Source organism: Bradyrhizobium sp. (genome assembly GCF_036735945.1).
Classification (GTDB): Bacteria; Pseudomonadota; Alphaproteobacteria; order Rhizobiales; family Xanthobacteraceae; genus Bradyrhizobium.
Genome location: NZ_DAINNI010000003.1, coordinates 1 through 55764 on the forward strand (window position 1 = coordinate 1; position 55764 = coordinate 55764).

General features: G+C 63.8%; 56 protein-coding genes and 1 pseudogene (1 of these 57 only partly in view). 22 read left to right on the forward strand and 35 right to left on the reverse strand.

Translation table 11 applies throughout. From position 1 onward, the window contains the following. From V7E26_RS01655 to V7E26_RS01675, 5 genes are all read left to right on the forward strand, one after another. Nucleotides 1-929: phosphomethylpyrimidine synthase ThiC (locus V7E26_RS01655; protein WP_324412798.1), on the forward strand; the 929-nt coding region annotated here is incomplete at its 5' end. 269 nt (nt 930-1198) lie between these two features. Next, a complete protein-coding gene (locus V7E26_RS01660) occupies nt 1199-1600 on the forward strand; it encodes a hypothetical protein (protein WP_324412801.1) in 402 nt (133 codons plus the stop codon). A gap of 232 nt (nt 1601-1832) precedes the next feature. Further along, nucleotides 1833-2066 carry a helix-turn-helix domain-containing protein gene (locus V7E26_RS01665; RefSeq protein WP_324412803.1) on the forward strand — a complete coding sequence of 78 codons (234 nt, stop codon included), beginning with the start codon at nt 1833-1835 and terminating at the stop codon, nt 2064-2066. Nucleotides 2067-2573: 507 nt separating this feature from the next. Next, nucleotides 2574-3221: an SPFH domain-containing protein gene (locus V7E26_RS01670; RefSeq protein WP_324412806.1), complete on the forward strand. Its 648-nt coding sequence runs from the start codon at nt 2574-2576 to the stop codon at nt 3219-3221. Between the two features lie 284 nt (nt 3222-3505). Continuing rightward, the gene (locus V7E26_RS01675) at nt 3506-4606 is read left to right on the forward strand and encodes an alkene reductase (protein WP_324412808.1); all 1101 of its coding nucleotides are present in this window, start codon (nt 3506-3508) and stop codon (nt 4604-4606) included. An 83-nt stretch (nt 4607-4689) separates the two neighbouring features. On the opposite strand, the gene V7E26_RS01680 is transcribed toward V7E26_RS01675, so the two are convergent. The 8 genes from V7E26_RS01680 to V7E26_RS01715 all read right to left on the reverse strand — a co-directional run bounded on the left by V7E26_RS01680 (nt 4690) and on the right by V7E26_RS01715 (nt 13219). Continuing rightward, on the reverse strand, nt 4690-6432 hold the full coding sequence (locus V7E26_RS01680; protein WP_324413072.1) for an ABC transporter substrate-binding protein: 1743 nt from the start codon (nt 6430-6432) through the stop codon (nt 4690-4692). A gap of 127 nt (nt 6433-6559) precedes the next feature. Continuing rightward, a complete protein-coding gene (locus tag V7E26_RS01685; protein WP_324412810.1) occupies nt 6560-6886 on the reverse strand; it encodes a DUF2160 domain-containing protein in 327 nt (108 codons plus the stop codon). A gap of 66 nt (nt 6887-6952) precedes the next feature. Then, entirely contained in the window at nt 6953-7759 is an 807-nt protein-coding gene (locus tag V7E26_RS01690; protein ID WP_324412812.1) for a carbohydrate ABC transporter permease, read from the reverse strand. Then, nucleotides 7759-8661 carry a carbohydrate ABC transporter permease gene (locus tag V7E26_RS01695; RefSeq protein WP_324412815.1) on the reverse strand — a complete coding sequence of 301 codons (903 nt, stop codon included), beginning with the start codon at nt 8659-8661 and terminating at the stop codon, nt 7759-7761. Before V7E26_RS01695 ends, V7E26_RS01690 begins: the two co-directional genes overlap by 1 nt. Then, on the reverse strand, nt 8661-9746 hold the full coding sequence (locus tag V7E26_RS01700; protein WP_324412817.1) for an ABC transporter ATP-binding protein: 1086 nt from the start codon (nt 9744-9746) through the stop codon (nt 8661-8663). The genes V7E26_RS01695 and V7E26_RS01700 overlap by 1 nt, the downstream gene beginning before the upstream one ends. 12 nt (nt 9747-9758) lie before the next feature. Continuing rightward, nucleotides 9759-10898 carry an ABC transporter ATP-binding protein gene (locus V7E26_RS01705; protein WP_324412819.1) on the reverse strand — a complete coding sequence of 380 codons (1140 nt, stop codon included), beginning with the start codon at nt 10896-10898 and terminating at the stop codon, nt 9759-9761. After that, nucleotides 10895-12439 (reverse strand): glycerol-3-phosphate dehydrogenase, encoded by a 1545-nt coding sequence (glpD, locus tag V7E26_RS01710; RefSeq protein WP_324412820.1) that lies wholly within the window; start codon nt 12437-12439, stop codon nt 10895-10897. Before glpD ends, V7E26_RS01705 begins: the two co-directional genes overlap by 4 nt. 132 nt (nt 12440-12571) lie before the next feature. Next, nucleotides 12572-13219 (reverse strand): EamA family transporter, encoded by a 648-nt coding sequence (locus V7E26_RS01715; protein WP_324412822.1) that lies wholly within the window; start codon nt 13217-13219, stop codon nt 12572-12574. On the opposite strand from V7E26_RS01715, the pseudogene V7E26_RS29970 reads away from it, so the two are divergent. Further along, nucleotides 13218-13445 (forward strand): annotated as a pseudogene (locus V7E26_RS29970) (ABATE domain-containing protein); the annotation flags it as partial. The gene V7E26_RS01715 and the pseudogene V7E26_RS29970 overlap by 2 nt on opposite strands. Nucleotides 13446-13515: 70 nt before the next feature. Further along, nucleotides 13516-13614 carry a CGNR zinc finger domain-containing protein gene (locus V7E26_RS29975; protein WP_442893343.1) on the forward strand — a complete coding sequence of 33 codons (99 nt, stop codon included), beginning with the start codon at nt 13516-13518 and terminating at the stop codon, nt 13612-13614. Here V7E26_RS29975 and V7E26_RS01725 read toward each other — a convergent pair. Next, nucleotides 13611-14453 carry a DeoR/GlpR family DNA-binding transcription regulator gene (locus V7E26_RS01725; RefSeq protein ID WP_324412824.1) on the reverse strand — a complete coding sequence of 281 codons (843 nt, stop codon included), beginning with the start codon at nt 14451-14453 and terminating at the stop codon, nt 13611-13613. The two genes, V7E26_RS29975 and V7E26_RS01725, sit on opposite strands and share 4 nt — an antisense overlap. Nucleotides 14454-14688: 235 nt before the next feature. On the opposite strand from V7E26_RS01725, the gene V7E26_RS01730 reads away from it, so the two are divergent. Next, the gene (locus V7E26_RS01730; RefSeq protein WP_324412827.1) at nt 14689-15156 is read left to right on the forward strand and encodes a nuclear transport factor 2 family protein; all 468 of its coding nucleotides are present in this window, start codon (nt 14689-14691) and stop codon (nt 15154-15156) included. A gap of 23 nt (nt 15157-15179) precedes the next feature. Here the strand turns inward: V7E26_RS01730 and V7E26_RS01735 are convergent, their stop codons facing one another. Next, nucleotides 15180-15368 carry a hypothetical protein gene (locus V7E26_RS01735; RefSeq protein ID WP_324412829.1) on the reverse strand — a complete coding sequence of 63 codons (189 nt, stop codon included), beginning with the start codon at nt 15366-15368 and terminating at the stop codon, nt 15180-15182. A 140-nt stretch (nt 15369-15508) separates the two neighbouring features. On the opposite strand from V7E26_RS01735, the gene V7E26_RS01740 reads away from it, so the two are divergent. After that, nucleotides 15509-15943, forward strand: coding sequence for a glycine zipper domain-containing protein (locus V7E26_RS01740; protein ID WP_324412831.1), 435 nt, complete (start codon nt 15509-15511; stop codon nt 15941-15943). A gap of 66 nt (nt 15944-16009) precedes the next feature. Here V7E26_RS01740 and V7E26_RS01745 read toward each other — a convergent pair whose 3' ends face one another. The 6 genes from V7E26_RS01745 to V7E26_RS01770 all read right to left on the reverse strand — a co-directional run bounded on the left by V7E26_RS01745 (nt 16010) and on the right by V7E26_RS01770 (nt 24056). After that, on the reverse strand, nt 16010-16438 hold the full coding sequence (locus tag V7E26_RS01745; RefSeq protein ID WP_324413076.1) for an acyl-CoA thioesterase: 429 nt from the start codon (nt 16436-16438) through the stop codon (nt 16010-16012). Between the two features lie 11 nt (nt 16439-16449). After that, nucleotides 16450-18543, reverse strand: coding sequence for a 3-hydroxyacyl-CoA dehydrogenase NAD-binding domain-containing protein (locus V7E26_RS01750; protein ID WP_324412833.1), 2094 nt, complete (start codon nt 18541-18543; stop codon nt 16450-16452). A gap of 2 nt (nt 18544-18545) precedes the next feature. Next, nucleotides 18546-19829, reverse strand: coding sequence for an acetyl-CoA C-acetyltransferase (locus tag V7E26_RS01755; protein WP_324412834.1), 1284 nt, complete (start codon nt 19827-19829; stop codon nt 18546-18548). After that, nucleotides 19829-22096: an acyl-CoA dehydrogenase gene (locus tag V7E26_RS01760; protein WP_324412836.1), complete on the reverse strand. Its 2268-nt coding sequence runs from the start codon at nt 22094-22096 to the stop codon at nt 19829-19831. The genes V7E26_RS01755 and V7E26_RS01760 overlap by 1 nt, the downstream gene beginning before the upstream one ends. A gap of 235 nt (nt 22097-22331) precedes the next feature. Further along, entirely contained in the window at nt 22332-22646 is a 315-nt protein-coding gene (locus V7E26_RS01765; protein ID WP_324412838.1) for a hypothetical protein, read from the reverse strand. A gap of 147 nt (nt 22647-22793) precedes the next feature. Then, the gene (locus V7E26_RS01770) at nt 22794-24056 is read right to left on the reverse strand and encodes an SMP-30/gluconolactonase/LRE family protein (RefSeq protein ID WP_324412840.1); all 1263 of its coding nucleotides are present in this window, start codon (nt 24054-24056) and stop codon (nt 22794-22796) included. 273 nt (nt 24057-24329) lie between these two features. Here V7E26_RS01770 and V7E26_RS01775 point away from each other — a divergent pair, with 273 nt between their 5' ends. Further along, entirely contained in the window at nt 24330-25631 is a 1302-nt protein-coding gene (locus tag V7E26_RS01775; RefSeq protein WP_324412842.1) for a serine hydrolase domain-containing protein, read from the forward strand. A gap of 21 nt (nt 25632-25652) precedes the next feature. Here V7E26_RS01775 and V7E26_RS01780 read toward each other — a convergent pair whose 3' ends face one another. From V7E26_RS01780 to V7E26_RS01810, 7 genes are all read right to left on the reverse strand, one after another. Then, complete coding sequence (locus V7E26_RS01780) at nt 25653-26276, reverse strand: flavin reductase family protein (protein WP_324412844.1); 624 nt, start codon at nt 26274-26276, stop codon at nt 25653-25655. Nucleotides 26277-26421: 145 nt separating this feature from the next. Continuing rightward, nucleotides 26422-27027 (reverse strand): TetR/AcrR family transcriptional regulator, encoded by a 606-nt coding sequence (locus V7E26_RS01785; RefSeq protein ID WP_324412846.1) that lies wholly within the window; start codon nt 27025-27027, stop codon nt 26422-26424. 19 nt (nt 27028-27046) lie between these two features. Beyond that, the gene (locus V7E26_RS01790; protein WP_324412848.1) at nt 27047-30199 is read right to left on the reverse strand and encodes an efflux RND transporter permease subunit; all 3153 of its coding nucleotides are present in this window, start codon (nt 30197-30199) and stop codon (nt 27047-27049) included. Between the two features lie 17 nt (nt 30200-30216). Then, the gene (locus V7E26_RS01795) at nt 30217-31323 is read right to left on the reverse strand and encodes an efflux RND transporter periplasmic adaptor subunit (protein ID WP_324412850.1); all 1107 of its coding nucleotides are present in this window, start codon (nt 31321-31323) and stop codon (nt 30217-30219) included. A gap of 389 nt (nt 31324-31712) precedes the next feature. Beyond that, nucleotides 31713-33035, reverse strand: a complete 1323-nt coding sequence (locus V7E26_RS01800) for an MFS transporter (RefSeq protein ID WP_324412852.1) — start codon at nt 33033-33035, stop codon at nt 31713-31715. Between the two features lie 147 nt (nt 33036-33182). Next, nucleotides 33183-34355 carry a winged helix-turn-helix domain-containing protein gene (locus V7E26_RS01805; protein ID WP_324412854.1) on the reverse strand — a complete coding sequence of 391 codons (1173 nt, stop codon included), beginning with the start codon at nt 34353-34355 and terminating at the stop codon, nt 33183-33185. Between the two features lie 77 nt (nt 34356-34432). Then, entirely contained in the window at nt 34433-34663 is a 231-nt protein-coding gene (locus tag V7E26_RS01810; protein WP_324412856.1) for a hypothetical protein, read from the reverse strand. Nucleotides 34664-35155: 492 nt separating this feature from the next. Here V7E26_RS01810 and V7E26_RS01815 point away from each other — a divergent pair, with 492 nt between their 5' ends. Beyond that, the gene (locus tag V7E26_RS01815) at nt 35156-35794 is read left to right on the forward strand and encodes an OmpA family protein (protein ID WP_324412858.1); all 639 of its coding nucleotides are present in this window, start codon (nt 35156-35158) and stop codon (nt 35792-35794) included. A gap of 67 nt (nt 35795-35861) precedes the next feature. Here the strand turns inward: V7E26_RS01815 and V7E26_RS01820 are convergent, their stop codons facing one another. The 7 genes from V7E26_RS01820 to ggt all read right to left on the reverse strand — a co-directional run bounded on the left by V7E26_RS01820 (nt 35862) and on the right by ggt (nt 43110). Beyond that, nucleotides 35862-37112, reverse strand: coding sequence for a phospholipid carrier-dependent glycosyltransferase (locus V7E26_RS01820; RefSeq protein WP_324412861.1), 1251 nt, complete (start codon nt 37110-37112; stop codon nt 35862-35864). 281 nt (nt 37113-37393) lie between these two features. Continuing rightward, on the reverse strand, nt 37394-38443 hold the full coding sequence (locus V7E26_RS01825) for an alpha/beta hydrolase (protein WP_324412863.1): 1050 nt from the start codon (nt 38441-38443) through the stop codon (nt 37394-37396). A gap of 147 nt (nt 38444-38590) precedes the next feature. After that, complete coding sequence (locus V7E26_RS01830; protein ID WP_324412865.1) at nt 38591-39328, reverse strand: enoyl-CoA hydratase/isomerase family protein; 738 nt, start codon at nt 39326-39328, stop codon at nt 38591-38593. 47 nt (nt 39329-39375) lie between these two features. After that, nucleotides 39376-39891, reverse strand: a complete 516-nt coding sequence (locus V7E26_RS01835) for a cupin domain-containing protein (protein WP_324412867.1) — start codon at nt 39889-39891, stop codon at nt 39376-39378. 129 nt (nt 39892-40020) lie between these two features. Then, entirely contained in the window at nt 40021-41001 is a 981-nt protein-coding gene (locus V7E26_RS01840) for a D-2-hydroxyacid dehydrogenase family protein (protein ID WP_324412869.1), read from the reverse strand. Between the two features lie 23 nt (nt 41002-41024). Further along, nucleotides 41025-41438, reverse strand: coding sequence for an FKBP-type peptidyl-prolyl cis-trans isomerase (locus V7E26_RS01845; RefSeq protein WP_324413078.1), 414 nt, complete (start codon nt 41436-41438; stop codon nt 41025-41027). 85 nt (nt 41439-41523) lie between these two features. After that, nucleotides 41524-43110 carry a gamma-glutamyltransferase gene (gene ggt / locus V7E26_RS01850; RefSeq protein ID WP_324412870.1) on the reverse strand — a complete coding sequence of 529 codons (1587 nt, stop codon included), beginning with the start codon at nt 43108-43110 and terminating at the stop codon, nt 41524-41526. A 203-nt stretch (nt 43111-43313) separates the two neighbouring features. Here ggt and trhO point away from each other — a divergent pair, with 203 nt between their 5' ends. Together trhO and V7E26_RS01860 are read left to right on the forward strand one after the other, a co-directional pair. Further along, complete coding sequence (trhO, locus tag V7E26_RS01855; RefSeq protein WP_324412873.1) at nt 43314-44063, forward strand: oxygen-dependent tRNA uridine(34) hydroxylase TrhO; 750 nt, start codon at nt 43314-43316, stop codon at nt 44061-44063. After that, complete coding sequence (locus V7E26_RS01860) at nt 44056-44271, forward strand: SlyX family protein (RefSeq protein WP_324412875.1); 216 nt, start codon at nt 44056-44058, stop codon at nt 44269-44271. Before trhO ends, V7E26_RS01860 begins: the two co-directional genes overlap by 8 nt. A gap of 84 nt (nt 44272-44355) precedes the next feature. On the opposite strand, the gene V7E26_RS01865 is transcribed toward V7E26_RS01860, so the two are convergent. Further along, nucleotides 44356-44571 (reverse strand): hypothetical protein, encoded by a 216-nt coding sequence (locus tag V7E26_RS01865; protein WP_324412877.1) that lies wholly within the window; start codon nt 44569-44571, stop codon nt 44356-44358. Between the two features lie 125 nt (nt 44572-44696). On the opposite strand from V7E26_RS01865, the gene hemE reads away from it, so the two are divergent. After that, nucleotides 44697-45743, forward strand: a complete 1047-nt coding sequence (gene hemE / locus V7E26_RS01870) for a uroporphyrinogen decarboxylase (RefSeq protein WP_324412879.1) — start codon at nt 44697-44699, stop codon at nt 45741-45743. Nucleotides 45744-45838: 95 nt separating this feature from the next. Here hemE and V7E26_RS01875 read toward each other — a convergent pair whose 3' ends face one another. From V7E26_RS01875 to V7E26_RS01885, 3 genes are all read right to left on the reverse strand, one after another. Beyond that, nucleotides 45839-47452 carry a GMC family oxidoreductase gene (locus tag V7E26_RS01875; RefSeq protein ID WP_324412881.1) on the reverse strand — a complete coding sequence of 538 codons (1614 nt, stop codon included), beginning with the start codon at nt 47450-47452 and terminating at the stop codon, nt 45839-45841. A 91-nt stretch (nt 47453-47543) separates the two neighbouring features. Next, nucleotides 47544-48317, reverse strand: a complete 774-nt coding sequence (locus V7E26_RS01880; protein ID WP_324412883.1) for an enoyl-CoA hydratase-related protein — start codon at nt 48315-48317, stop codon at nt 47544-47546. Further along, nucleotides 48314-48751 (reverse strand): MarR family winged helix-turn-helix transcriptional regulator, encoded by a 438-nt coding sequence (locus tag V7E26_RS01885; RefSeq protein ID WP_324412885.1) that lies wholly within the window; start codon nt 48749-48751, stop codon nt 48314-48316. The genes V7E26_RS01880 and V7E26_RS01885 overlap by 4 nt, the downstream gene beginning before the upstream one ends. A gap of 144 nt (nt 48752-48895) precedes the next feature. On the opposite strand from V7E26_RS01885, the gene V7E26_RS01890 reads away from it, so the two are divergent. Genes V7E26_RS01890 through V7E26_RS01925 form a run of 8 tightly spaced genes read left to right on the forward strand, consistent with a single transcriptional unit; the run spans nt 48896 to nt 55635 of the window. Continuing rightward, nucleotides 48896-49645, forward strand: coding sequence for a GntR family transcriptional regulator (locus V7E26_RS01890; protein WP_324412887.1), 750 nt, complete (start codon nt 48896-48898; stop codon nt 49643-49645). Between the two features lie 49 nt (nt 49646-49694). Then, nucleotides 49695-50666 carry an ABC transporter substrate-binding protein gene (locus V7E26_RS01895; protein WP_324412888.1) on the forward strand — a complete coding sequence of 324 codons (972 nt, stop codon included), beginning with the start codon at nt 49695-49697 and terminating at the stop codon, nt 50664-50666. 10 nt (nt 50667-50676) lie between these two features. Then, nucleotides 50677-51432, forward strand: coding sequence for an ABC transporter permease (locus V7E26_RS01900; RefSeq protein ID WP_324412890.1), 756 nt, complete (start codon nt 50677-50679; stop codon nt 51430-51432). Further along, nucleotides 51411-52208: an ABC transporter ATP-binding protein gene (locus V7E26_RS01905; protein ID WP_324412892.1), complete on the forward strand. Its 798-nt coding sequence runs from the start codon at nt 51411-51413 to the stop codon at nt 52206-52208. Before V7E26_RS01900 ends, V7E26_RS01905 begins: the two co-directional genes overlap by 22 nt. Nucleotides 52209-52216: 8 nt before the next feature. Next, the gene (locus tag V7E26_RS01910) at nt 52217-53017 is read left to right on the forward strand and encodes an ABC transporter permease (RefSeq protein WP_324412894.1); all 801 of its coding nucleotides are present in this window, start codon (nt 52217-52219) and stop codon (nt 53015-53017) included. Between the two features lie 11 nt (nt 53018-53028). Further along, a complete protein-coding gene (locus tag V7E26_RS01915) occupies nt 53029-53694 on the forward strand; it encodes a polysaccharide deacetylase family protein (RefSeq protein WP_324412896.1) in 666 nt (221 codons plus the stop codon). Continuing rightward, nucleotides 53691-54560, forward strand: a complete 870-nt coding sequence (locus V7E26_RS01920; RefSeq protein ID WP_324412898.1) for a fumarylacetoacetate hydrolase family protein — start codon at nt 53691-53693, stop codon at nt 54558-54560. The genes V7E26_RS01915 and V7E26_RS01920 overlap by 4 nt, the downstream gene beginning before the upstream one ends. Before the next feature lie 34 nt (nt 54561-54594). After that, complete coding sequence (locus V7E26_RS01925) at nt 54595-55635, forward strand: uroporphyrinogen decarboxylase family protein (RefSeq protein WP_324412900.1); 1041 nt, start codon at nt 54595-54597, stop codon at nt 55633-55635. Between the two features lie 121 nt (nt 55636-55756). Here V7E26_RS01925 and V7E26_RS01930 read toward each other — a convergent pair whose 3' ends face one another. Then, nucleotides 55757-55764 carry the 3' portion of a nuclear transport factor 2 family protein gene (locus V7E26_RS01930; protein ID WP_324412902.1) on the reverse strand. Its footprint extends 601 nt past the window's final position, so the window shows 8 of its 609 coding nt (coding positions 602-609); the start codon falls outside the window, past its right edge; the stop codon is at nt 55757-55759.

Below are 55764 nucleotides of genomic sequence, written 5' to 3' on the forward strand. Positions count from 1 at the left end.
ACCTCACCGCCAACCGCGTCACCGGCATCGTCTCGCGCGGCGGCTCGATCATGGCCAAGTGGTGCCTGGCGCATCACAAGGAGAGCTTCCTCTACGCCCGCTTCGACGAGATCTGCGACCTCATGCGCAAGTATGACGTCTCGTTCTCGCTCGGCGACGGCCTGCGTCCCGGCTCGATCGCGGACGCCAACGACCGCGCGCAGTTCGCGGAGCTCGAAACCCTCGGCGAATTGACAAAAATCGCATGGGACAAGGGCTGCCAGGTGATGATCGAAGGCCCCGGCCATGTGCCGATGCACAAGATCAAGATCAACATGGACAAGCAGCTCAAGGAGTGCGGCGAAGCCCCGTTCTATACGCTTGGGCCGCTGACCACCGACATCGCGCCGGGCTACGACCACATCACCTCGGGCATCGGCGCCGCCATGATCGGCTGGTTCGGCTGCGCCATGCTCTGCTACGTCACGCCGAAGGAGCATCTCGGCCTGCCCGACCGCAACGACGTCAAGGTCGGCGTCATCACCTACAAGATCGCGGCGCACGCCAGCGATCTCGCCAAGGGCCACCCCGCCGCGCAACTGCGCGACGACGCGCTGTCCCGCGCCCGCTTCGACTTCCGCTGGACCGACCAGTTCAACCTCGGCCTCGATCCCGACACCGCCAAGAGCTTCCACGACGAGACGCTGCCGAAGGAAGCCCACAAGGTCGCGCACTTCTGCTCGATGTGCGGTCCAAAGTTCTGCTCGATGAAGATCACGCAGGACGTGCGCGATTACGCGGCGACGCTGAATGACCCGGCAAGCATTGGCATGTCGGTGAGCGGCACCATCGAGGACGGGATGGCGGCGATGAGCCAGAAGTTCAAGGAAATGGGAAGCAGCGTGTATCTCGATGCCGAGAAGGTGAAGGAGAGCAACCGGGTGCTGTGAGAAGCTCCCGGCGCTCTGCATTTCATGCTCGGCCTTGACCCGGGCATCCATCCGACAAGCAATGACCGGGCGATACGCCCGGTCTTTTTATGCACCGCATCGGGAAGTCGATTGATGTGCAACCCGGAGTTTGCCGGATGGATATCCCTGAGATTGGAACGAATACTCTGTCGCAGCGGTTCAAGAAGACGAATCGAGCGCGCATCTCGATGCGAAGAAGCTGAAGGAGACTGACGGCTCATGACGACGGCTTACTCATCAGGACCGCAATGCCCGACAACAGCCTGACCGGGGTCTGGGACGGTACCTTCATTCAGTCGCAGGTTGGAATGGTGACGTTCCTGGCGACGCTCATCGAATCAGGCGGCGCGCTCGGAGGCAACGTGACCGAACCCTGCACGATGCCCGGATGCCCCATGGGCACCCACAACGCTTCGATCACAGGCCATCGCTCCGGCAGCGCCGTCTCGTTCATCAAGCGTTACGAACCACCCGGCCACGGCTACGACACCGTGACCTATGAGGGCACGGTCAATGCCGACGCCACCGAGATCGACGGCCGCTGGAAGCTGCCGGGCACGACCGCCTCGGGGACGTTCCTGATGGTGCGCTCGGGCAAGCCGGCGGAAGCGGAGGTGGTTGAAGAACGGAAGAAGGAGCCGGCAAGGTAGCGAGTAGCGAATAGTAAATAGCTCGGATGAGCGCAGCGACATCCGGGGCGCTCTGCCCGGTACTTCCCCGTGCTCATTAACCTCCCATTAACCATTCGCGCCCACGCTCGCCGCGGTTTGGGGGAATGTGATTCCTGATGTTTCTGCTCCGCGTTCCGGAGCAAGCGTCGATCGGGAGGTGTAGATGCCCCGGGAGTATAGTGACCTGTACCTTGGCATGGACTGTGTCCCCATGCCCGCGATGCCGCAGTCGGTTTCGCAGACGCCCTCACCCCATCAGATCGTGCCACTGCTGATCGGCCTGACCGTCGAGGCGATCGAGCGCGAACTCGTGCTGCAGACGCTGGCGAGTTGCCACGGCAATCGCACCCACGCTGCGCGCCTGCTAGGGCTTTCGGTGCGCACGATGCGCAACAAGATACGGCAGTACGGGACGGATGGCGCCGACGTGCCGCGGCACAGCTAGCTGAATGATGGCGGTTCGAAGGATGGGCAAAGCGACTTGTCCGCCGTAGCTCGAAGAGCGAAGGCGGAAGCGTGCCCACCTCGCTATCTGCGCGCCAATTGAGACCTCATGGTGAGGAGGCGCGTAGCGCCGTCTCGAACCATGTGGCCCCGCTGGTGCCATTCATCCTTCGAGACGCCGCTGCGCGGCTCCACAGGATGAGGTCTGGCTGCGCTGCGCGCGCAATGACGGGACCAAGTCCGAGGCGGACTCGATGAACTGTCAAGCCTGGCGACATGTTATCCACTCGCCATTGGCGAACAAACATGCTTCTCAATCCGACGTCACAATCCGTCCATTTGAAATTCAAATGACCGTGCCGAACCGGCTTTTTTCTGTTCAATCGCTCCGATTGAAGCTGCGATGACTTATTTTCGACGCAGGAAACGCCAAGAGAAGTATCAGGGGAAGAATCGGAATTGCGGCGTCGCCAACAAGAACAAGAATCGTGGCGCGGGAGGGATTAACGTGGGTGAGCTTCTTGGTTCGATCGCATTCACTTTGATCGTTATCGCCGTTATCGCCGGCGTCTGGGCCTGGATTTCGACGCTGCTGCGGAGGGGCCTGATGGCGCTGGTCGGGTTCGACCGTATCTGCGTGCAGCAATTCGAGACCCTGTTGCTCTACCGCAACGGCCGTTTTGAAAAGGCCCTCGGCGCCGGCCTGCACCGGATCAGGGCCGGCGGCCGGCAGATCACGCGGATCGACCTGCGCCCCGAAGTTTTCAAGTTTTCGCAAGGCGCCGTCTCCGCCGACCGCTTCGCCCTCAACCTCGTCTATGTCGTGCGCACCCAGATCGTCGATCCGCGCGCCTCGTTCGAGAGCACGCAGAACTATCGCAACGAGGTCTGCATGCGCCTGCAATCCGTGGTCAAGGCGATGTGCAGCCGCATCCCGCGCCTCGAGATCCAGATGGACCACCAGACCTTCGGCAACAGCGTCCAGAAGGCCGCCAGCCAGGTGTTTCGCTCGATCGGTTGCGAATGCCTGACCTTCGAGCTGATGCAGGTGGATATCGTGGGGCTCGCCGTCGAGCTCGACACCAGGCGAATGGGCGCCGCGGCGCAGGGGTCCGTGGGCGTCGTCGGCGAGAGAGGCTCCATCGCCGCAATGTGATCGTGCCTGACGCGTCGGCCGGTCGATCCGGTGCGATAGCGGCCAGACGGGCTTCCGCAGCGCGATTTGGAACGTCAGGGCAGCGTACGGAAGAAGGCCCGTTCTGCGCCGCACCCGATTTCGAGCGGGTCATCCTACGCCGGCGTGCCCGGGCCCGGCACGATCCCGCAACAAAGCCGGAACCATGCGCAGCACGTCTGCGCAAGCCGAATGGCTCGGCCATTGCGTAAATGGCTGCGATGCCCAACTCTCGTGGTATCGATATTCACCCGGAACCCCCTGACATGAGCCAGACCAAACTGTTCGAGCCCTTCAAGCTCGGCCCAATCACGCTGCCCAATCGCCTCGTGATGGCGCCGCTGACGCGCAACCGCGCGGTGCCCCCCGGCATGGTGCCGAGTCCGCTCGCGGTCGACTATTACGGCCAGCGCGCCTCCGCCGGCCTGTTGATCACCGAAGCCAGCCAGGTCTCGCAGCAGGGCCAGGGCTACCAGGACACCCCCGGCATCTATTCGAAGGAGCAGGTCGCGGGCTGGCGCAAGGTCACGGACCGCGTGCACGAAAAAGGCGGCCGCATCTTCATCCAGATCTGGCATGTCGGCCGCATCTCGCATGTTTCGCTGCAGCCCGGCGGCGGCAAGCCGGTCGGACCGAGCGCGCTCCGCGCCAAAGGCAAGACCTTCGTCAACGGCACCTTCACCGAGATCTCCGAGCCGCGCGCGCTGGAGCTTTCGGAGATTCCAGGGATCATCGACGATTTCAAGCGCGGCACCGAGAACGCGCTGGCCGCCGGTTTCGACGGCGTCGAGATCCACGGCGCCAACGGCTATCTGCTCGACCAGTTCGCGAAAGACGGAGCCAACAAGCGCACCGATGTCTACGGCGGCTCGATCGAGAACCGCGCCCGGCTGATGCTGGAAGTCTCCAAGGCGGTGGCCGCGGTCGCAGGCGCCGAGCGCACCGGCATCCGCATCTCGCCGGTGACGCCGGCCAACGATGTTTCCGACAGCAATCCGCAACCGCTGTTCGACCACATCGTGGACGGGCTCAACGCGCTGGATCTGACCTACATCCACGTCGTCGAGGGCGCCACCGGCGGCCCGCGCGACAACGCGCCGTTCGACTATGGGTCCTTGCGCAAGCGCTTCGACGGCGCCTATGTCGCGAACAACGGCTACGATTTCGATCTCGCGACCAGGGTGCTCGACGCCGGCGCCGCCGATCTCATCGCCTTCGGCAAGCCGTTCATCTCCAACCCCGACCTCGTCGATCGCTTGAAGAAGGGCGCGCCGCTGAACGAATGGGACAAGAACACCTTCTATGGCGGCGACGCCAAGGGCTATACGGACTACCCGACACTCGGCGCCGCGCAGGCGGCGGAGTAACGGCGCGACGCTCCGCCCCCGAAGGAAAAGGCCGGGATCGCTCCCGGCCTCTGTCTTTTTGCATCACTCGCGACTTGCGAAATTCACTTCGCCTCAGCCCGCTTCGGCGGGGTTGCCGGCCACGACTTCACCAGCGTGTCGTAGTCGACGGTTTCGCCCTTCGGCTTCTCGTTCGCCAGCTTGCGCTGCGGAGCAACGTGGCCGTCCTTCGCGGACTTGGCGAACCAGAACTCGGCGGTCTCCTTCTTGTTCAGCTTCGGCCCGCAGGCGCCCTGCACGCCGCTCTTCTCGAGACGTTCGAGCACGGAGTCCTGCGCCGCGGCCAGCGCATCCATCGCGGCTTGCGGCGTCTTCGCACCGGACGACGCATCGCCGATGTTCTGCCACCACAATTGCGCGAGCTTCGGATAGTCAGGCACGTTGTTGCCGGTCGGGGTCCACTGCACGCGCGCGGGCGAGCGGTAGAACTCGATCAGGCCGCCGAGCTTCGGCGCACGTTCAGTAAATGACTTATCCCAGATGTCGGATTCACGCACGAAGGTGAGGCCGACATGGCTCTTCTTCAGAGACACCGTCTTGGAGTTGATGAACTGCAGATAGAGCCAGGCCGCCTTGCGGCGATCGGCCGGCGTCGACTTCAGCAGCGTCGCCGAGCCGGCGTCCTGGTAGCCGAGCTTCATGCCCTCTTTCCAGTACGAGCCGTGCGGCGACGGCGCCATGCGCCATTTCGGCGTACCGTCCGCGTTCACGACCGCGATGCCGGGCTTCACCATGTCGGCGGTGAAGGCGGTGTACCAGAAGATCTGCTGGGCGATGTTGCCCTGCGCCGGCACCGGGCCTGCTTCGGAGAAGGTCATGCCCTGGGCCTGCGGCGGGGCGTATTTCTTCATCCACTCGAGGTACTTGGTGATCGAATAGACCGCCGCCGGACCGTTGGTGTCGCCACCGCGTTCGACCGACGAGCCGACCGGACGGCAGCCTTCCATGCGGATGCCCCATTCGTCGACCGGCAGGCCGTTCGGGATGCCCTTGTCGCCGTTGCCGGCCATCGACAGCCAGGCGTCGGTGAACCGCCAGCCGAGCGAGGGATCCTTCTTGCCATAGTCCATGTGGCCATAGACCTTGACGCCGTTGATCTCCTTGATGTCGTTGGTGAAGAACTCGGCGATGTCTTCATAGGCCGACCAGTTCACGGGCACGCCGAGATCGTAGCCGTACTTGGCCTTGAACTTGGCCTTGTACTCGGGATTGGTGAACCAGTCGTAGCGGAACCAGTAGAGGTTCGCGAACTGCTGGTCGGGAAGCTGGTAGAGCTTGCCGTCCGGTCCCGTGGTGAAGGACTTGCCGATGAAGTCGTTGACGTCGAGCTGCGGATTGGTGACGTCCTTGCCCTCGCCGGTCATGTAGTCCGACAGGATCACGGTCTGGCCGTAGCGGAAGTGGGTGCCGATCAGGTCGGAATCGTTGATCCAGCCGTCATAGACGTTCTTGCCGGACTGCATCTGGGTCTGCAGCTTTTCGACGACGTCGCCCTCCTGGATCAGGTCGTGCTTGACCTTGATCCCCGTGATCTCGGTGAAGGCTTTCGCCAGCGTGCGCGATTCATATTCGTGCGTCGTGATCGTCTCGGAGACGACATTGATGTCCATGCCCTTGAAGGGGGCGGCGGCCTTTTCGAACCACTGCAGCTCCTTCAGTTGGTCGGCCTTCGACAGCGTCGAGGGCTGGAATTCGCTGTCGATCCAGCGTTGGTTGACGGCGTCGTCCGCGCGGGCGGGCGCGGCGACGGTCACGGAAGCGGCGATCAGCGCGGCCGCGCTGGTCATCGTCAGAAAGCTCTCCCTGGTCAACGGACCATTCTTTCCTCTCAAGCGTCGCATGTTGGTTCCTCCGGTTGCAGCGATAGACACTCATTCAGGCCCGGGTTGATCCCGGATCTGTCTTCTTCGCTCGTCAGACCGTGCGGAAAATCGCAACGGCCGAGATGAGCGAAATCAGGGTTGCGAGCCACAGGCTCGATATTTCGACGCCCTCCCCGATCGGCAGCGTGGCGATCGGATCGGTGCCGACAAAGGCAATCCACAGCAAGTGAATGACGGCTGCCAGCACCAGCGAAATGAACAAGCGGTCGCCGCGCGTGGTCGGAATGCGCAGCACGCCGACGCGCTCGGCCTCCGGATAGACGGCGGCAAGCCATGTCATCACGCCCAAAGTGAGCGCCAGCATCACGAAGAAGATCGCCGTCGGCAGCGTCCAGGCCATCCATGCAATGTTTTCCATGGGCTTACGCCCCTCTTTCGAGCATGATCTTGTCCGAAAACCGGTGTCCACTTTTCGGGATCATGCTCATACCCTGCCCAGCGCGAAGCCGCGCGCGATGTAGTTGCGGACGAACCAGATCACCAGCGCGCCGGGGATGATGGTGAGCACGCCGGCGGCGGCGAGCAGGCCCCAGTCCATGCCGGCGGCCGAGACCGTGCGCGTCATGATCGCCGAGATCGGTTTGGCGTTGACCGACGTCAGCGTGCGCGCCAGCAGCAGTTCCACCCAGGAGAACATGAAGCAGAAGAACGCGGCGACGCCGATGCCGCTTGCGATCAGCGGCACCAGGATCTTCACGAAGAAGCGCGGGAACGAATAGCCGTCGAGGAACGCGGTCTCGTCGATCTCGCGCGGCACGCCCGAGACGAAGCCTTCGAGGATCCAGACCGCCAACGGCACGTTGAAGATGCAGTGCGCCAGCGCGACCGCCCATGGCGTGTCGAACAGATTGATCGCCGAATAGAGATTGAAGAATGGCAGCGCGAACACCGCCGCCGGCGCCATCCGGTTCGACAGCAGCCAGAAGAACAGATGCTTGTCGCCGAGGAAGCGATAACGCGAGAAGCCGTAGGCCGCCGGCAGCGCCACCGCGATCGAGATCACGGTGTTGATGACGACGTATTTCAGCGAGTTGATGTAGCCGGAATACCAGCTCTCATCGGTGAAGATGCGCTTGTAGTTTTCCAGCGTCGGCTGGTGCGGCCACAGCGTCATCGTCGTGACGATCTCGTTGTTGGTCTTGAAGCTCATGTTGACGAGCCAGTAGATCGGCAACAGCAGGAAGATCAGGAACACCACGATGATGATGCGGCGGCCGGGGATCGTGTTCATCACGCACCTCCCTGCTTTTCAGGACGATCGGCCCCGGCATTGGTCATGACGGTGTAGAAGATCCAGCACACGATCAGGATGATCAGGTTGTAGACCAGCGACAGTGCCGCGGCCTTGCCAAGGTCGAACTGGCCGAGCGCGATCTTGACCAGCTCGATCGAGACGAAGGTGGTCGAATTGCCGGGACCGCCGCCGGTCACGACGAACGGCTCGGTGTAGATCATGAAGCTGTCCATGAAGCGCAGCAGCACCGCGATCAGCAGCACGCGGTTCATCTTCGGCAACTGGATTGCCTTGAACACCGCCCAGCGCGAAGCGCCGTCGATCTGCGCCGCCTGGTAATAGGCGTCGGGGATCGACTTCAGCCCGGCATAGCACAGCAGCGCGACGAGGCTGGTCCAGTGCCAGACGTCCATCACGATCACGGTGGCCCAGGCGTCGAACTCGTTGGAGACGTAGTTGTAGTCGATGCCGAGACTGTTGAGCGTATAGCCGAGCAGGCCGATGTCGGGCCGGCCGAAGATCTGCCAGATCGTTCCGACCACGTTCCAGGGAATCAAGAGCGGCAGCGCCAGGATGACGAGGCAGGCGGCGACGCTCCAGCCTTCGCGCGGCATCGACAGCGCCACCACGATGCCGAGCGGCACTTCGATCGCCAGGATGATCGCGGAGAACAGCAGGTTGCGGCCGAGCGAGGCCAGGAAACGGCCGCCGAGATCGGTCGAGGGATCGAGCAGCTCCTTGAACCAGCCGACGCCGTTCCAGAAAAACTGGTTGTTGCCGAACGTATCCTGCATCGAATAGTTCACCACCGTCATCATCGGCAGGATCGCGGAGAACGCGACCACCGCGAAAACCGGCAGCACCAGGAACCAGGCCTTTTGATTGACGGTCTTGTCCATCAGGCAACCCCCTCGACCAGACGGCTGTCGGCATAGACGTGGACATGCGCGGGATCGAATACGAGCCCGACCGTATTGTCCGGCACGGAGAACCCCGCCGGCACGCGCGCGGCGAATTTGGCGTCGCCGACGCGAACGCGAGCAAAGCGGACGCGGCCGAGATCGTCGATGCGCTCGATGGATGCCGACAGCAGACCGGATGCCGGCGCGGCGACATTGACGAATTCCGGCCGCACGCCGATCTCGATCTTCGCACCCGCCGGCAGCACGCCGTAGTTCCGGTGCAGGCCGATGACGTGACCATCGATTCGAGCCTCGTGCCCGCTCACCGCGGCCGGCACGATGTTCATGCCGGGCGAACCGATGAAATAGCCGACGAAAGTATGCTCCGGCTTCTCGAACAATTCGGCCGGCGTGCCGCTCTGCACGACGCGGCCGTCATGCATGACGACCACCGTATCGGCAAAGGTCAGCGCCTCGGTCTGGTCGTGGGTGACGTAGATCATCGTGAGATCGAGTTCGCGGTGCAACGCCTTCAGCTTCGAGCGCAGCTGCCACTTGAGTTCGGGATCGATCACCGTCAGCGGCTCGTCGAACAGAACTGCCGCAACATCGGAGCGGACGAGGCCGCGGCCGAGCGAGATCTTCTGCTTGGCATCGGCGGTCAGCCGCGTTGCCTTTCGGTCGAGATAGAAGGTGAGGTCGAGCAGATCGGCGATCTGCCTCACCCGCGCCTCGACCTCGGCCTTCGGCACGCCGCGGTTCTGCAGCGGAAATGCGAGATTTTGCCCGACCGTCATGGTGTCGTAGATCACCGGAAACTGGAACACCTGCGCGATATTGCGCTTCTGGGTTGACAGCGGCGTGATGTCTGATCCGTCGAACAGGATCTTGCCGCGCGACGGCGTGACGATGCCGGAGATCAGGTTCAGCAGCGTGGTCTTGCCGCAGCCGGAGGGGCCGAGCAGTGCGTAGGCGCCGCCCTGCCGCCAGGTCATCGTCACCGGCTTCAGCGCAAAGGATTCCGGCGGCGCGTCATTGCCGCCGTAGGAGTGCGCGAGATCGACGAGGTCAATGCGGGCCATGTCGCATCCCCCTCACGCGCTTTTGCTTCGTGACGCGTTTTCTTCCCGCGCAGCGCGATTAGCTTCGCTTGAAAACGCCCTGCCCGGCGCGGCGACCAGGCGGTCGGCGGCGTCGAACACGAAAAGATTGTCGGGATCCAGCACCGCATCAAGCGTCTGGCCCGGCTCGTATTCATGCACGCCCTGCAGCACGGCCACCCAATTGGACGAATCTCGATTGAGATGCACGAAGCTTTCCGAGCCGGTGATCTCGGTCACCGTGACGGTGGCGTGGAACGCGTGGCGCCCGGCAATGCCGTTGGCCACTTCGAGCTGATGGGCGCGGAAGCCGACGCGGTAGGCGCCGTCGGCGAGCGATGCGTAGAGGCCGGTGGCCGGCGCCTTTATGCCGCCGGCATATTGCACGAAGCCGTTCTTCTTCTCGATGCCGATGGTGTTGAGCGGCGGATCGGAGAACACCTGCGCCACCCGCAGCGTATCGGGCTGGCGATAGACTTTTGAGGTATCGCCGACCTGCAGAACCTGGCCTTCCCACATGCACAGCGTGTTGCCGCCGAGCAGCAACGCCTCGGACGGCTCGGTCGTCGCATAGACGAAGATCGCGCCCGACGCCTCGAAAATGCGCGGCAATTCGGTGCGCAGTTCCTCGCGCAGCTTGTAGTCGAGATTGGCGAGCGGCTCGTCAAGCAGCACGAGGTCGGCGCCCTTGACCAGCGCGCGCGCGATCGCGGTTCGTTGCTGCTGTCCACCGGAAAGCTGCAGCGGGGTGCGCTTCAGATACGGCTCGAGCCGCAAGAGCCTGGCGGCTTCCTGCACGCGGCGATCGATCTCCTCGCGCGGCCTGCCCTGCACGCGCAGCGGCGAGGCAATGTTCTCATAGACCGTGAACGAGGGATAATTGATGAACTGCTGATAGACCATCGCGACCGAGCGCTGCCGCACGTCGGCGCCGGTGACGTCCTTGCCGTCGACCAGCACGCGGCCGGTGCCGGGCTTGTCGAGCCCGGCGAGCAGTCGCATGATCGAGGTCTTGCCTGACAGCGTCGGCCCGAGCAGCACGCTCAGCGTGCCGCGTTCGAGCGTCAGCGAGACGTCGCGGATGGTCGGGATGCCGTCCACCGTTCGTGTGACATGTTCGAGCGTGACGCTCATGGCCGTCCTCCCGCTTCACGCAAGGGACGTTCACCGGAGGCACGATGAGCATTGATCCATTCATCCAGCACGGCGATCTCATCCTTGGACAGCCGCAAACCGAGCTTGGATCTTCGCCACACCACGTCTTCGGCGGTGCAGGCCCATTCGTTCGACATCAGGTACTGGACCTCGCTCTCGGTCAGGGTAGCGCCAAACGACTGCCCAAGATCATCAGATGATTTCGCATTGCCGAGCAATTTTGTCGCACGCGTGCCATAGGCATGTGCCAGCCGGCCGGCGTGCGCCGGGCTGAGGAACGGATATTTCCGCGTCAGTTCCGCCGCCAGCGCGGCGACCGCCGAAACGTCCATGTCGCCGCCGGGCAGCGGAGCCTTGCCGGTCCAGCCCTCTTTCTCTTTTGCGCTGTGCAGATAAGGCGCGAGCCGCTCCAGCGCTTCTTCCGACAGGCGGCGATAGGTCGTGATCTTGCCGCCATAGATCGACAACAGCGGCGCGCCACCGGGCGTATCGAGCTCGAAGACGTAATCGCGGGTCGCCGCCTTGGCTTCACTGGCGCCATCGTCATACAGCGGCCGCACGCCGGAATAGGTCCAGACCACGTCCCTGGGCAGCACCGGCTTCTTCAGATATTCGCTGGCGGACGCGCAGAGGTACTGGATCTCCTCGTCGGAGGCCTTCACCTTGGCCGGGTCGCCATCGTAGTCGCGATCGGTGGTGCCGATCAGGGTGAAATCGTCCTGATAGGGAATGACGAAGATGATGCGGCCATCGGCGTTCTGGAACATGTAGGCGCGGTCGTGCTCGTAGAGCTTGCGCACCACGATGTGCGAGCCCTGCACCAGCCGCACCTTGGCGCGCGCGTTGACGCCGGAACCTGCCGACAACACCTGCTCGACCCAGGGACCGCCGGCATTGACCAGCGCGCGGGCCTGAATGGTCGTGCGCGCGCCGCTGATCGTGTTCTCGACGGTGACGTGCCAGACGCCGTTGACCTGCCCGATCTCGACCGCGCGCGAGCGGGTGCGAATTTCGGCGCCGCGGTCGGCGGCATCCCGCGCGGTCAGCACGACAAGGCGCGCGTCGTCGACGAAGCAGTCGGAATATTCGAAACCGCGCTTGTAGCGGTTGGCGATCAAGGGCTTGCCCACCTCGTCATGGACCAGGTCGACCGAGCGCGTCGGTGGCAGCAGGTGCCGGCCGCCGATGTGATCGTAGAGGAACAGCCCGAGCCGGAGCAGCCAGGCCGGCCGCAAGCCAGCGTGATGTGGCAAAACGAAACGCAGCGGCCTGATGATGTGGGGCGCGATCTGCCAGAGGACTTCGCGTTCGATCAGCGCCTCGCGGACCAGCCGAAACTCGTAATATTCGAGATAGCGCAGCCCGCCGTGCACCAGCTTTGTCGACCAGGACGACGTTCCACTGGCCAAGTCATTCATTTCACATAGGAAAACAGAGTTGCCCCGGCCCGCCGCATCGCGCGCGATGCCGCAGCCGTTGATGCCGCCTCCGATGATGGCGAGGTCGAATACCCTATCCAACGAAACGCATCCCCCGGCGGTCGCCTCTTCGCTTCGGCGATTTCGCTTTCGAATGAGAGTTAAACACAACGAAAAACGAAAGCAAGTCGAAAGCGAAACGAAAGCTGGGATCAATTGCCGGGCGGCTTCGACTTATCCGGCGTCCGGGGTGACCGGTCGCGGCAACGGTCCGCCGCTCACGACGTAGACGCCGACAGAAATACTGGCGATGGCGACCCAGTCCGTCGCCGAGGGCCACTCACCGAGAACAGGAATGGCCATGACCGCGGTCATCGCGGGCGACAAGGCGGCGAAAGCGGCGCCGCTCGACGCGCCGAGTATGCTGACCGCGCGTCCGTAAAAGACGAGCGAAGCGATCGCGGTCAGGACGCCCTGCACGAAGGCCTGCAGCGCCAGATCGCCCAACGGAGCGTTAGCGATCTTCGCACCCTCCACCAACACATAGGCGGGCATGTAGAGAACCAGAGCGCCAACGGCAGCAATGGCTGCGGCGTGCAAGCAATCCAGGCGCACGCGACGCATTGCGACGGTGTAGCAGGCCCAGGCCAGCGCAGATCCGAGAAACAGTGCGTGCCCGAAGCTCTGCATGAAATCAACGACGCCGCCTGCACCGAAGGCGATACAGAACACGCCCGGCAGGATCAGCAGCAAGCCGGCGACGCCAAAGCGAAGCGCTGCGATGTCCCATGACGTGAGGCTGGTCTTCAGCCCGAGGCGAGCGACCACAATCCAACCCGACCAGATACTGACGGCCGCAAGCCCGTAGAGAGCCCCGCGCATCGTCAAACGAGCACGCCGCCTTCGCGAACACCTTCACGACCTGCTGGCAGCGACAGCTTCCGGACATCGGGTACGACAGCCTGACCTGGATGCGGTGAGCGCTGCCATCCAGGCCGCCCATGCGGCGCGGGAGTTGGTCAAATCGCGTTCAGACGGATTGGTCAACTACCGATGGCGTTCGCACCGGAGGTTCGAAATTCCGCTGCATGTCTGCGCGCTTGCGATCGAATCCCTGCTGATCGACGAGGATCGCAAGACAATCCGAAAATGCGGAGCCGCTGATTGCGACGTCTACTATCGACACGAGCAAGGGGCAGCGCCGGCAATGGTGCAGCATGACGGGGTGCGGAAATCGTGAAAAGCAGCGTCGACGACGTTCAGTGACGCGAAACTAGCGCATGCGAATGGGTGGCGAAGCTACAGCCGGAGCGGGCTCGCCGCTGGAATCGTCGATATCGCTCGCCCGTTTCTCCATCGCCTCGACCACCTCGATGCCGCGGTGATGGCAGATATTGGCGAGGCCCGCGGGCAGCGGCGCATCGGTCACGAAGGTCTGGATCTGGCCGAGATGGGCGATACGCACCGGCGCGCTGCGGCGGAGTTTTGTCGAATCCGCGACCAGCATGACGCTGCGGGCATTCGCGATGATCGCCTGCGCCGCCTGCACCTCGCGATAGTCGAAATCCAGCAGCGCGCCCTCCTCGTCGATCGCGGATGCGCCGATGATGGCGTAGTCGACCTTGAACTGGCCGATCAGGCTGGTCGCGGTCGAGCCGATCACCGCGCCGTCGGCACGGCGCACCGCACCGCCAGCCACGATCACCTCGATGCGCGGATGCCGGTAGAGCAGCATCGCGACGTTGAGGTTGTTGGTGATGACGAGCAAATCCTCATGCGAGGTCAGCGCGCTCGCGACCTCTTCCGTCGTGGTGCCGATGTTGATGAACAGCGAGCAGCCGTTCGGAATCCGCTGCGCCGCCGCAAGGCCGATCGCCCGCTTCTCTTCCGCAGCCACGAAGCGGCGGGCCTCATAGGCGAGGTTCTCCACGCCGGACGCGATGATGGCGCCGCCATGGATGCGGGTCAGCGAGCGCTGGTCGCAGAGGTCGTTGAGGTCCTTGCGGATGGTCTGCGCCGAAACCTCGAACCGCTTGGCGAGGTCTTCCACCATCACCCGGCCAAAGGCGCGGGCAATGTTGAGAATTTCAGTCTGGCGGTGAGACAGGCCGGCCACGATCGGCACCCTTAACTCGATAGACCTGGGGCACAAAGTTGCCGTTATGGTGCGGCTGATTGGAGCCGCGGTCAACGAGGGAGATGGGCCACCAGGGCCGCTGAGGGGCGGAACGAGCAATCCTGGTTAAGGCGGCCGCCCCCGGACCCGCGAGCCGCGTCGTGCGCACGGCCACTCGACAAAGCGTTTTGCGGCTGCAACACTGGGATACAACCAGAAACTGTTGGAGGAAATCATGAACGTCGATCGCCGTCAGTTCGGCTTGCCCGTGCTCGCACTCGGTTTGGGTCTTGGGTTGGGCCTTGGCCTCACGAGCATCACCCCCGCCTTTGCCGGTGCGGACGAGGACGCCGTCACCAAGAACGTCGAGGCTTTCCGCGTGGCGCAGGCCGCCGGCAACGCCGAAGGGCTGGCTTCACTCTGCGCGGACGATCTGAGCTATAGCCACTCGAATGCAAAGGTCGACACCAAGGCGTCGCTTCTCGATGGCGTCGCCAAGGCCAACTACAAGTGGACCTCGCTCGCCTACAAGGATCCCACGATCCGCGTCGTTGGCCCCTCCGCCATCGTGCGCTTCACCTTCGTCGGCGAGCAGGAGTTCAACGACGGCAAGAAGACGCCGCAGAACCTGCACATCCTGATGAACTGGCAGAAGCAGGGCAACGACTGGAAACTACTATCCCGCGCTGCGACCAAGCTCTGACCGACGACGACCCGCGCTGGCGGTTATGCCGCCAGCGCCATCCCCCGGACGAGCCGGCGGGCGGCGCGTTCGGCCTCGCGTGCATTGCGGAATATCTGGCCTTCGAGGCGGTAAAAGCGCCGTGAGGCGGCGAAAAACCGGTAGCCGCCGGGAGCGCGCACGATGATCCCGGCCTGCTGCGAACCGATTTCAATAATATAGCTATCCGACATGGCCCAGCCTTTGATTTCTTCCGAGCCGACAACGGGTTGCGCCGTAAATCGTTCCTCGCTTGCCCGTTGCGCCGCACGACCGACCTATGTCAAAGCTGGTTTCGAATACGGCGAATCGCTCAAATGGCTGGAGAACTGACATGATGCCGAAATTCGCGCTCTCGATGCTGGTCGCCCTTGCGGTTTGCGCGCCGCTCCAGGAAGCGGCGGCGCAGGAAAGCACGCTCGGAGGCGCGCTGTTCGGCGGCGCCGCGGGCGCGATTGTCGGCGGCGCGTTAGGCGGCGGTCGCGGGGCCGCGATCGGGGCCATCGTCGGCGCAGGCACCGGGGCAGCCATCGGCGCCCAGGGCGAGCCGCGGCCGGGCGGCTATCGCTGGTATGAGGGCGGCTGCTACGCGGAACAGCCCGGAGGATGGGTCGCGGTCTCGCCGCGCTATTGCGGTGTCCAGGCGCAATACGCGCCTCCCCCGCCCCGCTATTACGACAATACCCCGCGCTGCATGCGCTCGCCGACCTATGATCCACGCCGTGGCACGTTCATCGGCCGCGACGGTTACGAGCGGCCCTGCCCGTAAGATCCATAGCGTTTTCAAGCGAAGTGGATACCGGTTCGCGTCAAGAAAACGCGTCAAAACAAAAAGCTAGGTCTTGATAACGCCGTCCGGGGTGACTTGCTGCGGACGGCCGTTGTCGTCGATCGAGACGTAGGTGAAGTTGCCGTCGGTCACCAGGATCGACTGCAACTCTTGGCGCCGCACCACCCATGCTTCGAGATGGACCGTGAGCGAGGTGCGCCCGACCCGCACCAGGTTGGCATAAACCGACACGAGATCGCCGACATAGACCGCTTTTCGAAAATTCATCGCCTCGATCGCGACCGTCACGGTGCGGGATTTGGCGATCTTGGAAGCGAACACGCCGCCGCCGATATCCATCTGGCTGAGCAGCCAGCCGCCGAAAATATCGCCATTGGCGTTGGTGTCGGCCGGCATCGCCAGCGTGCGGATGCAGAGATCGCCGCGCGGCTCGGTCGCGGCATTGGCCGGGGCGTGCAAATGAGCTCCAGTAATTTGGGCTTCGCTCACCTGAAATTCTCCCAGCCGGCATCGGGCGTGAAGCGGCCGCCGAACTTGTCGGTCAGCGCATCCAGCGTCGAGACCACGTTCTCGACGCCGCGGGTTCGCGCATAGTTCAAGGGACCGCCGCGGAACGGCGCGTAGCCGGTGCCGAAGATCATGGCGCCGTCGACCACGTCGGCGTTGTCGACGATGCCCTCGCGCAGGCAGGCGACACAGACGTTCGACATCGGCAGGATCAGCCGGTCGATCATTTCCGCCGACGGCTCCGAGATCGCGGACATGCCTGACGTGTCGGCCTTGCCGTCCTTCCAGGTGTAGAAGCCCTTGCCGGTCTTGCGGCCGAGTTCGCCATTGGCGACCTTGTCGCGCAACCAGGCCGGCGTCGACGGCAGCGCGTCGCCGAATTTCGAGCGCAGCATGTCGCCGACGTCGAGGCAGATGTCGAGGCCGACCTGATCGGCCAGTTCGATCGGCCCCATCGGCATGCCGAATTTCTTCGCGGCGGCGTCGATGACGGCCTTGTCGATCTTCTCGTCGAGCATCAGCATCGCTTCCAGCATGTACGGCGTCAGCGCGCGGTTGACGAGGAAGCCGGGCGAGGATTTTACCGGCAGCGGCAAGCGGTCGATGGCGCCGACGAAGGCCAGCGCCTGCTTCAGGAGCTCGGGGTCGGTGCCGTCATGGCTGACGACCTCGACGAGTTGCAGCCGCGAGACCGGATTGAAGAAGTGCAAGCCGAGCAGCCGCTCGGGCTTTGCCAGCGTGGTGCGCAGATCCTGCAGCGGAATGCTCGACGTGTTGGTGGCAAGGATGGCGCCGGGCTTCATCTTCGGCTCTAGCCCCGCATAGACCTTCTGCTTCAGCTCGAGCTTCTCCGGCACCGCCTCGATGACGAGATCGGCGTTGCGCACGCCTTCCGCCTGCATGTCCGGCATCAGCCGGTCGAGCGCATCGCGCACTGAGGTGCGCTTGCGCAGGATCTTGCCGTAGAGTTCGGCGGCGCGCCTGATCGCGCCCGCGATCGGCTCCGGCTTCATGTCGGCGAGCGTCACGCGCAAATCCTGGCCGGCGCACCAGGCGGCGATGTCGCCGCCCATGGCGCCCGCGCCGATGACATGAACGTGCCCGATCCTGCTGCCGCTGCCTGCGAGCTTCTTCATCTGCTCGCGCAGGAAGAAGACGCGGATCAGGTTCTGCGCGGTCGGCGTGACCATCAGCCGCGCGAACGACGGCTGCTCCGCCCGCAGCATCGCCAGCCGGTCGCCGCCATGCTTTTCCCAGAGATCGATCAGCGCATAGGGCGCGGGGTAGTGCTCTTGCGGCGCAGCCTTGGCCGCCTCACGGCGCATGCGCGAGGCGACAAAACCCCTGACGGAGCCGAAGCCGAAGAGGGTATTGAACATCCCCGGCCGCGCACGCTTCAGGCGGCCGGACACGGCATCCTTTACCGCATTCAGGACGTGACGTTCCTGCGTCACCGCGTCGACCAGCCCAAGCGACTTTGCCTTCCGCGCATCGATGGTCTTGCCAGTCAGCATCAGCGGCATGGACTGCAGGGGATTGACTGTTTGCGTGAAGCGCGCAGTGCCGCCGAGACCGGGATGCAGCCCGAGCATCACCTCGGGGAAACCGAACCGTGCATCTTCGATGGCGATCCGCATCTGGCAGGCGAGCGCGACTTCGAGGCCGCCGCCGAGGCAGAATCCGTGAATCACGGCAACCGTTGGAATTTTCAATCCTTCGAGGCGATCGATCACGGCATGGGCGCGACCGATCTCCATCTCGACCGCACCCGGATCGGTGGCGCCCCGAAACGCGTTGACGTCGGCGCCGGCGATGAAGCCGGATTTCTTGGCGGAGCGGATGACGAGGCCCGTCGGCCGCTGGCTTTCCAGTTCGGCCAACACCTTGTCGAGTTCTTCGATCAGGTCGGCTGAAAGCGTGTTGGCGCTGGTGCCCTCGCGGTCGAACAGCAGCCAGGCGACGCCGTCGGCATCGCGCGTCAGCTTGAAATTCCTGTACGGGCCATTGGCATCCGGCGTCGGGCCGAGTTCGAGCACGCGATCGCCGAGGGCGTTCATGATCTGGCTGTCCATGCTCACACCGTCTCAATCAGCATCGCGCCGCCCTGCCCGCCGCCGATACATTCGGTGGCGATGCCGCGCCGCGTACCCAACCGCTTCATGGCGTTGATGAGATGCAGCACGATGCGGTTGCCGCTGCAGCCGACGGGATGACCGAGGCTGATGGCGCCGCCGTCGACGTTCAGCCGGCTCTGGTCGATTTCTCCTGCCGCACCGTCGAGGCCGAGGATCTCCTTGCAGAATTTTTCATCGTTCCAGGCCGCAAGGCAGCCCAGTACCTGCGTCGCAAAGGCTTCGTTCAATTCCCAGGTCTCGATTTCCGACAGCGTCAGCTCATTGCGTTTCAGCAGTTCCGTTGCCGACAGCACCGGCCCCAGGCCCATGATGCCGGGATCGAGCGCCGACCACTGGCTGTCGAGGATGGCCGCCTTCGGGGTCAGGCCGTGCCTGGCGACCGCCTCTTCGGAAGCGAGGATCACCCAGGACGCGCCGTCGGTGATCTGCGAGGAATTGCCGGCGGTGACCTTGCCCCAGGGACGCTCGAACACCGGCTTCAGTTTTGCCAGCGACTCCGGCGTCGAATCCGGCCGCACGCCGTCGTCATGATCGTAGAACTTGCCGTCGCGCGCGAACGCGATCTCGACCTCGCCCTTGAGCCAGCCCTCGGACTGCGCCTTCGCCAGCCGCCGGTGGCTCTCGGCGGCATAGGCATCCGACTGCGCCCGCGTCACGCCGAAGAGATGTCCGACCACCTCGGCGGTCTGGCCCATGTTGAGTTCGGTGATGGGATCGGTCAGCCCGCGCTCCAGCCCGATGATCGGCTTGAGATAGCTGGGCTTCACTTTCAACGCGGCCATGATCTTGGCACCGATGCCCTTGGCGCCGGCAAGGCCGGCAAACCAGCGCACGCCCTGTTGCGGCCAGACCAGCGGCGCATGGCTCAGCGCCTCGGCACCGCCGGCCAGGATCAGATCGGAAACGCCTTCGCGGATGTAGCGATAGGCGGTGTCGATCGACTGCATGCCCGAGCCGCAATTGATCTGGACGGTGAAGGCAACCATCTTCTCGCCCATGCCGAGCCGCAGCGCGGCGACGCGGGCCGGATTCATCTCGTCGGCAATGACATTGACGCAGCCAAGGATCACCTGGTCGAAGGCATCCGGTGCAAAGGGCTGGCGCGCCAACAGCGGCCGGCCGCATTGCACCGCGAGATCGACCGGCGTGAACGGCCCGGGGCCGGAGCGTGCCTTCAGGAACGGCGTCCGGCTGCCGTCGACGATAAAGACCGGTCTTGCCATCAGCTTGCCGCCCTCTGCTCACCCAGCTCCTGGAAGAACTGATGCACGTCGGCGCCTTTCCTGTAAATCGGCGACAATGCCTCGGGCGCGAAGTCGTCGACCTCGATCACCCCGGCCACGGCCTCATGCGCGGCCTGAAGCTTCTCGCCATCGGCCTGGGTAATGACGCCCTTCTTCACCGCCTCCTTCCAGTCATGCAGCCGCGCCGCACGCATCTGTTTTGCTGCGTCCTCCGCTGAAGTGACCAGGCGGAATGCCTTTTCCAGCCGCGCGACGCCGCCGTCGTCGTCGACGGCGGCAAGGTCCGGCGTGAGCCGGTCGCGCGCCGCCGAGGGCTCCAGCACCAGCGCGGCGCACTGCTGCACGACGCGATCGGACGGGCCGGTCACCTTGGCGCCGAACGGCTGGATCAGGAATTTCAGGATCACAGCGACGAACCGGTTCGGCAGATTGGCGAGAATTTCGGCAAAGCGATTTTCGATGGTGCGGAAACCACTTGCCATGCACCATTCAAGCGCCGCGAAATCCTCGCGCTGCCGCCCCTCATCCTGCCAGCGCTTCAGCGCCGCGGACAATAGATAGAGCTCGGAGAGGATATCGCCGAACCGCGCCGAGAGCATTTCCTTGCGCTTGAGCGCGCCGCCGAGCGTCAGCAGCGCCATGTCGGCACAGAGCGCAAACGCGGCGGAGTAACGCGAGAGTTGGCGATAGAACCGCGTCGCCTCACCGGCATCGGGCGCCGGCGCGAACAGGCCGCCGGTCCAACTCCGGCCCCAGGCGCGGAGCATGGTCCTGAAGCTGTGGCCGACATGCGCCCAGAACGCTTTGTCAAACGCGTCCAGCCCCTTGGCGCGGTCGGCTTCACCCAGCGCATTCATTTCCTCAAGCAGGAATGGATGCGCGCGGATCGCGCCCTGACCGAACACGATGAGATTTCGCGTCAGGATATTGGCGCCCTCGACCGTGATGCCGACCGGCACCGCCCGATAGAGATTTCCCATGTAGTTCTGTGGCCCGTCGATGACGGCCTTGCCGCCATGGATATCCATGGCGTCGTCGATCACGATCCGCATCCGCTCGGTGGCGTGCAGCTTCATGATACCGGAGATGACAGCGGGATGATGGCCCTGGTTGAGCGCGGCGCAGGTCAGCCGCCGCGCGGCATCGAGCAGGTAAGCAGTGCCGGCGATGCGGGCGAGCGGCTCCTCGATACCTTCGAACTTGCTGATCGAAATGCCGAACTGCTCGCGAATGCGGGCATAGGCGCCGGTGGTGCGCGCCGCATAGGCCGCGCCCGCGGCTGAAAGCGACGGCAGCGAGATGCCGCGGCCGGCGGCGAGCGCCGTCATCAGCATCTTCCAGCCTTGCCCGAGCCGCTCCTGCCCGCCGATGATGTAGTCCAGCGGGATGAAGACATCGCGGCCCCAGTTCGGGCCGTTCTGGAATACCTGCATCGCCGGCAGATGGCGGCGGCCGATATCGACGCCCGGCAGATGGGTCGGGATCAGGGCGACGGTGATGCCCAGTTCTTTCTGCGGACCTACGAGATGATCCGGATCATAGGCCTTGAAGGCGAGGCCAAGCAGCGTCGCCACCGGCCCGAGCGTGATGTAGCGCTTGTGCCAGTTCAGCCTCAGGCCCAGCACTTCGCGGCCCTCGAAATTACCCTTGCAGATGATGCCGGTGTCGACCATCGAGGCGGCGTCCGATCCCGCCTCCGGGCTGGTCAAGCCGAAACAGGGAATGTCGCGGCCATCGGCAAGGCGCGGCAGCCACCGATCTTGCTGCTCCTTGGTGCCGAAGCGCATCAACAGTTCGCCCGGCCCGAGCGAGTTCGGTACCATCACGGTGACGGCAGCCGTCAGCGACCGCGAGGACAGCTTTCGCACCACTTCCGAATGCGCATATGGCGAGAAACCGAGCCCGCCGAATTCCCTCGGGATGATCATGCCGAAGAATTTGTGGCGCTTGATGAAGGTCCAGACCTCCGCCGTCAGGTCGCGCCATTCCCAATTGATCTTCCACTCGTCGAGCATGGCGCAGAGCTCGTCGACGGGACCGTTAAGAAAGGCCTTTTCTTCGTCGGTCAAGGCAGCCGGCGCGACCGCCAGCAATTTCGACCAGTCGGGATTGCCGGTGAAGAGATCGGCGTCCCACCAGACATCGCCCGCCTCCAGCGCCTCGCGCTCGGTGTCGGACATCGCCGGCACCGCGCCACGCGCCAGAGCGAAGATCGGCTTGCTGATGAAATCGCGGCGGAAGCTCATGGCGGCCCTCCTCATGATCGGGCGCGACGTCACGCCTCACCTGTCCCAAACGCCGATATATCCTAGCTGAAAAGCGCGGGTTTTGGGGGACGTTTCGCCGCGGGAATGAAGCGAAATTGATAAACTGGAAGATAACGGCCGATGTCCCCGACCGTTCCCGGACGACGGCATTATCCTGCCGTTAGCCGTCTTGCTGGAGTTGCTGGCGGCGGCCGACTGAAATGCCGGTGAGCCCTCACGAGTCGCGCTTGTTGCGGCGATGCTCATTCGGGACGAATACGGCAAACACTTCCTTGACGCGGGCGGCAGGCGTGACGTCACGGGTGAAGCGAGGCTCTCTCGTGGTCCGGATTTCTTCCTGTCGAGGCGCGTAGAGCGCGCTCTCGTGCAGCGACCCATCAAACCGCAAATCGCTCTCGTCGTAGGTGAGGTAAGCGTTCGAAACGAACAAAAGCGCCAGCAACACCGAGCCAACGACGGTAAAATATTTGGAAACAGGCATTTGATGGACGAGCCCCCTTATTGCAGGGGACGATGGATCGCTCGCCATAAAGGCCGGGTTTAATCCCGCCCGGCTTTTGCCGGAGGGGTTTTTCGCCGGTTGCGAATTTGTAGAAAATTCTAATGAACGGCTTCCGCCTCATTCCGGGCTCGCAAAGCGAGAGCCCGGAATGATGCCGTGAAGGACGCTGAGCGATCAGCCCGGCCCTGCGCCTTGGGTTGCCGTATACACGGCATAGAGCGACTGGCTCGCCGCCATGAACAGGCGGTTTCGCTTGGGACCGCCAAAGGTGATGTTGCCGCATACCTCGGGCAGGCGAATGCGGCCGAGCAGCTTGCCCTCCGGTGACCACACGGTCACGCCGCTGTAGCCGACGGAGCGGCCGGCATTGCTCGAAGCCCAGAGATTGCCGTTGACGTCACAGCGCAGGCCGTCCGGTCCGCATTTGATGCCATCAACCACGCAATCGGTGAAGCGCTTGTGGTTGCTGAGCTTGTTGTCGGTGCCGACATCGAACACGAAGACCTCGCCCTTGCCGCCCGGACCGGTATCGCCCGGGCCCTTGCCGGTGGAGGCGACATAGAGCTTCTTGTGGTCGGGCGAGAAACAGAGCCCGTTGGGATCGGGCACCTGCTCTTCCGTCACCACGAGGTCGATGCGGCCGGACGGATCGATGCGATAGCAGTTGGTCGGCAGTTCGCGCCTGCCCGGCACGAAGCCTGCCGGCTGACCGATCTTCGGATTGAGCTTGCCACCGGCGTTGCTCGGGCCTCCCGCCACGTCGGGCTCGCCCTCATAGAGCTGGCCGCCATAGGGCGGATCGGTGAACCAGTAGCTGCCGTCCGGGTGCGCGACAACGTCGTTCGGCGAGTTCAGCTTCTTGCCGTCAAAGGAATCGGCCAGCACGGTCGCGGTACCGTCGTGCTCATAGCGCACGACGCGGCGGGTGAGATGCTCGCAGGACAGCTGGCGTCCCTGGAAGTCGAACGAGTTGCCGTTGGAATTGTTGGAGGGCGTACGGAAGACGCTGACGTGGCCGTCATCCTCCGACCAGCGCATCTGCCGGTTGTTGGGGATGTCGCTCCACAGCAGATAGCGTCCTTGCGAGCTCCAGGCCGGCCCTTCCGCCCACAACACGCCGGTATAGAGCCGCTTGATCGCGGTGTTGGGCTGGGCGAGGTTGTTGAAGGATGGATCGATGGCGACGATGTCAGGATCCCAGAAATAGGTGGTCGGCACACCGCGCGGACTGAAATCACGCGGCGGATTTGTCACCGTGGACGGTGGCGCCACAGGACCTTGAGGCGGGCTGCCTTGCGCGGTGGCCTGGGCGAGCGCGCCGCTGACCCCGGCCGCCGTGGCGCCGGCGCAGGCGGCAAGGCCCCGAACGATGGTGCGTCGTGAAATCGATTTTTCCGGATCGCGCGGTTGTGGATCGCGCCGCTCATGGCGTGTCATCGCATCCTCCCAAATTTGCTCGCCGGCCGTTGATCCGGCCTGGCAACCTGAGGTTAACCAAATCCGCACCTGGTTACGAGAGCTGCTTTTCGATTCACCCTCTTTGCGCACGCTCGCCGCCGAAAAACAGCATTACCTCGTCCGATGCAGATGATGTCGCGAAGCCTTCACGTGGGGCAATCACCCACATGGCAAGCGAGGGGGCGACATGTTAGTGGTTCGGCAAGCGGGAAATTCTCCGGCAAATCAATCGATCCGCGGAGCAAACCAGCAATGAAGACGCCGGCGCGAAGCATACTGCATTGCACCGCGGGATCGCGGGTCGGGCGGCTTCTCTGCGCGGCCCTGTCGCTTACGATATGGGCCAATGCCTCCGCGGCCAACGACGTCCCTGCCCCTTCTCCGCAGAAGCTCGAACGCATCACTGAATTCTTCAACAACGAGGTGGCGTCCGGGAAGCTGCCGGGCGCTGTCGTCTTGATCCAGCAGCACGGCAAGCCGGTCTATCTGAAATGTTTCGGCGTCCAGGATGTCGCCACCAAGGCGCCGATGACGGCGGACACGATCTTTGCACTGCACTCGATGACGAAGCCGATCACCAGCGTCGCGGCGATGATGCTGATCGACGCCGGAACACTTTCGCTCACCGATCCTGCCTCCAAATTCATTCCGGCGTTTGCCGACGTCAGGGTTGGCGTGGCGTCGACTGCGACTGACGGAACGCGCTACCTGAAACTTGTCGCGCCGGACCGGCCGATGACGATCGAGGATTTGCTGCGCCATACGTCTGGAATCACCTACGACTACATCGGCGGCAAGCTGATCGAGAAGGCCTACATGGAATCCGGCCTGTTCGACGGCAAGTACAGCAACCAGGTGTTTGCCGAACGCATCGCCCGATTGCCGCTTTCGAGGCAGCCAGGTTCGCTCTGGCGCTATGGCCACTCGACCGATGTGGTCGGCCGCATCATCGAGATCATATCCGGACAGACGCTGTATCAGTTCGAGAAGCAGCACATTCTGGATCCACTTCGCATGACCAGCACCAAATACGTTCTGGAAAGCGCTGAAGAACGCGCACGAATGGCGGAGCCGCTGCCGAACGATACCATCCTGCTGGACGCGGAGCGCCAACGGCGCGCCCATCCGGAATGGGAATCCGGCGGCGGCGGGCTGGTCTCGACCCTGAACGACTATGCGCGGTTTGCCCAGATGCTTCTCAACGGCGGGGAATTCGAGGGCAAGCGTTATCTCAGCCCGGCAGCATTCAAGGCGATGATGACGGACCACGTCGGGCCGGGCTCCGGCGTCGGGCGGGATTACTACTACTTTCCGGGCGACGGCTTCGGCTTTGGCTACGGCCTTGGCGTTCGCACCGATCCGGGCAACGCCAAGCCGCCGCCACCAGGCTCGATCGGCGAACTCAAATGGGACAGCGGCAGCGGCACCTATTTCGGCGTCGATCCCGGCCTGGACATGATCTACATCTTGCTGGAGCAGACCCAGAACGAACGTGGCCGCATTCTGCCCGCCTTCAAGGCACTGGTTTACGACGCGTTCGCCGTCGGGAAGTGAGCAGCCGGCGACTCAGGCCGCTCAATCCGGGCGGATCATCTCGAACATGTTTTCCGGCTTGATCTCGAAATAATCGCCCTTGCGGCCGGCGCGGACGATCGGATGCGCCAGCCCGGTCTGGTAGACGCCATCCTTGATGAAGGCCTTGTCGATGTGGACGGCGACGACCTCGCCGAAGGTGACCCAGGCCTGCGCCTTCCTGCCGTCGGCGCCCTGCAACTGCAGGATCTGCGTCACCTTGCACTCGAAGGCGACGGGGCTTTCCGCCACGCGCGGCACATTGACGAGTTTGCAGGGCGCGGCCGTAAGACCTGCGAGCTTGAACTCGTCGACATCACGGGCGACGTGGGCCGCGGTCGCGTTCATCTGCTTTGCCAGGTCCATGGTGGCGAGATTCCAGACGAACTCGCCGGTGTCCTGGATGTTCCCGGCGCTGTCCTTCCAGTTGGTCGAGGAGAAGCCGATGATCGGCGGCACGTAGCAGAAGGCGTTGAAGAAGCTGTACGGCGCCAGGTTGACGTTTCCATTGCCGTCGCGCGAGGAAATCCAGCCGATCGGACGCGGCGCGATGATGGCGTTGAAGGGGTCGTGCTTGAGGCCGTGGCCGTTCTTCGGCTCGTAGAAGTGCAGGTCTTTGCTGGTCACGCCGGATTATTCCCTATTGTTCGTAGCCCGGATGGAGCGCAGCGCAATCCGGGGAAACTCGCAAGCGGCCGGAGTCGTCCCCGGATTACGCTTTCGCTCCATCCGGGCTACGCAGTTCGGAATAGCAGGTCAAGTCAGGAAGGGCTCAATTCGCCTTGCGCGGCTCAAGGGCGCGGAAGAGGAAATCGATCATCTGGTCGATCGTCGCGCTGGGCTTGTTCATGGCCTGCGCGATCATCTGCGGATGGAAGAAGCGGATCATGCCGGTGCAGGTACAGAGCGCCGCCAAAGGCAGGTCGGGAGCCTCGAACTCGCCCGACGCCACGCCCTGCGCGATCACCTCGCCGATGATGCCGGTGACACATTCGATATGAACGACGCAGACGTCCCAGTCCTGCTCCATCGCGATCTCGACCATCTCGTGCAGCTTGGAATCGCCGACATAGCGCTCGGTGTTCATCCGATTGATGGTCGTAAGCAGCTCTCGCAGGCGAGGTTTCGCCGGACCGGGCCGGGCCACGATCCGCCGCGCCTCGACTTCGACCTCGCCCATCAGCGTGCGGGCCACGCCTTCGTGGATCGACTTCTTCGAATCGAAGAAGCGATAGACGTTGGCGGGGCTCATCCGCAGTTCCTTGGCGATGTCGGCGACCGTCGTCTTCTGGTAGCCCATATGCCTGAACAGACGCTCCGCCACCACGAGAATCTTTTCCCGCGTATCGGTCTCAACGTGTTCAGAAATAAGCGTCATGTCAGCTCTCAATGTTCAATTATTCTGCGGCGTCGGCAAGCGGAATCGCGTGTGGTCCTTTCGAATGCAACTTGATCTCATGTTGCGCCGCAAGATCAGGCTGTTCGGCCTGGCCGCTTTCTTCCAGGCTTTTCCGGAACCACAGGGCGTAAAGGCCCGGCAGGTACAGCAGGGTCAGGAACGTTGCAACGAACAGGCCGCCCATGATGGTGATCGCCATCGGACCCCAGAAAGCGGAGCGGGATAGCGGGATCATGGCCAGGATAGCCGCCAACGCGGTCAGCACCACCGGGCGGGCACGGCGAACCGTGGCTTCGACAATGGCTTCCCTTCGCGTCAGGCCCTGGGAAACGTCCATTTCGATCTGATCGACCAGGATCACCGCGTTGCGCATGATCATGCCGGCAAGCGCGATCAGGCCGAGCAGCGCCACGAAGCCGAACGGCTGGTTGGCGACGTTGAGGCCGAGCGAAGCGCCGACGATGCCGAGCGGGGCGGTCAGGAACACCAGGAACAGGCGCGAGAAGCTGTGAAGCTGGATCATCAGCAGCGTCAGCATCACCATGACCATCAGCGGGAACAGCACGAAGATGGAGGCATTGCCCTTGGCGGATTCTTCGAACGCGCCACCCGGCTCGATCCGGTAGGCAGGCTCGAGATGATCGCGGATTTCCTTCAGCTTCGGCCAGATCTGGTTGGTGACATCGGGAGCCTGGACGCCGTCGACGACGTCGGTGCGCACTGTGATTGCCATGTCGCGATTACGTCGCCACATGATCGGCTCTTCGTGGGAATATTCGATCTTGGCGATCTGCTGCAGCGGCACGGCAACGCCGTTGCGCGACGTGACGGTGAGGTCACCGACGTGGCCGAGGTCGAGCCGCTCCGACGGGATCGCACGCGCAACCACGCCGACCTTCTCGATGCCGTCGCGGATCGTGGTGACCTGCGCGCCCGAGATCAGCATCGCAAGCGCCTGCGAGACGTCCTGCGGGGTCAGGCCGAGCGCGCGGGCGCGGTCCTGGTCGACCACCAGCTTCAGGTAGGGCGACTGCTCGTTCCAGTCGAGCTGCGGCTCCACGACATTCGGATTCTGCTTCATCACATCGCGCACCTTGTAGGCGATGTCGCGAACGGTATTGGCGTCGGGCCCGATCACGCGGAACTGAACCGGGAAACCGACCGGCGGGCCGAAATTGAAGCGGTCGATCCGCACCCGGGCTTCGGACAGTTCGCCCTCGGCGACCGACTTCTCCAGCCGCGCCTTGATCCGCTCGCGGGCCTCGACGTCCTTCGACACGATGACAATCTCGGCGAAGGCCTCATTCGGCAGTTGCGGGTTGAGTCCGAGCCAGAAGCGCGGCGAACCCTGCCCGACATAGGACGTAAAGGTCGCGATGTCCTTGTCGTCCTTGAGCATCGCCTCGGCCTTCTTGACCGACTTCTCCGTGACGTTGAAGGCGGTGCCTTCCGGCAGGCGGAGCTGCAGGAACAGTTCGGGCCGCTCGGACAGCGGGAAGAACTGCTGCTGGACGTGGCCGAAGCCGATGATCGAGAGCACGAAGACGCCAACCGTTGCCGCCACCACCTTGATCCGGTGGTCGACGCACCACTGCACGACGGCGCGCAGGCCCCGATACATCCGCGTTTCATAGATCGCATGCGGATCGTGGTTATGGTGCACGGCGATGTTGGGCAGCAGCTTGACGCCGATATAGGGCGTGAAGATCACCGCGACGAACCAGGACGCGACCAGCGCGATCGCCACGATCCAGAAAATGCCGCCGGCATATTCGCCGACCGCCGAATTGGCAAAGCCGATGGGGAGGAAGCCAGCGGCCGTGACCAGCGTTCCCGTGAGCATCGGAAACGCAGTTGATTCCCAGGCAAAGGACGCCGCGCGGACGCGGTCCCAGCCCTGTTCCATTTTCACCACCATCATCTCGACGGCGATGATGGCGTCGTCGACCAGCAGGCCGAGCGCGATGATCAGCGCGCCGAGCGTGATGCGGTGCAGGTCGATCGACATCGCGTTCATGACGATGAAGACGATGGCGAGCACCAGCGGCACCGACATCGCGACCACGATGCCGGTACGCCAGCCGAGCGCCACGAAGGAGACGAACAGCACGATCGCCAGCGCCTCGATGAAGGAATGCACGAACTCGCCGACCGCGCGCTCGACCACCTTCGGCTGGTCGGCGATCTGCTCGACTTCGATGCCCTGCGGCACCGCCTTCATGAACTCGGCGGAGGCCTTCTCGACCTCCTTGCCGAGTTCGAGAATGTTGGCACCCTTGCTGGTGACGACGCCGATGCCGATCGCCGGCTTGCCCTTCTGGCGGGCGACGAAGGTCGGCGGATCGACGAAGCCATGGGTGACGGTTGCGATATCGCCGAGCCGGAACACGCGGCCGTTGCTCTCGACCGGGGTTTCGGCGACGGCCTTGGCGCCGTCGAGCGCGCCGGTGACGCGCAGCGGCACGCGCTGCGAGGAGGTTTCCACCGTGCCGGCCGGGGTGACGTTGTTCTGCTTGGCGAGCGAGTCGAACAGCGCCTGCGGCGTGATGCCGAGCGTCGCCAGCTTGGCGTGCGAGAATTCGACGAAGATGCGTTCGTCCTGGACGCCGTAGAGATTGACCTTGGTGACGCCGGCGACCTTCAGGAGGCGCTGGCGCAGGCCCTCGGCCGTCTTCTTCAACTGCGCATAATCGGCGCCGTCGCCGATCATCATGTAGAGAATGGAGTCGACGTCGGAGAATTCGTCGTTGACGTTCGGACCGAGCAGGCCGGCGGGAAGCTGGCCCTGCACGTCGACGAGCTTCTTGCGCAGGAGATAGAACAGGTAGGGCACGTCCTTTGGCGGGGTCGAATCCTTGAACGTGACCTGCAGCGCTGTGAACGAGGGCTTGGAATAGGTCTGCACCTTCTCGAAGAACGGCAGCTCCTGCAGCTTCTTCTCGATGGGATCGGCGACCTGGGTCTGCATTTCCTGCGCGGTCGCACCCGGCCAGATCGCCGAGACGTTGACCACCTTGACCGTGAAGAACGGATCCTCGGCGCGGCCGAGCCGCTCGTAGGAGAAGAAGCCGGCGGCGCCGAGCACAATCATCAGGAACAGGATCAGGGTCGGATGGCTGACCGCCCAGCCCGAGAGATTGAAGCGCTTCATGTCACTCTCCAACTAACTCAGAACGACAATGATGAGACCACGCGAACCTTCTGCGCGGGATCGAGCTTCTGCACGCCGAGCGCGACGACCTTGGTGCCATCGTTGACACCGCTGGAGATCACGACGGAATTGCTCTCGTAGGCTTTCACGACGACCGGCTGCAGCTTCACCGCACCGGCATCGTCGACGGTGTAGAGCGAGGGATTGCCGCCCTGGCTGAACAGCGCCGAGAGCGGCAGCTTTGCCACGCGCTCGGTCGCCGCATCCGCCAGCGTCAGCGTCGCCGTCATGCCGAGCGAGACCTTGTCGTCGGCTTCCGGCAGCGAGAATTTCGCAAGATAGGTGCGGGTCGCCGGATCGGCCGAGGGCGCGATCTCGCGCAGCTTCGCGGTGTATTTCTTCTCCGCATCCGACCACAGCGTTACGGAAGCCGTGCCGGACTTGGCGCGGCCGACCAGCGTCTCGGGGATGGCGACCACCGCTTCCCTCTCGGCAAAGCGCGCGACACGGACCGCGGTCTGGCCTGAGGCGACCACCTGGCCGGGCTCGATCAGGGTCGCGGTGACGACGCCGCGGGTATCCGCCTCGAGCGTCGCATAGGAGAGAGAATTCCTGGTCAGTTCGACCTGCCGCTCGGCGCGATTGTAACGCGCCCTCGCCTCGTCGGCGGCGGCCCGGCTCTGGTCCATCTGTGCGTCGGTGGTCCAGCCCTTGGCGCGAAGGTCCTTGGCGCGCTGCTCGGAGGCTGAGGCCTGCGCCAGCACGCCGGTGGCGGCGCGGAACTCGGCCTCCGCCTGCTCGGCCTGCAGCTTCAGATCGACCTCGTCGAGGATGGCGAGCGGCTGGCCGACATCCACGGTCTGGCCGACCTCGACCAGGCGCCGGGCGACCTTGCCGGGAACGCGAAAACCCATGTCGGTCTCGATCCGGGGGCGGATGGTGCCGACGAAGCTGCGCTCGGGAGTCTCGGCCGCGTATTTCACCGTGGCGACCAGAACCGGCCGTCCCGGAGCGGGAGCTTCAGCCGCTTTTTCATTGCAGCCGCCCAAGGCAACCACTGCGAATGCCAGCGACGCTCCGGTCAAGAGTCTGTAATAGTTCGAGAAAATCGAACGGGCGAACATCGGGTCTTCTCCATGAATTTTCTGAAACTATCGAATGTTGATTGACGAATGTCAATAATCGTCACAAGACACCATTTCGTGAGTTAACGACGTCTTAACGACGCGCGAGCCGCCCTGCTTTCGAAGATGCCCGGTCAATAGCCCTGACCGCCCAGTGGGTTGATGTGCCGGCAGAGCTAATTCGCCTTCCGCGGCATACAGGCGGCCCGCGCGACAGCCGGCCCACTTCTCAAAGTTGTGAGAAGGGCGAGGCTGACCGGCTGACTGCAACGCCCCGGCTGCGATCCGAAGACGCGCGGCCGATCTCTATGGCGTCGGACCGCAGCATTCCCTGCGGTCAACGAGAGCGTGACGCACCCGAGAGCACGAACGCACCGGCTGCGTCGGCCTTACTGCTTGACCGGCCCCGCCCCCGCAAACTCTGTCTTCGTCTCGTGCCCGCCCAGGAACACCAGCAGCCCGGCAATGAGCGGCAGGATCGACAGCACCAACAGGCCGGATGAGGTCGAGCCGGTCGCCTCCTTGACCCAACCGATCAGATACGGCCCACCGAAGCCCGCGAGGTTGCCGATCGAATTGATCAGCGCTATTCCGCCGGCCGCGGCCGTGCCGGACAGCCATGCCGTCGGCAATGTCCAGAACACCGCGAAGGTGCAGAAGACGCCGATCGCCGCCACCGTCAGCACGGCCATGGTGATGGTGGGGTCGGTGAGGTAGCTGGAAGCGGCAAGCGCCGCCGCCGTAAGCAGCAGCGGGCCGCCGACATGGGCGACGCGTTCACGGGTGGCATCGGAGTGCCGGGCCCACAGGATCATCGCGATGGTGCCGAACAGATAGGGAATCGCGGTGACGAAGCCGGTCTGCGCGTTGGTGAGGCCGAACGCCTTGACGATCTGCGGCAGCCAGAACTGCATGCCATAGAGCGCGCCGACGAAGCCGAAATAGATCAGGCTCAGCATGATCACCTTCGGTGACGACAGCGCCTGCCCGAGCGTCAGGTGCCTGGCCGCCTGCTTGGTCGCGGTCTCGGCCTGCAGCTTTGCGGCGAGCCATGCCTTCTGTTCCGCCGTCAGCCAGTCGGCCTTCTCCGGCTTATCGGTCAGATAGAACCAGGTGACGATCCCGAGCAGCACCGAGGGGATGCCCTCGAGGATGAACAGCCACTGCCAACCGCGCAGGCCCATCACGCCGTCGAGGCCAAGCAGCAGTCCCGAAATCGGCGCACCGATCACCGTGGAAATGGGAACGGCGATGGCAAAGGCCGCAAGAAACCGCCCACGATATTCGGCCGGATACCAGTAGGTGAGATAAAGAATGATGCCGGGGAAGAAGCCGGCTTCCGCCACGCCGAGCAGGAAGCGGAGAACGTAAAAGCTGAGTTCGCCGCTCACCGTCGCCATCAATGCCGAGATGATGCCCCAGGTCACCATGATGCGGGCGATCCAGCGGCTGGCGCCGAATTTTTCCAGCGCGAGGTTGCTCGGCACCTCGAAGATGAAATAGCCGATGAAAAAGATGCCGGCGCCCCAGGCAAAGATCAGCGGCGTGAACTTCAGGTCGGCGTTCATCTCCAGCGCGGCGAAGCCGAGGTTGACGCGGTCGAGATAGGAAAAGAAGTAGGCCAGCACCAGAAACGGAATGAGCCGCCAGGAGATCGCGCGGATGGTGGATGCTTCGATCTCACTGGGGGTCGGCGCGGCGGACTGGCTCATGGGTTTCTCCCCTCGGTTTCTTATGCCCGACGATTAGCGAGCCGAACCCGCTCTTGCAATGCAAGATGCCCGCGCTGGCGTAACGCGGGCATTCCGTTGACGAGGGGCTCAACTCTTTCGCCGGACAACGCGGCCCGAAGTCCGGGTTCATTCCCCCAGTTGAAACCGCTCGAAACGGTGCAGTTCCTCCTCGATGCGGCGCTTATAATCCTTTCGCGCCGCCCTCGCAGCGCCCTTGCCGACCCAACTCCATTTTTGCATAAGCAATTTCTTGTCCTGGCGGTCGGTCTTCAGGTCGATGGCGGCCACGATGTCCTGTCCGACCAGGACCGGCAGTGCGAAATAGCCGAATACGCGCTTCTCCTTCGGCACATAGGCCTCGAAGCGGTGGCCGTAGTCGAAGAACAATTCGGTGCGCTTGCGCTGGATAATGAGTGGATCGAACGGCGAGAGGATGTGCAGCGGCCCCTCGCCCGCCTCCGCCGCCGTATCAATCTCCAGGACTTCCGGTCGGCCCCAATGTTCCTGCTTGCCGGCGCCTTCGAGCGCGACCGGCACCAGTTCCTTGCGCCGCACCCGCGCCTCGATCAGCCGCCGTACCGCCGCCTTGCTCGGCGCGTCGAGATGACAGATCGAATCGAGGCTGACGATGCCTTGCGACCGCAACGCGCGATCAAGCAGGTAGGCAGTTATCTCCGCCGAACTGGCCGGCTTCGGCGGCTTGTCCCAGCCGAAATGCCGCGCCATCAGTTCATAGGTCTTGAGCATGCCGGTGCGTTCGGAGATCGTCACGTCGCCGGTATAGAAGGCGAGTTGCAGTGCCCGTTTCGAGGGCTTGCGGCTCTGCCACAGATGTTCCTTCTCGGTCAGCACGTCATCATCGATGTCGCGGATGGTCAGCGCGCCATCGCGCCGCAACAGCCGCATCACCTTGCTTGTGTCCTCCGGCTTCACGGACGCAAACCATTTGTGGCCGTTGCGCCGGTGTTCCCGCATGGAAGGAATGAAGAAGCGAAAATCCCTGGCCGGCACGTAGGACAGCGCATGCGTCCAGTATTCGAACACGCTCTTGTCGACACTTTGCGCCTGGCGCAGATCCGCCCGGACATACCCCGGGATACGGCTATAGAGAATGTGATGGTGCGAGCGTTCGATGACGTGGATGGTGTCGATCTGGACGTAGCCGAGATGATCGACCGCGGCCGCGACGGCCTCGGGTCCGGCGCCGAACGGTTCGCTGACATCGAGCCGCTGGGCCTGCAGCCAGATTTGCCGGGCCTCCAGCTTGGTCAGGGGTCGGGGTTCATTCGCGCGGGGCATCGCGCGGCAATGTAGCGGGATTCGCGCCTTGGGGGAGTCCCGGGTTCCCGATCACGGCTCCGCAGCGCGGAACTATCTCACCGCTTCTGCCGCTCTTCGACGCTGCCGGTTGCGATCTCGGCCTCGCAGGAAGCGGGGCCGGGCTGGGGCGCATGGCATTTGTACACTTGACCGGTCATCCGATCGACCAGCCACGCGCTCTCCTCCGTCGGACTTTCGAACCCGACATAGCGGCTGCCGAGCGCGTTGATCAGCGTCGACAGCAAGATTGCAGCGGCGATCAGCGCCGCGCCGATCAGTGTTGGCATGGAAGTTCCGGAACCGGCAGGCTCCGATGCACTGGCACGATAGCCGAGATACTCACGCTGACGTTTGACTGACTGTAACACCGCGCCGCCCGATTGGTTGCCCGAACGATTTCTTCTGCAGATTTTTTTGTGATGCGTTCTGCTAGAGACGCATCTGGCCGATTTGTTGTCCACACATCGGCGCCAGCGCGACGTGCGGGCTTTTTTTGTGAATCAAGGAGCCTTCTCGACACTTGAGTATCGACCACAAACGCAAAATTCCAAACGAGTTCGCGAGCGTTCTGCACAGCGTCGCGATATCGAAAGCTCGGATGGGCGCTGCTCCGTAGAACTCCGGAGATGATGCAGGACATCATCGGGCAATGCGCGGAAAGCCGGGGCCTGCAATACTGTGATTTGAGTCACATTGCGGGATTTGAACCGGTCCTATCGTCGCAGCATCAAAACGTCATGCACGCCAGTTTGCAGGCGTTAACACTGAGGATTAGGACAATGACCCGCTATCTCGGACTTTCAATCATGACTGTCGGTGCCGCGCTGTCGATGACGGTGGGCCTGGCCGCTGCTGGCGACACCGTTTCGGCCGACAAGATCCTGGACGCGCTGAAGCCGAAGCCGGTCGCGACCCGCGGCCTTGCGAGCGGTCCGCAGCAGCCGGTGGATGCCACCGCCAAGGCCAAGGAAACCAACTTCGTCGACTCCCTGCGCAACCGCAAGACCCGGTCGCTGTCGCTCGGCGAGCGCCAGGAGATCGCGGAACTGGCCGCGGGCAAGCCCAAGATCGATCTGGAAATCCAGTTCGACTACAACTCGGCCGACATCAGCAGGAACTCGGTTTCGGCCGTGCAGGAACTCGGCAAGGCGCTATCCGATGCCAGCCTGAAGGGTTCGACCTTCGTGGTCGCCGGTCATACCGATGCGATCGGCGGCGAGGCGTACAACCAGGATCTTTCCGAGCGTCGCGCCGATACGATCAAGAAGTACCTGAGCGAACAGTACGGCATTGCCGGCGCGAACCTGGTGACCGTCGGTTACGGCAAGACCAGGCCAAAGGATCCGAACGCGCCGATGGACCCGATCAACCGCCGCGTCCAGGTCGTGAACATGGACACCAAGACCGCGGCGAAGTGAGATTTTGAAGATCGAGCCGTCGGCCGCTTTCGGCTGGCGGCTCTTTCTATTGCGGTGCGATGGCCGCTCAAATCCAGTTCTGGAAGATCATCAGGCGGTTGAACGTCGCCATCGATGTGCCGATGAACGCGGCCGAGATCGGCAACATCGCGGCGAAGCCAGCAAAGCCGATCGCAACGCTAGCCCACAGCAACCACGCCGGCGTACTGCCGCGCCTCAAGGCATATACCAGCGCAAAGCTCGCCGTGGTCGCCGCCGGCAGGTAGTAATAGATGAAGCCGAGCGTTCGCGGCAGCAACGCCCATGCGAGGTACGGACCGAAATAGAATGCCAGTATCAGGAAGGCATCGGCCCGCCGCGTCACGACCCAGTCACGCAGACAGATCGCGACGGCTGCCAGCGCCGGCCACAGGATGACGGGATTGCCAAGAAACACCACGGCGGCGATATGGTCTTCACCGACCTTGTCGAAGAGATACCAGACCGGGCGCACCAGAAACGGCCAGGACGGCCACGAACTCATATAGGTGTGCCCCGCGATCGCGGTGGTCGTGTTGTCGCTGAAGATCCGCCGTTGCGCTTCCCAGATATCCGGAATTGAAAACCCGTAGAGCGGAATGAACGTCGCGAGATAGACGGCGGCCGGAATCATTATGAAGCAGGCTGCAAAGTGCCAGGCCTTGAAGCCCGGCCAGCGATCGGGCCGGTACCAATCCTCCGCGCTCGCATCGGCGAATTCCGCGCGCCAGCTTTGCAACAGGCGGATCGCCGCGATGATGACGATGCAGACGGCAAGCACGAACAGCCCGCTCCATTTGCAGGCCGCGGACAGGCCAAGGCAGATCCCGGCCAGCGCGAACCAGACGTGCGGGCGCTCTCTTCGGAAGCCGTGAATGAACGCCGCGATGGCGAACAGGCTGAAAGTCAGTCCGAAAATATCCAGCATCGCGATGCGCGACTGCACGAACAGCATCTGATTGAAAAAGACGAGCAGGCTCGCCGCGATGGCCGGCCCATGTGCCGCAAACAGCGCCAGGCCGCATAGATACACCGCGACGATGGCGAGCGATCCGAACACGACGCCAGGATACCGCCAGCCCAGCGGCGTATCCCCCAATGAACGGATCGAGAGGGCGATAAGCTGCTTGCCGAGTGGCGGATGCATCGGATTGAGCATCGGCTCTCGCATAACCGGCTCGAGCATCTGCCGCGCCGCCGGGACGTAGTGAACCTCGTCGAAATAGAATTTCTCCGGCGTGGTGACACCGGTCAGCAGTGCGACATGCGTCAGGATGAAAAGCACCGCCGCTGCGAACATCGAAACAGACAGGACAGGGACTGCTTGATCTGCTGGTTTCACGGACAGGCTACTGAAGAAACTGGCCCGACGACATGGCGGGAAAAGCGAGTGTGACGGCTTCAGATTTTTATGCAACCCGTTTGACGCCTCAATCGCCGTCGGAACCGACCGCCCCAATCTCGCAATGAACTGCGCGTACAGTGGACGCGACTGTTCGGCTGGAGCGGCAACATGGCCCCAACTTCGGCAGCAGGGTCAAACCCTCATGACGAGGAAAGAGCTGGCGCGATCAAGCTTGTTCAGAAACGCGTGCCGTGGCTTCCAAAGACGAACTGCTGGGCCGGCGTCGGCATGGTGAGAAAAGCCCGCGTCACGTGCCAGAACAATTGCCGGTTGATTGCCAGCGCCACGGAATGGGCCGTGCCAGGCAGGATGATGAGTTGGCGGTCGCCGTTCGGCAGCTTGTTGTAGAATTCCTCGAGATCGGCGACGGTCGCGATGCCATCATATTCGCCACGCACCAGCAGCACCGGCGCCAGCACCTTCTCCGGATGCACCACGGGCAGATTGGCGGTCATGTCGAGATAGGTGCCGGTCGGGACCTGGTCACCGAACTGCAACTCGACATCCGCCAGCGCCTCCATCACGGCCGGATCGGAAGTGCCGGGCTTGTCCCGTGTCGCGATCGAGCGGATCATGTCGCGATCACGCTTGCGCATGTTGTGCGCACGGAAATAGTCAAGCTGCTCGGCCCGCTTGGTCAGGGTCGGCGATCCCTCGCCCTTGTAGGTGAATGCGGCGAACACCAGACGGCCGACGCGCTCAGGCGCCACCATGGCGTAGGCGCCGGCGCGCAACGCGCCGGAGGATTCGCCGACGAAATGAACCCTGTTCTGACCGGTTTCGCGCGCGATCAGTTCGACCGCGACCTTCAAATCCTCGACGCCGCTGGCGATGTCGGCATTGCCTGACGTGCGGCCGGACTTCCCGTAATTCTCGTGATCCATGGTCCAGCAGTCGAATCCATAGCGCGCGAACTCGTTCATCGCGGAATATTCACCCTTGCCGGGCACGCTGAGATCGAACACCCGCGACGTCACCGATGAACCGTGGACAAAGAATACGACCGGCCGGGCTGCCTCGCCGGGCCTGGGCGCACCGATCCGCTTGCGAAACATCCACAAGGGAACATCGCCCTTCCTGGTCCAGTATTCGCTGCTCCAGATTTCTCCACCCTCGGAAGGGGCCGCCGTGGCAGCCCGCGCCGGCATAGCTGCGATCGCCGCCGCGCCGAAGCCGAGGCCTGAGAGGACGGTACGTCGCGCCACCAGATCGTCGGAATTCGTCATTGCTTGATCTCCAGGCCAAGATTTTTCCTGGACAAGCTTAGCAGGGAGCATCATTCCGAGCGCAGGCAGGCGCGCCGCCGTGCGAACACGATCGCGCGAGCGGACGAGTATCCTCGCCTACGCAACCCGCACGTTGCCGTGCAATTCCTACTTGCCCTTGAACTCGGGCTTGCGCTTTTCGGCGAAGGCCTTGACGCCTTCCTTGAGGTCCTCGCTGTCCCTGATGGCATCGAGCATACGGCGCACCTCGGCGACCCCTTCCAGCGGTCCCTTGGGCATGGCGTCGCGGGCGAGCTTCTTCAGGGCGCGCACCACCAGCGGGGCATTGGCCGCAATCTTGGCCGCCATCTCCTGGGCCAGCACGACGTGCTGTCCCTTCGGCGCCACCTTGTTGACGAAACCGATCTGGTAGGCGCGCTCCGCCGACATCTCCTCGCCGACCAGCAGAAACTCCATCGCGATCTTGTGCGGCATCCGCGCCATCACCGAGGAGACGCCGCCGGCGGTGGTGCCGATCTTGCCTTCGGGATAGATGAAGCGCGTCGTCTCCGAGGCCACGCACATGTCAGCCATCTGCACCAGTACGAAGGCGCCGCCGACCACCCATCCCGACGTCGCGGCGATCACCGGCTTGTCCAGATCGACACCCAGCCCCGGCACCGCATGCCACATGTTGACCGGGAGATCCCTGACATCGGCGCCGACCGAAAAATACTTCTCCTCGGACGATGCGAGCACCGCGACGCGGTCGTCGCTGTCCTGAAAGCGCTGCCAGGCTTCGCGCAGCTCGTCGCATAGCGCGTTGTTGAGCGCATTATGGGCGGAGGCGCGGTCCATCGTGATGGTGGCGACGTGGCCTGCGCTCTCGTAGCGAACGAGCCTCATGGCATTCCTCCCGCGCCATCCTCAACGACGGCGATGATTGTTATTCTTTATTTCTTCTCGGCGGGATCGCGGTGCACCGGATCGACCCACAGCACGCTCTCGGGCTTCTCCACCGGCTCGATGTCGAGGTTGATCGCAACCGCCTCGCCGTCGCTGCGCACCAGCACGCACTCCAGCACCTCGTCCGGGCTGGCGTTGATCTCCTGGTGCGGCACATAGGGCGGCACGAAGATGAAATCGCCGGGGCCGGCTTCAGCGGTGAATTGCAGGTGCTCGCCCCAGCGCATGCGCGCCTTGCCCTTCACGACATAGATGATGCTTTCGAGATGGCCGTGATGGTGCGCACCGGTCTTGGCGTCGGGCTTGATCGTCACGGTCCCCGCCCACAATTTCTGCGCGCCGACGCGGGCGAAATTGATCGCGGCCTTGCGGTCCATGCCCGCGGTCGAAGGCACGTTGGGATCGAGCTGATTGCCCGGAATGACGCGGACACCGTCATGCTTCCAGCGCTCGTCGTGATCGTGGTGATGGTGCGAATGGCTGTGGTCGTGCGTGCCGGTCATGGGGCGCCTTCTCGAAAGATCGTTTGTCCTGAAACTATCGAAAAGCAGGGCAGCAAACCAGAAGATAAAGGCGTCTGCGGCGCATGGGCGCCCCGGCTTTCGTCATGGCGGGGCGCACCCGCCGCCCTCTCAACGCCGGCGGGACATCACGTCCGGATTGACGACATTCGTCGGCGTTCCCGCGGCGTAGGCCAGGATCTGGTCGAAGATATCGGTGAACTGGAGTTCGTATTCGTCGCGCGAGACGTAGCCGAGATGCGGCGTGCAGACCACGTTATCCATGGTCAATAGGGGATCGTTGACGTCGCGCAGCGGCTCCTTCTCGTAGACGTCGACCGCGGCCATCCCGGGACGCCCGGCGCGCAGCGCATTGACCAGCGCATTCGGCTCGATCAGCGGCGCGCGGCTGGTGTTGACGAGGAGCGCTGACGGCTTCATGCGCGCGAGATCTTCCGCCTTGACGATGCCGCGCGTCGCGTCGACGAGCCGCATGTGCAGCGAAACCACGTCGCACCGCTCGAAGAAATCGGCCTTGCCGGCTGCGGTCGCATGGCCGTCGGCGCGGGCCTTCGCCATCGCCGGCTCTCGCGCCCATACCAGCACGTCCATGCCGAACGCCTTGCCGTAGCCGGCAACGACGGCGCCGATCCGCCCGTAGCCATAGATGCCGAGCGTCTTGCCGCGCAGCGTATGGCCGACGCCGATCTGCCATTTGCCGGCCTTGAGCGCCGCCATCTGCTGCGGAATGGCGCGCATCGCCGCCAGGATCAGGCCCCAGGTGAATTCGGCGGTCGCATAGGACGGCGTATCGGCATGCTGGCTCGACGACACGATGATGCCGAGCCGGGTGCAGGTATCGATGTCGATATGCGGAAACACGCTGCGCTGGCTGATCAGCTTCAGGTTTGGCAGGCGCTCCAGCAGCGGCGTACGGATCTGCGTGCGCTCGCGGATCAGCACCAGCGCCTCTGTGTCCTTCAGGCGTTCCGCCAGCACGTCGACGCCCTGGACGTGATCGTTCCAGATGGTGACGTCATGCCCGGCGAGCTTGGCAAAACAGTCGAGGGTGCGCAGCGTGTCGAAATAATCGTCGAGGATCGAGACCTTCACGGTGCGCCTCCCTCGTTTGCGCCTTACTTCACCGCCAGCAATTCGACGTCGAACATCAGCGTCGCATTCGGCGGGATGACGCCGCCGGCGCCGCGCGCGCCGTAGCCGAGCGCAGGCGGAATGATCAGCGTGCGCTTGCCGCCGACCTTCATGGAGGCGACGCCCTCATCCCAGCCGCCGATCACCTGACGCTGGCCGATCTTGAACTCGAACGGCTCGTTGCGATCCACCGAGGAATCGAACTTCTTGCCCTTCTGGCCGTTCTCGTAGAGCCAGCCGGTATAGTGCATGACGCAGGTCTGGCCTGGCGTCGGCGATGCGCCGGTGCCGACCTTGCTGTCGATGATCTGCAAACCTGAAGCTGTGGTCATGGGTTTTCCTGCGGTCTGGGCCGATGCCGTGCTGACGGCAGCGGGCGTGGCAACCGCGGCTGCCATGGCGGCAAAGGCGGTCTGGAAGATCGTGCGTCGGGAAAAGCGCATCGTTGAACCTCTTTTTCGGAGAGACGGAGCTTCTAGACGCTCAATAGCCCAGCGCGCAACCGTCCTTGCGGGGATCGGAGCCGCCGGTCAGCGTGCCCTTTTCCCAGTCGATCCAGATCGCCTGGCCGCCGCCGAGCGGGGCGACCACGCTGGTGGTCTTGTGCCCGATCTTTTTCAGGCCCTCGACGATTTCGGCCGGCACGCTGTCTTCGAGCTGGTAGACGCCCTCATAGTGCAGGCCGCGCGGCATATCGATCGCTTCCTGCACGTCGCAGCCATAGTCGAGGATGTTGGTCAGCACGTGGCTCTGACCGACCGGCTGATACTGGCCGCCCATCACGCCGAACGGCATCACTGCGCGGCCATTTTTGGTGGCAAGGCTCGGAATGATCGTGTGCAGGGGCCGCTTGCCCGGCGCGATGCAGTTCGGGTGGCCGGGCTGAATCCGGAAGCCGCCGGCCCGATTCTGCAGCAGGATGCCGGTCTTGTTGGAGACGATCGCCGAGCCGAACGAATGCGCGATCGAGTTGATGAAGGAACAGACGTTGCGGTCCTTGTCGACCACGGTGATGTAGACGGTGGACGGATTCATCGGCGGCGCGACATTGGGCAGATCGAGCAGCCGGTCCATCCGGATGTTCTTGATATGCTCCTCGGCGAATTCCCTGGCGAGAATGCCCGCGACATCGACATGCACCTGCGCGGGATCGCCGATATATTGCTCACGCATCATGTAGGCGATGCGGGCGGCTTCGGCCTCGAGATGGAAGCGCTCGATGCTGAGCGGCTTGAACTTGGTGAGATCGAAACGGGAGAGGATATTGAGCATCACCAGCATGGTGATGCCGGGGCCGTTCGGCGGGCACTGCCAGACGTCGTGGCCCTTGTACACGGTGCCGATCGGCGACGTCGCCTCGGTCGAATGCGCCGCAAAATCCTCCAGCGTGTGCAGGCCGCCGATGCCGCGCAGGGTTTCCACCATGTCCGCGGCAATCTCGCCGCTGTAGAACGCATCGCGGCCGTTCCTGGCGATGGCGCGCAGCGTCTTGCCGAGCTCCGGCTGGCGGATCACGTCGCCGGCCACCGCCGGCTTGCCGTGCGGCAACAGATATCGCCCGGTATTGGTGCCGTTCTTCAGCTTCTCGAACTGGTTCTTCCAGTCGAAGGCGATGCGCGGCGCGACGACGTAGCCCTCTTCGGCGGCCTTGATTGCAGGCTGCAGCAGGCTGTCGAGCCCCATCTTGCCGTGGTCGCGCAGGATCGTGTCCCAGGCGTCGATCGCGCCGGGAATGCTCACCGCATGGGCCGACGTCAGCGGCACCGAGTGAATCTTGCGCTCGAGATACCATTCGGCCGTGGCGGCCATCGGCGCGCGGCCGGAGCCGTTATAGGCGACGATCTTGCCCTCGCCCTTGGGCTGGATCAGCGCGAAGCAATCGCCGCCGATGCCGGTCGATTGCGGCTCGATGACGCCGAGCAGCGCGCAGGCGGCCACCGCGGCATCCACCGCCGTACCGCCGGCGCGCATCACGTCGATCGCGGCGAGCGCGGCCTCGGGATGCGACGTCGCCACCATCGCATTCTGGGCATGGACCGTGGAACGGCCGGCAAAATGGAAATTCCTCATCGCGCGTGCTTTCTCTCAGCGTTGCTCTTCAGCGTTGCAAGTGCATCCCGCAGGGTGGGCATCGCGGGTTCGGCAGCGTTCTTGGCACATTCCTCCCGGGCAGGGCAATGGCTGGCATGCCAATGCGGCATCGGGGGCAATGCGCGGAATTTGCAGGGCTTTGCGGGGTTTCCCGTCCCCGGCGGGCCTGATAAACGATCGCCATGCTCAAGGTCGCCGCCCTCTATCAGTTCGCCGCGCTGCCGGACTTCCGGGAGTTGCGCGAGCCGCTGCGCGCGCTTGCCGACAGCCTCGGCATCAAGGGCAGCGTGCTGCTGGCGCACGAGGGTATCAATGGCACGGTCGCGGGCAGCGATGAGGGCATCGACGCGCTCGTCCAGGCATTGCAGCACGGCGACCTCTTCGGCGGCCGGCTCGACAACCTCGAACTCAAGTTTTCGCGCGCTGCCGCGATGCCGTTCCAGCGGCTCAAGGTCCGCCTGAAGAAGGAAATTGTCACGCTCGGCGATACCGCCGCCGATCCGACGCGGCAGGTCGGCATCTATGTCGAGCCCGCGGATTGGAACGCGTTGATTGCAGCGCCCGATACGCTCGTGATCGATACCCGCAACGCCTTCGAGGTTGCGATGGGTACGTTCGAAGGCGCGATCGATCCCGGCATCACGAGCTTTGGCCAGTTCAAGGATTTCGCCGCGGAGAAACTCGATCCGGCGAAGCACACGAAGATCGCGATGTTCTGCACCGGCGGCATCCGCTGCGAGAAGGCGAGCGCCTATTTGCTGGCGCGCGGATTTGACGAGGTCTATCACCTCAAGGGCGGCATCCTGCGCTATCTGGAAGGCGTCCCTGAATCTGAAAGCCGCTGGCGCGGCGAATGCTTCGTTTTCGACGAGCGGGTGGCGCTGGGCCATGGTCTGCGGGAGCACAAGATGAACGGCGGCTCCGATGAGTGATGTCAAAGGCCTCGGCGAACGGATCGATGCGCTGGAAATGCGGATTGCCTACCAGGACGAAACCATCGAGACGCTGAACCAGACGATCACGGCGCAATGGGCCGAGATCGACAAATTGACGCGCCAGTTCGGCGAGCTCAAGGAACGCGTGCGGGAAGCCGAAAGCAATGTGCCGGGCCCTGCGAACGAACGGCCGCCGCATTATTGAGACGAGCAAAGCAAGGGCGGCTTGCCCACGACAAGCCGCCTTCGTCTGATGACGCGCTTGAATGCAGTTGCGCCGGAACCTCGCCTAGCGGAATACGGCGAGCACCTTGTTCCAGAGCGACGGGGTCTCGGCGTCGACCTTTGACGGCGCCGGCTGTACGGCGCTCACGGGATCCGATGCGGGAAACGTATCGACCAGACCCTTCTCGAGCTTTTCATGCATTTCCCGGTCGGCCAGCATCGCCTCGCGGGGATCGGCAGCATGCTTGTCATGCGGCGCAGGGTTGAATTTCTCAGCCATTGGGTACCTCCATGGCCTGGATAACGCGGCGGATTTACACCGGTTCCACATCAGTCCTTGGCCAGGCAGGTCGCTGCGTGTATCAGGAGCGCAGCTATCCATCGCCGCTCGCAGGAACTCTCCGATTGTCCCAGACATCCCCGGTCAAACCCTTCATCGAAGTGCTCTCCGGCCGCAGGCAGCAGGTGCCGCCGGCATGGATGATGCGCCAGGCCGGCCGCTATCTGCCCGAATATCGCGAGCTGCGCGCCAAGGCCGGAAGCTTTCTCGATCTCTGCTTCACGCCGGAATATGCCGCCGAGGTGACGCTGCAGCCGATCCGCCGTTTCAACTTCGACGCTGCGATCATCTTCTCCGACATTCTCGTCATCCCCCATGCGCTCGGCCGCTCGGTGCGCTTCGAGGCCGGCGAAGGCCCGCGGCTCGATCCGCTGGATACGCCCGAGAAGGTGGCGACACTGGCGCGCGGCGCCGATTTCGGAAAGCTCGAGCCGGTCTATGAAGCGTTGCGCCGTGTGCGGCGCGAGCTCGCCTCCGACATCGCGCTGATCGGCTTCTGCGGCGCACCGTGGACGGTGGCGACCTATATGGTCGCCGGTCAGGGCACACCGGACCAGGCGCCGGCGCGGATGATGGCCTATCGCCATCCGGAGGCGTTCGCGCAAATCATCGACACGCTGGTGGAGAATTCGATCCAGTATCTGCTCGGGCAGCTCGCCGCCGGTGCGGACGCGCTGCAGATCTTCGACACCTGGGCCGGCGTGCTGCCGCCGCGCGAATTCGAGCGCTGGTCGATCGAACCGGCGAAACGCATCGTCGCCGGCGTGCGCGCGAAGGTGCCTGACGCCAGGATCATCGGCTTTCCCCGCGGCGCCGGCGCATTGCTGCCGGCCTATGTCGAAGCGACCGGCGTCAACGCGGTCAGCATCGACTGGGCGGCCGAACCGTCATTGATCCGCGAGCGCGTGCAGAACCGCGTCGCCGTGCAGGGCAACCTTGATCCGCTGGCGCTGATTGCGGGCGGCGCGGCGCTGGACCGCGCGGTCGACGACGTGCTGGCGAACTACGCGCAGGGAAGGCTGATCTTCAATCTCGGCCACGGCATTCAGCCGGAAACCCCGATCGCGCATGTCGAGCAGATGCTGAAGCGGGTGCGGGCGTACAAGGGGTGACACTCGTAGCCCGGATGGAGCGCAGCGCAATCCGGGAACGGTCCCTCCGTGACGAGCAACCCCGGATTGCGCTGCGCTCCATCCGGGCTACGTGCCTACCTTGCATCCTCCAGAATCATGTCGGACGCCTTTTCCGCGATCATGATGGTCGGCGCATTGGTATTGCCCGACATCAGGTCCGGCATGACGGACGCATCGACCACGCGCAGGCCCTCGATGCCGCGCACGCGCAAGCGCTGGTCGACGACCGCGAGCGGATCGCTGCCCATGCGGCAGGTCGAGGTCGGATGATAGACCGTGCTGCCGGTCCGCCGGCAGAAATCCAGCAACTCGTCGTCGCTCTGCACCTTGGGGCCGGGATCGACCTCGGCAACCGCGTAGGCCTTCAGCGCCGGCGCCGCGAGGATCCGGCGCAGGATGCGGACGCCATCTATAAAGGCGCGGCGATCGGTTTCGGTCGCCAGATAATTGATGCGAATTTCCGGCGGCTGGGCGGGATCGGCGCTCTTGATGCGCAGCGAGCCGCGGCTCTCGGGGCGCAACTGGCAGACCGATGCGGTGAAGCCGGACAGCGAGTGCAGCTTCTCGCCCATCTTGTCGGTCGAGAACGGCAGGAAGTGAATCTGGATATCGGGTGACGCCAGCCGCGGACTGGTCTTGAAGAAGGCGCCGGAGGTGCCGGCGGCAATCGTCAGCGGTCCCTTGCGCAAGGCCGCATATTGAATGCCTGCCATCACCCGGCGGACGGGGTTGTTGACGATGTCGTTCAGCGTGATCTTTTGCGCACAGCGCGTGACGATGCGGACCTGCATGTGGTCCTGCAGATCGTTGCCGACACCGGGCGCATCCAGCACGATCTCGATGCCATGCTGCTTCAGAAGGTCCGCCGGACCGACGCCGGAGAGCTGCAGCAATTGCGGCGAATTATACGCCCCGCTCGAAACGAGGATTTCCTTGCGCGCCCGTGCGGTGCGCAAACGGCCATCCTGCTTGTATTCGACCGCCCTGGCGCGGCGGCCTTCGAACAGGATGCGCTGCGCCAGCGCGGATGTCTCGATGTGCAGATTGCTGCGGCCCTTCGCCGGGCGCAGATAGGAGAATGCCGAACTGGCGCGGCGTCCGCGTCTCGTCGTGGTCTGGAAGAATCCGGCCCCCTCCTGGGTTGCCCCGTTGAAATCGGGATTGGTCGGAATGCCGGTCTCGGCGGCGGCAAGCACAAAGGCTTCCGACAGCGGATCACGATGCCGCCAGTCGGATACCGGGAGCGGGCCGCCGGTGCCGTGATATTTGTCGCCGCCGCGCTGCTGGTTCTCGGCCTTCCTGAAATAGGGCAGCACGTCGTCATAGCCCCAGCCGGCATTGCCGCGCTGACGCCAGCGGTCATAGTCCTCGTGCTGGCCACGCACATAGAGCAGGCCGTTGATCGAGCTCGAACCACCCAGCACTTTTCCGCGCGGCTGGAACACCTGCCGCCCGTTCAAGCCGGGTTCCGGCTCGGTCTGGTACATCCAGTTGACGGATTTTTCCTTGAACAGCTTTCCGTAGCCGACCGGTACGTGGATCCAGAGATTGGTATCCTTCGGTCCCGCCTCCAGCAGCAGGACCGAGTGCTTGCCATCGGCGCTCAGGCGATTGGCGAGCACGCATCCGGCCGAGCCGGCACCGACGATCACGTAGTCGAATTCGGAAGCTTGATTGTTCTTGTTCATTGGTTTCCTCCGCACGCAACCCTCAAACAGGTAGCGGCACCGCCACGGACGGTCAATTGCCGCGCGGTCGCGGGCGGGCGAACACGCCGGCTCAGCTTGCCAGCTTCAGAAAATCCGGCGGCCGCCGTTCGGCGAACGCCGCGAAGGCTTCGCGCGCTTCGGCGGTCGTCAGCCGCTCCGCGAACTGCCGGCTCTCCGCCATGACCTGCGCCAGCAGCACTTCGGGGTTGCGCATCAGGCGCTTGGTGATGCTGATGGCTCCCGCCGGCTGCTTCGCAAGACGCAATGCGAGCGTCTTCGCCTCGGCATCGAGCCTGTCGAGCGGTACGACGCGATTGGCGAGCCCCCAGGCCAGCGCGGACCTGGCGTCCACGGCCTCGCCGAGCGCGAACATCTCATAGGCGCGCGCATAGCCGATGCGGAGCGGCATCAACAGGCTGGAAGCAGCTTCCGGCACCAGGGCGAGACTGACGAACGGCGTCGACAGCAGTGCGTTCTCGGCCAGCATGACCAGATCGCAATGCAGCAGCATGGTGGTACCGATGCCGACGGCGCGTCCCTGTACGGCCGCGACCAACGGGCGGCTCGATTTCGCCAGCACCTGCACGAAGCGGCTGACATGCCGCTCGCCCTGAAATGCGCCGGTCGCCATCGCTGCGAACTCGCCGACGTCGTTGCCGGCCGTGAACATGTCGCCCTCGCCGCGGATCAGCACGACGCGAACGGATGTATCGGTCTCGGCCGCTTCCAGGGCATCGGCCAGCACACCGTACATCGCGTTGGTCAACGCGTTCTTCTTGTCGGGTCGCGCCATCGTCAGGCTCAGAATCCCGTCGTTCTTCTCGATCTTGATATGCTCGGTCATTCGTCTTCTCCTTTGGGAAATTTGCTCTGCATGCTGGTGAGCCAGCGCGCGACGACATCGATCTCGGCTTCGGTGAATCCGTCCGCGAGGCGTGCGTTGATCTCGGAGAGCCCAGCCTTCGACTGCGCCAGCGCGGTGCGCCCGCCAGGCGTCAGCCAGAGCCGCCACGCCCGACCGTCCTCAGGGTCGGCGCGGCGCTGGATCAGGTTCGCGGCGGTCATCCTGTCTACCAATCCACTGATTCCGGGCGGGCCGAGATCGAGCGCCGCGCCCGCCTCCCCTATCAGCACGCCGTCGTGCTGGCCCAGCACGAACAGCAGGCCCGACTGCGAGGCCGTAACCCCGTTCCTCTGCTTCTGCGCCGCCATCCAACGCTGCAGCCGGCGCTGCGCGACGTTGAGCAGGAACACCAGGCGGTGCTCGCGCGGGCTCATCCGGGCGTCATTTTATTTCGCATGCGAACTATCTACGCCGCCGCTGCACGCCTGTCACCAGGAATCAGCGTGCAGAGCGTTCGTTCGAATTTCCAGTTATAACAATATCATATCGAAAAAATCGATTTTCGATTGACGGCTTTGATGTCCCTAGCCAATCTGCACGCCATGAGCAGCGTCGGGTTGAGTTTTGGTGAGCGCGCCGAGGAACGGCCTCGAAGCCTGACGTCCGCCGTCCAGGAGCGTCTGCGTGCCGACATTCTCTCGACCCGGCTGCTGCCCGGCCAGAAGCTGCACATCGCCGGGCTTGCCAAACAGTTTTCCGTCAGCCTCGCCGCGGTGCGCGAAGCGCTGTCGCGGCTGGTTGCGGACGGGCTGGTGCAGGCCTCCGACCAGCGCGGCTTCCGTGTCAGCCCGGTATCGCCGGCCGATCTGCGCGACGTGACGCAAACCCGCGTCGATATCGAGGGGCTGGCGCTGCGCCGCTCGATCGAATGCGGCGATGCCGCCTGGCTTGCCTCGGTCGAGAAGTCGTTCGCGGCACTGTGCGCCGTTCCTTACACCTATCCCGACGATCCGACCCATCACTACGAGGAATGGGTGGTCCGGCACCGCATCTTCCATCGCACGCTGGTCAATGCCTGCGGCTCGCAATGGCTGCTCGGCTTTCGCGACGTGCTGCATGAACAGAGCGAGCGCTATCGGCGGCTTTCGATTCGGCGCGACACGGAAAAGTCTCGCAATGTGGAGGCCGAACACACCGCCATCGTGCAGGCAACGCTGAAGCGCGACGCCGATGCCGCGGTCGCAGCCCTCGCCAAGCATTTCACGACGACGATGAATCTCGTCCAGCTCGCGCCGCCGACAGCTTCCGGGGGTGGCGCCGCGGCCTGATCATTCGAACGGCAAACCAAATCAAGAAACGCAAAGGGGAAACGTCACAATGAAAATCTCGCGACGCCACACGCTGGCAACGATCGTGCTGGCGGCCTTGCTCGGCCTGCCTTCCATGGCGCAGGCCGCCGACAAGGTCCGCATCGGCCTTCCCACCAAGACCTACTGGCCGACCACGATCGCGGAAACCGCGGTCCGGCAAAAACTGTTCGAGAAGGAAGGCATCGCAGCCGAACTGACGATCTATCGCGGCGGCGCCGAGACGTTCGAGGCGATGGCGGCGGGCGCTGCCGACGTCATTCTCGACGCCACCTCGCTGGTATCGGCCGGGCGCAAGAAGGGCGTGAACTCCAAGGTGCTCGCGAGCGCCGCCACGGGCTATTACGGCTGGCAGTTGATGACGCTTTCGAAATCGACACTCGCGGTCAAGGATCTGGCCGGCAAGAAGGTTGCTATCACCTCGGCGGGCTCCGGCTCCGACCTGCTGGCGCTGTGGACCCAGCAGGACAAGAAGATCGAATTCACCCGCGTGCCCGTCGGCGGCGGCGGCCTGGTGCCGAACCTGCTCGCCGGCAACGTCGACGCCGCCGTCGTCTATTCGCCGCTGAGCTTCCAGATCTCCAAATCGGGCGAAGCGCGCACCATCCTCGACTTCTCCAAGGAGGTGCCGCCGAATCTGGCGGCCGGCTGGATCGCGCTCGACAAATATGCGCAGGAGAAGCCGCAGGTCGTGCAGAAGACGCTGAACGCGCTGTATGGCGCACTGATGTTCATGCGCGCCAACAAGGACGCCTCCGTCAAGCTGATCACCGAGCTCTATGAAATTCCGGCCGAGATCGCCGCGCTGGAATATGAAAACACGATCATGAAGCTGGAGACCGACGGCGGCATGGACGGGCCGAAGATCCCCGAGCAGCTTCAGCTCGCACTCGACATGGCCAAGGCCGGCGGCATGAAGGACCTCGGGCCGGCGGCGGAGATCATCTCGACGCAGTTCAAGCCGGTTCCGACAAAATTCTGAGACTGGTGCGATGCAAAGCGGGCTCGGCGTAAAGGCGGCGCGGGTCGCCATCGTGGTGGCGCTGTTCGCGATATGGGAAATCCTGTCTCGGACCGGCATCGTCAACCCGCGCCTGCTTCCCTCCGCCTCCGATACGCTGGCGACGCTCGGCGATCTCCTGCAGCGGGCGAGCGTGCGCAAGGATCTGGTTGTCACCGCCACGGAAGTGGTGACCGCCTTCGCGCTCGCGGTTCCCGTCGGCGCGCTGATCGGCTTTCTGATCGCGGAGAACCGCTACTTCGCCGACGTGGCAAAGCCGCTGCTGTTCTTCGCCTTCAGCATTCCGAAATCGATCTTCCTGCCGATGTTCATCCTGGTGTTCGGCGTCGGCTTCTCGCAGAAGGTCGGTTTCGGCTTCTTCTCGACCATCTTCATCGTGATCATGTCGACCACGACAGCGGTGGAGTCGGTCAAGGTCGAGCATCTGACGGTCGCCCGCTCCTATGGCGCGACGCCGATGCAGACCGCGTTCCGCGTCTATCTGCCGAGCATGCTTCCGGTCCTGCTGGAAGCGCTGCGGATCTCGATGATCTTCAATCTCACCGGCGTCATCCTCGCCGAGATGTACGCCTCGCGCGACGGCATCGGCCATCAGATCGCGACCTGGGGCGAGAATTTTCAGATGAAGCAGTTGCTGGCCGGCGTGTTGATGATCGCCGCGATCGCGATTGCCTTCAACGAACTGGTCAGATGGGTGGAAACACGATGCAGCCATTGGCGAACATAACCCCGCTGAAGCCGGCCGGCGCGATCGAGGTCCGCAACGTCGGGCAGATCTTCAAGACCACGACGCAGGATGTCGTTGCGCTGGAAAACGTCTCGCTCGACGTCAGGCCCGGCCGCTTCGTCGTGCTGGTCGGTCCGAGCGGCTGCGGCAAGTCCACGCTGTTGATGATGATGGCCGGCCTGCGCCAGCAGACCTCGGGCGCCATCACGATCAGCGGCGCTCCGATCCCCGAGCCCGATCCGAACCGCGTCGGCGTCGTGTTCCAGGAAGCCAGCCTGTTTCCCTGGCTGACGGCGGAAGAGAACGTCGAGTTTCCGCTGGCGCTTCGCGGCGTTGCGAAAAGCGATCGCCGCGCCCGCGCGCAGGACGCGCTGAAGCTGGTCGGTCTCGACGGCTTCGGCAAGCGTCATCCGCATGAACTGTCCGGCGGCATGAAGCAGCGCGTCTCGATCGCGCGCGGCCTGGTGCAGGATCCGCCGGTGCTGTTGATGGATGAGCCGTTCGCCGCGCTCGACGAGCAGACCCGCATGACCATGGGCGACGAACTGCTGCGGATCTGGGCCGCGACCGGAAAGACCGTGGTGTTCGTCACCCACAGCCTGACGGAGGCGGTTTACCTCGCCGACGAGGTGATCGTGATGTCGCCGCGGCCCGGCCGCATCGTCGACCACCTTCAGGTCTCGCTGCCCCGCCCGCGCACCTACGAGATGCTGAGCGGCGACACCTTCGGCAACCTGCGTGACCGCATCTGGCGGCACATCCGCAAATCGGCGTGAGGGCCATCATGAGCGCCGCAACGCTTCGCAGATTGATCTTGATCGGCCTGATCGTGCTGTGGGAAGTGCTGCCGCGCGCCGGCCTCATTCCCGAGCTGTTCCTGCCGTCGCTATCGTCGACGCTCGTAGCCGGCTGGAACGAGGCCGGCGAATACGGTCATGCCCTCGCCGTGACGCTTTACGAGGTCGCGATCTCGATGGCGTTCGCGTGCGGCGGCGGCATCCTGCTGGGCGCCATCGTCGGCAGCCTGCCGCGGCCGCGCATCCTGATCATGCCGATGGTCTCGAGCCTCTACGCGGTGCCGCTGGTCATCCTCTATCCGGTATTCACCGTCTGGCTCGGGATCGGTTCGGAATCCAAGATTGCGTTCGCCTCGATCTACGGCTTCCTGCCGACGATGCTGGCCACGGCGGCCGGCATCCAGACCATCGATCCGCAATTGCTGCTGGCGGCGCGCAGCATGGGCGCCACGCTGAGCCAGCGGTTGGTGCGGGTCATCATCCCGGCGGCGATCCCGACCGTGCTGTCCGGGCTTCGCGTCGGCGGCGCGCTCGTCATTGTCGGCGTCGTCGTCTCGGAAATGCTGATTTCGTCCGCCGGCATCGGCTATCTGATCTCGCGCTACCGCACCATCCTGGACAGCCCGCACGTGTTCGCGGGCGTGCTGCTGGTGCTGGCGATGGCGATCGCCTTTAATGCCGCGATCAAATGGATCGAGCGCAAGGCCGCGATCTGGCAGACCGGCACCCGCGCCGGTCAAAACGCGGCGGAAGAGATCGCGCCGACAGCCTTGCAGCCTGCGACCTGACGGAGGGCTGCGTGTTCGGCCTGACGTTGACATTCGACAATGGTCCCGAGCCCGGCGTGACGCCGCGCGTACTCGACACCTTGCGCGAACGCGGCATCAAGACGACGTTTTTCGTGATCGGCAAGAAGCTCGGCGATCCCGAGCGGCGCAGCCTGGCGGCGCGCGCCCATGACGAAGGCCACTGGATCGGCAACCACACTTTTACGCACACGGTGCCGCTGGGACAGCAAGGTGATCCGGACGCTGCCGAGAAGGAAATCGGGCGGACGCAGGCCGCGATCGGCGAACTCGCCCACCCAAATCGCTGGTTCCGCCCGTTCGGTGGCGGTGGCAACCTCGACAAACGGCTGTTGAAGCCGTCCGTGGTCGACTACCTCACGCGCAACCGGCATAGCTGTGTGCTCTGGAACGCGATCCCGCGCGACTGGGACGATCCTGACGGCTGGGCCGATCGGGCGCTGGAACAATGCCGGTCGCAGCCATGGAGCCTGATGGTCCTGCACGATCTACCGAGCGGCGCGATGAACCATCTCGAAGGCTTTATCGACCGTGCCGTGCAAGCCGGCGCATGCTTCCGCCAGGATTTTCCACCCGAGTGCGTCCCGATCCTGTCAGGCGAAATCGTGCGCCCCATCGAATCCTATGTTTCCTCCATCGAAGAAAGTGTCAGAGCATGAAGATCGCGAGTTTCAAGGCCGGCCCGTCGGCGACCTATGGCCTGGTGACGCCAGCCGGCATCGTCGATGCCGGCAAGCGGCTGAAGCAGTGGCCGACCCTGAAATCGTTGCTTGCGAATGGATCGCTGGATGCGCTGAAGGCGCTGCAGGGCGAACGGCCCGACTATGCGTTGGCCGAGATCGAGTTGCTGCCGACCGTCCCCGACCCGGACAAGATCTTCTGCATCGGCGTCAACTACGCCACCCACCTTGCCGAAAGTGGCCACCCCACTCCGCCGCATCCGATGATCTTCACCCGTTTCGCCAACAGCCAGGTCGGCGGCGGCCAGCCGATGATCCGCCCGCTGGAATCGGCGCGGTTCGACTATGAGGGCGAAATGGCCGTGATCATCGGCAAGACCGGCCGCCGCATCTCGCGCGAAACCGCGCTTGCGCATGTCGCAGGCTACGCCTGCTACAATGACGGCAGCATCCGCGACTGGCAGCGCCACACCTCGCAATTCGCGCCGGGCAAGAATTTTGTCGGCACCGGCGGCTTTGGACCATGGATGGTCACGACGGACGAACTCCCTGACATCAGCAAGCAGACGATTGCGACCCGGCTCAACGGGGTCGAGGTGCAGGCCGCGCCGATCTCGGACCTCGTGTTCGACGTCCCTGCGCTGATCGCCTATTGCTCCACATTCACCGAGCTTGTCTCCGGCGACGTCATCGTCACCGGTACCACCGGCGGCGTCGGCGCCTACCGGACGCCGCCGCTGTGGATGAAGGACGGCGACGTGGTCGAGGTTGAAGTATCCGGCATCGGCGTGCTGCGCAATCCGGTCAAGGACGAGGTCGCCGCGACCGCGACGCGCGCGGCCTGAGAATAGAGACAATAACGAGAGCACGGAGACGATCATGAACCTGCCGAAACACCTGCTGCCGACCACCGTTGTCGGCAGCTACCCGCAGCCGGAGTGGCTGGTCGATCGCGCGATGCTGTCCAAGGTGGTGCCGCGCACGCGCATGCATGCGATGTGGCGGCTGCCGGCCGGGCATCTGGAGGAGGCGCAGGACGATGCGACCATCGTTGCGATCAGGGACATGGAGCGCGCCGGGATCGACATCGTGACCGATGGCGAAATCCGCCGTGAAAGCTATTCCAACCGCTTTGCGACCGCGCTAGAGGGCGTCGACGACGAAAACCCGGCGATGATCACCTCACGCAGCGGACACGCGACGCCGGTGCCGCGCGTCGTCGGCCCGGTGAAGCGTCGTGGCCCGGTCGAACTGCACGATATGGAGTTTCTGCGCCAGAATACCGATCGCGCGGCCAAGATCACCCTGCCCGGCCCGTTCACGATGAGCCAGCAGGCGAAGAACGAGTTCTACAAGGACGACGAGGAACTGGCGATGGCGTTTGCCGAAGCGGTCAACGCCGAAGCGCGGGATCTGCAGAAGGCCGGTGCCGACGTCATCCAGCTCGACGAACCCTGGGTGCGCAACAACCCTGATGTGGCCCGGCGCTATGCAGTAAAGGCCATCAACCGCGCGCTCGAAGGCATCACCGTGCCGACGGTGGTGCATCTCTGCTTCGGCTATGCGGCGGTCGTGCCCGGCTCGACCAAGCCGGCCGGCTATTCCTTCCTCGCCGAACTCGCCGACACCAGGGCCGAGCAGATCTCCATCGAGGCCGCGCAGCCGAAGCTCGATCTCGGCGTGCTCAAGGATCTGTCATCCAAGAAGATCATGCTCGGCGTGCTCGACCTCGGCAATCCCGAGATCGAACCGGCGGAGGTCGTCGCAGATCGCATCCGCAACGGGCTGAAGCACGTTGCCGCGGATCGCCTTGTCGTCGCTCCCGACTGCGGCATGAAATACATGCCGCGCCATATCGCGTTCGGAAAGCTCAAGGCGATGTGCGATGCGGCCGCGGCCGTCCGGAAAGAGATCAGCTAGGTTCGGGCCACCCGATCAGGCCGACAAATGGCCCGGAACGGTCCTATCCTACTTTGCATGGGGTTGTTTTCGAGATTTTGTGTATGGACCTGCGCTGGGTCCCGAACGCGAGATCGTCCACCTATATCG

Excerpts from the sequence above, each read along its gene's own strand:
- V7E26_RS01860 (WP_324412875.1), top strand. The coding sequence starts at position 44,056 with ATGAGTGATGTCAAAGGCCTCGGCGAACGGATCGATGCGCTGGAAATG.
- V7E26_RS01810 (WP_324412856.1), bottom strand. The coding sequence starts at position 34,663 with ATGCCAACACTGATCGGCGCGGCGCTGATCGCCGCTGCAATCTTGCTG.
- V7E26_RS01785 (WP_324412846.1), bottom strand. The coding sequence starts at position 27,027 with ATGACGCTTATTTCTGAACACGTTGAGACCGATACGCGGGAAAAGATT.
- V7E26_RS01735 (WP_324412829.1), bottom strand. The coding sequence starts at position 15,368 with ATGTCGGATAGCTATATTATTGAAATCGGTTCGCAGCAGGCCGGGATC.
- V7E26_RS01685 (WP_324412810.1), bottom strand. The coding sequence starts at position 6,886 with ATGGAAAACATTGCATGGATGGCCTGGACGCTGCCGACGGCGATCTTC.
- V7E26_RS01795 (WP_324412850.1), bottom strand. The coding sequence starts at position 31,323 with ATGTTCGCCCGTTCGATTTTCTCGAACTATTACAGACTCTTGACCGGA.
- V7E26_RS01815 (WP_324412858.1), top strand. The coding sequence starts at position 35,156 with ATGACCCGCTATCTCGGACTTTCAATCATGACTGTCGGTGCCGCGCTG.
- V7E26_RS01890 (WP_324412887.1), top strand. The coding sequence starts at position 48,896 with ATGTCCCTAGCCAATCTGCACGCCATGAGCAGCGTCGGGTTGAGTTTT.
- V7E26_RS01925 (WP_324412900.1), top strand. The coding sequence starts at position 54,595 with ATGAACCTGCCGAAACACCTGCTGCCGACCACCGTTGTCGGCAGCTAC.
- V7E26_RS01800 (WP_324412852.1), bottom strand. The coding sequence starts at position 33,035 with ATGAGCCAGTCCGCCGCGCCGACCCCCAGTGAGATCGAAGCATCCACC.
- V7E26_RS01905 (WP_324412892.1), top strand. The coding sequence starts at position 51,411 with ATGCAGCCATTGGCGAACATAACCCCGCTGAAGCCGGCCGGCGCGATC.
- V7E26_RS01845 (WP_324413078.1), bottom strand. The coding sequence starts at position 41,438 with ATGGCAGCCGCGGTTGCCACGCCCGCTGCCGTCAGCACGGCATCGGCC.
- V7E26_RS01910 (WP_324412894.1), top strand. The coding sequence starts at position 52,217 with ATGAGCGCCGCAACGCTTCGCAGATTGATCTTGATCGGCCTGATCGTG.
- V7E26_RS01805 (WP_324412854.1), bottom strand. The coding sequence starts at position 34,355 with ATGCCCCGCGCGAATGAACCCCGACCCCTGACCAAGCTGGAGGCCCGG.
- V7E26_RS01920 (WP_324412898.1), top strand. The coding sequence starts at position 53,691 with ATGAAGATCGCGAGTTTCAAGGCCGGCCCGTCGGCGACCTATGGCCTG.
- ggt (WP_324412870.1), bottom strand. The coding sequence starts at position 43,110 with ATGAGGAATTTCCATTTTGCCGGCCGTTCCACGGTCCATGCCCAGAAT.
- V7E26_RS01900 (WP_324412890.1), top strand. The coding sequence starts at position 50,677 with ATGCAAAGCGGGCTCGGCGTAAAGGCGGCGCGGGTCGCCATCGTGGTG.
- trhO (WP_324412873.1), top strand. The coding sequence starts at position 43,314 with ATGCTCAAGGTCGCCGCCCTCTATCAGTTCGCCGCGCTGCCGGACTTC.
- V7E26_RS01680 (WP_324413072.1), bottom strand. The coding sequence starts at position 6,432 with ATGACCAGCGCGGCCGCGCTGATCGCCGCTTCCGTGACCGTCGCCGCG.
- V7E26_RS01885 (WP_324412885.1), bottom strand. The coding sequence starts at position 48,751 with ATGAGCCCGCGCGAGCACCGCCTGGTGTTCCTGCTCAACGTCGCGCAG.
- V7E26_RS01700 (WP_324412817.1), bottom strand. The coding sequence starts at position 9,746 with ATGGCCCGCATTGACCTCGTCGATCTCGCGCACTCCTACGGCGGCAAT.
- V7E26_RS01880 (WP_324412883.1), bottom strand. The coding sequence starts at position 48,317 with ATGACCGAGCATATCAAGATCGAGAAGAACGACGGGATTCTGAGCCTG.
- V7E26_RS01830 (WP_324412865.1), bottom strand. The coding sequence starts at position 39,328 with ATGAGGCTCGTTCGCTACGAGAGCGCAGGCCACGTCGCCACCATCACG.
- V7E26_RS01790 (WP_324412848.1), bottom strand. The coding sequence starts at position 30,199 with ATGAAGCGCTTCAATCTCTCGGGCTGGGCGGTCAGCCATCCGACCCTG.
- V7E26_RS01715 (WP_324412822.1), bottom strand. The coding sequence starts at position 13,219 with ATGCGCGGGGCTCTCTACGGGCTTGCGGCCGTCAGTATCTGGTCGGGT.
- V7E26_RS01875 (WP_324412881.1), bottom strand. The coding sequence starts at position 47,452 with ATGAACAAGAACAATCAAGCTTCCGAATTCGACTACGTGATCGTCGGT.
- V7E26_RS01755 (WP_324412834.1), bottom strand. The coding sequence starts at position 19,829 with ATGGCAAGACCGGTCTTTATCGTCGACGGCAGCCGGACGCCGTTCCTG.
- V7E26_RS01665 (WP_324412803.1), top strand. The coding sequence starts at position 1,833 with ATGCCCGCGATGCCGCAGTCGGTTTCGCAGACGCCCTCACCCCATCAG.
- V7E26_RS01730 (WP_324412827.1), top strand. The coding sequence starts at position 14,689 with ATGAACGTCGATCGCCGTCAGTTCGGCTTGCCCGTGCTCGCACTCGGT.
- V7E26_RS01865 (WP_324412877.1), bottom strand. The coding sequence starts at position 44,571 with ATGGCTGAGAAATTCAACCCTGCGCCGCATGACAAGCATGCTGCCGAT.
- V7E26_RS01660 (WP_324412801.1), top strand. The coding sequence starts at position 1,199 with ATGCCCGACAACAGCCTGACCGGGGTCTGGGACGGTACCTTCATTCAG.
- V7E26_RS01705 (WP_324412819.1), bottom strand. The coding sequence starts at position 10,898 with ATGAGCGTCACGCTCGAACATGTCACACGAACGGTGGACGGCATCCCG.
- V7E26_RS01675 (WP_324412808.1), top strand. The coding sequence starts at position 3,506 with ATGAGCCAGACCAAACTGTTCGAGCCCTTCAAGCTCGGCCCAATCACG.
- V7E26_RS01695 (WP_324412815.1), bottom strand. The coding sequence starts at position 8,661 with ATGGACAAGACCGTCAATCAAAAGGCCTGGTTCCTGGTGCTGCCGGTT.
- V7E26_RS01835 (WP_324412867.1), bottom strand. The coding sequence starts at position 39,891 with ATGACCGGCACGCACGACCACAGCCATTCGCACCATCACCACGATCAC.
- V7E26_RS01775 (WP_324412842.1), top strand. The coding sequence starts at position 24,330 with ATGAAGACGCCGGCGCGAAGCATACTGCATTGCACCGCGGGATCGCGG.
- V7E26_RS01770 (WP_324412840.1), bottom strand. The coding sequence starts at position 24,056 with ATGACACGCCATGAGCGGCGCGATCCACAACCGCGCGATCCGGAAAAA.
- V7E26_RS01690 (WP_324412812.1), bottom strand. The coding sequence starts at position 7,759 with ATGAACACGATCCCCGGCCGCCGCATCATCATCGTGGTGTTCCTGATC.
- V7E26_RS01750 (WP_324412833.1), bottom strand. The coding sequence starts at position 18,543 with ATGGACAGCCAGATCATGAACGCCCTCGGCGATCGCGTGCTCGAACTC.
- V7E26_RS01895 (WP_324412888.1), top strand. The coding sequence starts at position 49,695 with ATGAAAATCTCGCGACGCCACACGCTGGCAACGATCGTGCTGGCGGCC.
- V7E26_RS01820 (WP_324412861.1), bottom strand. The coding sequence starts at position 37,112 with ATGTTCGCAGCGGCGGTGCTTTTCATCCTGACGCATGTCGCACTGCTG.
- V7E26_RS01825 (WP_324412863.1), bottom strand. The coding sequence starts at position 38,443 with ATGACGAATTCCGACGATCTGGTGGCGCGACGTACCGTCCTCTCAGGC.
- V7E26_RS01765 (WP_324412838.1), bottom strand. The coding sequence starts at position 22,646 with ATGGCGAGCGATCCATCGTCCCCTGCAATAAGGGGGCTCGTCCATCAA.
- V7E26_RS01760 (WP_324412836.1), bottom strand. The coding sequence starts at position 22,096 with ATGAGCTTCCGCCGCGATTTCATCAGCAAGCCGATCTTCGCTCTGGCG.
- V7E26_RS01740 (WP_324412831.1), top strand. The coding sequence starts at position 15,509 with ATGATGCCGAAATTCGCGCTCTCGATGCTGGTCGCCCTTGCGGTTTGC.